Origin of the sequence: Sutcliffiella tianshenii, from assembly GCF_016908565.1 — a bacterium.
Classification (GTDB): domain Bacteria; phylum Bacillota; class Bacilli; order Bacillales; family Bacillaceae_I; genus Sutcliffiella_A; species Sutcliffiella_A tianshenii.
The window spans coordinates 346029-403699 of record NZ_JAFBED010000001.1; the positions used below are offsets into that span (position 1 = coordinate 346029).

General features: G+C 43.6%; 47 protein-coding genes and 1 riboswitch (2 of these 48 cut by a window edge). Of the genes, 19 read left to right on the forward strand and 28 right to left on the reverse strand.

Going from position 1 to position 57671, the window contains the following annotated elements; all coding sequences use genetic code 11:
- From JOC95_RS01495 to JOC95_RS01510, 4 genes are all read right to left on the reverse strand, one after another.
- A protein-coding gene (locus tag JOC95_RS01495; RefSeq protein WP_204412742.1) for an acetylxylan esterase crosses the window boundary here: on the reverse strand, positions 1 to 237 show its 5' portion. 714 nt of this gene lie to the left of the window's left edge; only the first 237 of its 951 coding nucleotides appear in the window; it begins with the start codon at positions 235 to 237; its stop codon lies off the left edge, out of view.
- A gap of 41 nt (positions 238 to 278) precedes the next feature.
- Positions 279 to 1001 (reverse strand): N-acetylmannosamine-6-phosphate 2-epimerase, encoded by a 723-nt coding sequence (locus JOC95_RS01500; protein WP_204412744.1) that lies wholly within the window; start codon positions 999 to 1001, stop codon positions 279 to 281.
- 51 nt (positions 1002 to 1052) lie between these two features.
- Positions 1053 to 1706, reverse strand: coding sequence for a YesL family protein (locus tag JOC95_RS01505; protein ID WP_204412746.1), 654 nt, complete (start codon positions 1704 to 1706; stop codon positions 1053 to 1055).
- 295 nt (positions 1707 to 2001) lie between these two features.
- Positions 2002 to 4887, reverse strand: a complete 2886-nt coding sequence (locus JOC95_RS01510) for a family 10 glycosylhydrolase (RefSeq protein ID WP_204412747.1) — start codon at positions 4885 to 4887, stop codon at positions 2002 to 2004.
- Positions 4888 to 5306: 419 nt separating this feature from the next.
- Here JOC95_RS01510 and JOC95_RS01515 point away from each other — a divergent pair, with 419 nt between their 5' ends.
- From JOC95_RS01515 to JOC95_RS01545, 7 genes are all read left to right on the forward strand, one after another.
- On the forward strand, positions 5307 to 6407 hold the full coding sequence (locus tag JOC95_RS01515) for an SGNH/GDSL hydrolase family protein (RefSeq protein ID WP_204412748.1): 1101 nt from the start codon (positions 5307 to 5309) through the stop codon (positions 6405 to 6407).
- A 337-nt stretch (positions 6408 to 6744) separates the two neighbouring features.
- Complete coding sequence (locus JOC95_RS01520) at positions 6745 to 8730, forward strand: PAS domain S-box protein (protein WP_204412749.1); 1986 nt, start codon at positions 6745 to 6747, stop codon at positions 8728 to 8730.
- A 160-nt stretch (positions 8731 to 8890) separates the two neighbouring features.
- Positions 8891 to 10276, forward strand: a complete 1386-nt coding sequence (locus JOC95_RS01525; RefSeq protein ID WP_204412750.1) for a Glu/Leu/Phe/Val family dehydrogenase — start codon at positions 8891 to 8893, stop codon at positions 10274 to 10276.
- A 265-nt stretch (positions 10277 to 10541) separates the two neighbouring features.
- Positions 10542 to 11555, forward strand: coding sequence for a UDP-glucose 4-epimerase GalE (gene galE, locus JOC95_RS01530; protein WP_204412751.1), 1014 nt, complete (start codon positions 10542 to 10544; stop codon positions 11553 to 11555).
- 217 nt (positions 11556 to 11772) lie between these two features.
- Positions 11773 to 14388, forward strand: coding sequence for a leucine-rich repeat domain-containing protein (locus JOC95_RS01535; RefSeq protein WP_204412752.1), 2616 nt, complete (start codon positions 11773 to 11775; stop codon positions 14386 to 14388).
- A gap of 168 nt (positions 14389 to 14556) precedes the next feature.
- Positions 14557 to 14964 carry a hypothetical protein gene (locus JOC95_RS01540; RefSeq protein ID WP_204412753.1) on the forward strand — a complete coding sequence of 136 codons (408 nt, stop codon included), beginning with the start codon at positions 14557 to 14559 and terminating at the stop codon, positions 14962 to 14964.
- A 160-nt stretch (positions 14965 to 15124) separates the two neighbouring features.
- Positions 15125 to 15895, forward strand: a complete 771-nt coding sequence (locus tag JOC95_RS01545) for a metal-dependent hydrolase (RefSeq protein ID WP_204412754.1) — start codon at positions 15125 to 15127, stop codon at positions 15893 to 15895.
- A gap of 105 nt (positions 15896 to 16000) precedes the next feature.
- Here JOC95_RS01545 and JOC95_RS01550 read toward each other — a convergent pair whose 3' ends face one another.
- A complete protein-coding gene (locus JOC95_RS01550; protein ID WP_204412756.1) occupies positions 16001 to 17227 on the reverse strand; it encodes a DUF5667 domain-containing protein in 1227 nt (408 codons plus the stop codon).
- 78 nt (positions 17228 to 17305) lie between these two features.
- A riboswitch (cyclic di-GMP riboswitch) is annotated at positions 17306 to 17395 on the reverse strand.
- Between the two features lie 315 nt (positions 17396 to 17710).
- On the opposite strand from JOC95_RS01550, the gene JOC95_RS01555 reads away from it, so the two are divergent.
- The 4 genes from JOC95_RS01555 (at position 17711) to JOC95_RS01570 (ending at position 20722) form a co-directional block, all read left to right on the forward strand.
- The gene (locus JOC95_RS01555) at positions 17711 to 18430 is read left to right on the forward strand and encodes a CBS domain-containing protein (protein ID WP_204412762.1); all 720 of its coding nucleotides are present in this window, start codon (positions 17711 to 17713) and stop codon (positions 18428 to 18430) included.
- Positions 18431 to 18592: 162 nt separating this feature from the next.
- Positions 18593 to 19201 carry a DedA family protein gene (locus tag JOC95_RS01560; RefSeq protein ID WP_204412763.1) on the forward strand — a complete coding sequence of 203 codons (609 nt, stop codon included), beginning with the start codon at positions 18593 to 18595 and terminating at the stop codon, positions 19199 to 19201.
- A gap of 109 nt (positions 19202 to 19310) precedes the next feature.
- On the forward strand, positions 19311 to 19862 hold the full coding sequence (locus JOC95_RS01565) for a sigma-70 family RNA polymerase sigma factor (RefSeq protein ID WP_204412764.1): 552 nt from the start codon (positions 19311 to 19313) through the stop codon (positions 19860 to 19862).
- Positions 19847 to 20722, forward strand: a complete 876-nt coding sequence (locus JOC95_RS01570; RefSeq protein ID WP_204412765.1) for a hypothetical protein — start codon at positions 19847 to 19849, stop codon at positions 20720 to 20722. The genes JOC95_RS01565 and JOC95_RS01570 overlap by 16 nt, the downstream gene beginning before the upstream one ends.
- 87 nt (positions 20723 to 20809) lie before the next feature.
- Here the strand turns inward: JOC95_RS01570 and JOC95_RS01575 are convergent, their stop codons facing one another.
- The 8 genes from JOC95_RS01575 to JOC95_RS01610 form a co-directional block, all read right to left on the reverse strand.
- On the reverse strand, positions 20810 to 21943 hold the full coding sequence (locus tag JOC95_RS01575; protein ID WP_204412766.1) for a M20/M25/M40 family metallo-hydrolase: 1134 nt from the start codon (positions 21941 to 21943) through the stop codon (positions 20810 to 20812).
- A 130-nt stretch (positions 21944 to 22073) separates the two neighbouring features.
- Positions 22074 to 23114 carry an ABC transporter ATP-binding protein gene (locus JOC95_RS01580; RefSeq protein ID WP_275580509.1) on the reverse strand — a complete coding sequence of 347 codons (1041 nt, stop codon included), beginning with the start codon at positions 23112 to 23114 and terminating at the stop codon, positions 22074 to 22076.
- Positions 23115 to 24095 (reverse strand): oligopeptide/dipeptide ABC transporter ATP-binding protein, encoded by a 981-nt coding sequence (locus JOC95_RS01585; RefSeq protein WP_204412768.1) that lies wholly within the window; start codon positions 24093 to 24095, stop codon positions 23115 to 23117.
- 15 nt (positions 24096 to 24110) lie between these two features.
- On the reverse strand, positions 24111 to 25043 hold the full coding sequence (locus JOC95_RS01590; RefSeq protein ID WP_239582651.1) for an ABC transporter permease: 933 nt from the start codon (positions 25041 to 25043) through the stop codon (positions 24111 to 24113).
- A 16-nt stretch (positions 25044 to 25059) separates the two neighbouring features.
- Entirely contained in the window at positions 25060 to 25977 is a 918-nt protein-coding gene (locus JOC95_RS01595; protein ID WP_204413416.1) for an ABC transporter permease, read from the reverse strand.
- A 69-nt stretch (positions 25978 to 26046) separates the two neighbouring features.
- On the reverse strand, positions 26047 to 27618 hold the full coding sequence (locus tag JOC95_RS01600; RefSeq protein ID WP_204412770.1) for an ABC transporter substrate-binding protein: 1572 nt from the start codon (positions 27616 to 27618) through the stop codon (positions 26047 to 26049).
- A gap of 872 nt (positions 27619 to 28490) precedes the next feature.
- On the reverse strand, positions 28491 to 34223 hold the full coding sequence (locus tag JOC95_RS01605; RefSeq protein WP_204412771.1) for a pullulanase: 5733 nt from the start codon (positions 34221 to 34223) through the stop codon (positions 28491 to 28493).
- A gap of 913 nt (positions 34224 to 35136) precedes the next feature.
- Positions 35137 to 36243, reverse strand: a complete 1107-nt coding sequence (locus tag JOC95_RS01610) for a plasmid pRiA4b ORF-3 family protein (protein WP_204412772.1) — start codon at positions 36241 to 36243, stop codon at positions 35137 to 35139.
- Positions 36244 to 36520: 277 nt separating this feature from the next.
- Here JOC95_RS01610 and JOC95_RS01615 point away from each other — a divergent pair, with 277 nt between their 5' ends.
- Both JOC95_RS01615 and JOC95_RS01620 read left to right on the forward strand, forming a co-directional pair.
- Complete coding sequence (locus tag JOC95_RS01615; protein WP_204412773.1) at positions 36521 to 37045, forward strand: competence protein ComK; 525 nt, start codon at positions 36521 to 36523, stop codon at positions 37043 to 37045.
- 131 nt (positions 37046 to 37176) lie between these two features.
- Positions 37177 to 37536 carry a hypothetical protein gene (locus JOC95_RS01620; RefSeq protein ID WP_204412774.1) on the forward strand — a complete coding sequence of 120 codons (360 nt, stop codon included), beginning with the start codon at positions 37177 to 37179 and terminating at the stop codon, positions 37534 to 37536.
- Between the two features lie 127 nt (positions 37537 to 37663).
- On the opposite strand, the gene JOC95_RS01625 is transcribed toward JOC95_RS01620, so the two are convergent.
- From JOC95_RS01625 to JOC95_RS21340, 9 genes are all read right to left on the reverse strand, one after another.
- Positions 37664 to 38215: a hypothetical protein gene (locus JOC95_RS01625; protein WP_204412775.1), complete on the reverse strand. Its 552-nt coding sequence runs from the start codon at positions 38213 to 38215 to the stop codon at positions 37664 to 37666.
- A 367-nt stretch (positions 38216 to 38582) separates the two neighbouring features.
- On the reverse strand, positions 38583 to 38954 hold the full coding sequence (locus tag JOC95_RS01630) for a hypothetical protein (RefSeq protein WP_239582652.1): 372 nt from the start codon (positions 38952 to 38954) through the stop codon (positions 38583 to 38585).
- Positions 38955 to 38987: 33 nt separating this feature from the next.
- Positions 38988 to 39128 carry a hypothetical protein gene (locus tag JOC95_RS21330; RefSeq protein ID WP_239582653.1) on the reverse strand — a complete coding sequence of 47 codons (141 nt, stop codon included), beginning with the start codon at positions 39126 to 39128 and terminating at the stop codon, positions 38988 to 38990.
- Between the two features lie 536 nt (positions 39129 to 39664).
- On the reverse strand, positions 39665 to 41116 hold the full coding sequence (locus JOC95_RS01635; protein WP_204412776.1) for a carbon starvation CstA family protein: 1452 nt from the start codon (positions 41114 to 41116) through the stop codon (positions 39665 to 39667).
- A 285-nt stretch (positions 41117 to 41401) separates the two neighbouring features.
- Positions 41402 to 42316 carry a DUF3994 domain-containing protein gene (locus JOC95_RS01640; RefSeq protein ID WP_204412777.1) on the reverse strand — a complete coding sequence of 305 codons (915 nt, stop codon included), beginning with the start codon at positions 42314 to 42316 and terminating at the stop codon, positions 41402 to 41404.
- A gap of 412 nt (positions 42317 to 42728) precedes the next feature.
- Positions 42729 to 43676, reverse strand: coding sequence for a mannose-6-phosphate isomerase, class I (manA, locus tag JOC95_RS01645; RefSeq protein ID WP_239582654.1), 948 nt, complete (start codon positions 43674 to 43676; stop codon positions 42729 to 42731).
- A gap of 926 nt (positions 43677 to 44602) precedes the next feature.
- The gene (locus JOC95_RS01650) at positions 44603 to 45304 is read right to left on the reverse strand and encodes an FAD-dependent oxidoreductase (RefSeq protein ID WP_204412779.1); all 702 of its coding nucleotides are present in this window, start codon (positions 45302 to 45304) and stop codon (positions 44603 to 44605) included.
- A gap of 32 nt (positions 45305 to 45336) precedes the next feature.
- Complete coding sequence (locus JOC95_RS21335) at positions 45337 to 45726, reverse strand: SRPBCC family protein (protein WP_239582655.1); 390 nt, start codon at positions 45724 to 45726, stop codon at positions 45337 to 45339.
- Between the two features lie 3 nt (positions 45727 to 45729).
- Complete coding sequence (locus JOC95_RS21340) at positions 45730 to 46050, reverse strand: ArsR/SmtB family transcription factor (protein WP_239582656.1); 321 nt, start codon at positions 46048 to 46050, stop codon at positions 45730 to 45732.
- 212 nt (positions 46051 to 46262) lie between these two features.
- Here JOC95_RS21340 and JOC95_RS21715 point away from each other — a divergent pair, with 212 nt between their 5' ends.
- From JOC95_RS21715 to JOC95_RS01685, 6 genes are all read left to right on the forward strand, one after another.
- Positions 46263 to 46487 (forward strand): YjcZ family sporulation protein, encoded by a 225-nt coding sequence (locus JOC95_RS21715; protein WP_275580510.1) that lies wholly within the window; start codon positions 46263 to 46265, stop codon positions 46485 to 46487.
- A 648-nt stretch (positions 46488 to 47135) separates the two neighbouring features.
- The gene (locus JOC95_RS01665) at positions 47136 to 47780 is read left to right on the forward strand and encodes a hypothetical protein (RefSeq protein ID WP_204412781.1); all 645 of its coding nucleotides are present in this window, start codon (positions 47136 to 47138) and stop codon (positions 47778 to 47780) included.
- On the forward strand, positions 47761 to 48105 hold the full coding sequence (locus JOC95_RS01670; RefSeq protein WP_204412783.1) for a hypothetical protein: 345 nt from the start codon (positions 47761 to 47763) through the stop codon (positions 48103 to 48105). The genes JOC95_RS01665 and JOC95_RS01670 overlap by 20 nt, the downstream gene beginning before the upstream one ends.
- 233 nt (positions 48106 to 48338) lie before the next feature.
- The gene (locus tag JOC95_RS01675; protein WP_204412785.1) at positions 48339 to 49259 is read left to right on the forward strand and encodes a S66 peptidase family protein; all 921 of its coding nucleotides are present in this window, start codon (positions 48339 to 48341) and stop codon (positions 49257 to 49259) included.
- Between the two features lie 388 nt (positions 49260 to 49647).
- Positions 49648 to 50592: an LCP family glycopolymer transferase gene (locus tag JOC95_RS01680; RefSeq protein ID WP_275580511.1), complete on the forward strand. Its 945-nt coding sequence runs from the start codon at positions 49648 to 49650 to the stop codon at positions 50590 to 50592.
- Between the two features lie 706 nt (positions 50593 to 51298).
- Positions 51299 to 52006 (forward strand): MerR family transcriptional regulator, encoded by a 708-nt coding sequence (locus JOC95_RS01685; RefSeq protein WP_204412789.1) that lies wholly within the window; start codon positions 51299 to 51301, stop codon positions 52004 to 52006.
- Positions 52007 to 52514: 508 nt separating this feature from the next.
- On the opposite strand, the gene JOC95_RS01690 is transcribed toward JOC95_RS01685, so the two are convergent.
- The 6 genes from JOC95_RS01690 to JOC95_RS01715 all read right to left on the reverse strand — a co-directional run.
- Positions 52515 to 53336, reverse strand: a complete 822-nt coding sequence (locus JOC95_RS01690) for a carbohydrate ABC transporter permease (RefSeq protein WP_204412791.1) — start codon at positions 53334 to 53336, stop codon at positions 52515 to 52517.
- 8 nt (positions 53337 to 53344) lie between these two features.
- The gene (locus JOC95_RS01695; RefSeq protein ID WP_204412793.1) at positions 53345 to 54232 is read right to left on the reverse strand and encodes a carbohydrate ABC transporter permease; all 888 of its coding nucleotides are present in this window, start codon (positions 54230 to 54232) and stop codon (positions 53345 to 53347) included.
- 76 nt (positions 54233 to 54308) lie between these two features.
- Entirely contained in the window at positions 54309 to 55529 is a 1221-nt protein-coding gene (locus JOC95_RS01700) for a sugar ABC transporter substrate-binding protein (protein ID WP_239582657.1), read from the reverse strand.
- A 620-nt stretch (positions 55530 to 56149) separates the two neighbouring features.
- A complete protein-coding gene (locus JOC95_RS01705) occupies positions 56150 to 56545 on the reverse strand; it encodes a hypothetical protein (protein WP_204412795.1) in 396 nt (131 codons plus the stop codon).
- 321 nt (positions 56546 to 56866) lie between these two features.
- A complete protein-coding gene (locus JOC95_RS01710; RefSeq protein WP_204412797.1) occupies positions 56867 to 57655 on the reverse strand; it encodes an SH3 domain-containing protein in 789 nt (262 codons plus the stop codon).
- A protein-coding gene (locus JOC95_RS01715; protein WP_204412798.1) for a hypothetical protein crosses the window boundary here: on the reverse strand, positions 57648 to 57671 show its 3' portion. The gene runs 936 nt beyond the window's last position; the window shows 24 of its 960 coding nt (coding positions 937–960); the start codon falls outside the window, past its right edge; the stop codon is at positions 57648 to 57650. The genes JOC95_RS01710 and JOC95_RS01715 overlap by 8 nt, the downstream gene beginning before the upstream one ends.

The following is a 57671-nucleotide window of genomic DNA, read 5'->3' on the forward strand; positions in this document are numbered from 1 at the left end:
TTGGGTTGGAATGATATAGTAGCCTTGTATCGGCGTATCATCAAAACCATGGTAGCTTACTTCATATGCCTTTACCTGCTTGATCGGATAGTCCATCAGTTCCAATTGCTCATTCAGCGGCCGGCTCCTGGTCTCTATTAAAGTCCGTTCCCAGAATGCATCGTGATCGTGTTGCTTCGTCTGGGAAGGTAAATAGGATTCCAATTGTCTTTTTGCTTCCTCCAAATGCCTTAACATCCACTTTCCCCCTTGTCTCACCATTTAGTGGATAGAGACAGCTATTTGATTTGTTTTTTTATTTTAATTTGCTCCGCAGTTTGTCGTAATGCATCATAAAATTGTTTTGTAATAATCTGAGGCCGTGTAATGGCAGTGCCCACGACCACCGCATGTGCCCCAATCCTCAATGCCTCCGCCGCTTCTTCCGGCGTCTTTATGTTACCTTCAGCAATGACAGGGACCTTGCTAGCTTTTGCCAGCTCCTCGATAAGCGGAAGATCTGGTATCAGCCGGTCCTTTGTGTATGGGGTGTAGCTTGATAGGGTGGTTGAGATCATATCAACACCAGCCCATCCGGCTGCAATCCCCTCTTCAAAATTTGATACATCCCCCATAATCAGAATGGAGCTCCGTTCCCGTATGTATCGAACCAGCTCCTCGAGACCCTCTCCATTAGGTCGAGGCTGTTTTGTAGCGTCCAGTGCGATAATGTCAACCTGGGCATTCATCAACGCATCCAGTTCTTTTTTGGTAGGCGTTATATAGACCGCGGAATTTTCATAATCCTGTTTGATCAGCCCTATTACGGGGAGGCTCGTAGCAATCTTTATCGCGATAATATCTTCCACTCCGTTTGCCCGGATGGCTGCCGCTCCTCCCATTTTTGCCGCAACCGCCATCCTGGCCATAATGTCCGGTCCATGCAGCGGTTCGTCCGGCAGAGCCTGGCAGGAGACGATCAACTGCCCTTTCATTTTGTCCAATAAGTCTTGTTTCTCCATTTTTTCACATCCTGTATTAAGGTAAGGGTTCTATGCTACTTTCCTGCATGTCTAATCCACCGGCTGAAGCTGGGTTGAAGAAGGTTCAATCGTAAGCGCTTCCACTTTGTTGAAAGCTTTATAGCTGACTAACATGAGGGCATAGGCCATGAAACTGCCTGAAAATAACGGGATAAGTCCCGGTAGTGCGCGCAAGATCACTCCACCACAACCAAGAATCAACAGAAAGGCTGCTACTACAAGGGGATTCATGAGCATAATAAGAAGCGTGCTTTTGAAATAATGCCACCATCGAGCCTGGTAATGGACATAAACAGGGAAGAGAAAAACACCAAGAAGCAGATAGATACCGGTCAAAACCCAAAAGAAGTAATAAAGAATGAGTAACCCGAGATTGGATGGGGATGAAAAGTATAGAATATCGATATACAGGATCACACCTGCTGCCAAGTATGTCACACCCAACAGATTTGCTTTGATGAACTCCTTTTTGAAGGTGCCGATGAAGATCCTGAAAACCGGTGCATCGGTATTTCCCTTCACCCATTGCCTCACCACGGTGAACATCGCCACTGTTGAAGGGAAGAGTCCAAAGACGCCAAGACCCGCTAGGATGAACAAAATCCAAAGCAGATTAAGGTAGGCAAGTCTTGCAAACATCAGGCAAAACTTATAAAAGCCGTCCATGTAATGATTATTGGACAAGGTTAACGCCCTCCCACTGAAATTTTCATGTTGTTTATATTGAATAGATTTACTTTCCGGTGGAGTTATCCTCCAATTTGTTATTAATATTTTGGAATATACCTCCATAATAACGAGAAGCCCAAAGATTGTAAAGTGTTTATTTTATTTATTCTGAAAATTTACCAACTAACTTCAAGACCTTTTACAGGACAGCGGTTCTAAGTCCTGAGGGAATAGAACCTACTGGCAGGAAAGAAAAAATAAAAAGCAAGCACCCCGCCCTCCAAGAGCGAGATGCTTACTCTTCCACCCGTTATAGCAGATCTGCCAAGACCGCAATTATCTCTTGGGCATGTTCCTCACTGATATGCTTTGTGGAATGATTGTCGATTTTTTTCATAACTTTATCCACGGCATTCAGGTAAAGCTCCTCTTCTTTCAAGGCTTCTTCTTCTCTTCCCTGAATTTTATGCTCTTCCATTTTGTCATAATGACGCTCTGCATTGGTAAGTTGGGCAATAAGTGCCGTGCGGATTCCCTTATTTGTCACATATTCTGAAACTAGTTCCTTCGCTTCAGCGATTGTCTCGTGCACATCCAGGTCCTCCCTAGTCATCGTCACGAGTTTTTCATGTGTGACCATGCCATCAACAAGGACCACCAACTCCACTTCGTTCACCCCAAGCTCAAGCGGCAATGTAGTGGTGAAGGTGCCATTGCTTTCAACCGCAACTGTCTCGCCATTGATCTTAACGGACGCTTCCCCTGTACCGACAACCTGCACCTGTCCACTGAAACTAATCTCATCCTTTTTGAATGTTTTATTTTCATAATCCAGGTAGCCAGTAAGTATTGCAGCACGAACATCATCGCCGACACTATAAGCATTGGCAACCAGTTGCCTTCTTTCCCTGACACCGGATGCATCTGCAGCCGAGATGACAAAGCCGCCCTGTGGAATGACACTATTGTTGTCCTCCACCTGCACCCAGCTCCAATTCATCGCCTGTTGTTTATTTACCATCTTTACAACTTTTCCGTTCGCATCAATGACAGCCTCCACTCCCCACTTGTTCGTACCTGTGGAGTAACCGAAGGATTCACCATAGACATTGATGTTATCCTCATTACGATTTACGTTATAATAATCTCCTCGCACCGCTGTCGATGCATCCCTCGGGTCACTGATACCAATCTCGTAATCTTTCACATATTCCACATCATCGATCGATGCCTTGATCACCGGGAAGTTTGCCTGCGAGTAATCAAATATCATCAGACCTGCAGAGTTCTGCAATCCAGCCTGGAACACTTCTCGCTGCAGCTTAGGCTCCTGATGGTTGGCGAGTGCCATTCCCGCATACACCGGAAGATCCCCGTTCATCAGAATGTTACCAAGGGTGATATACTTCTTGACCTCGGCAGCCGTGTCCTGGTACGTCCCGATCATCAGGAAGTCCAGATCCTCCGTATAGCCGAATTGCGCATAATCATCTGTATAGATTTGGTCATTCGGGAACTTCAGCCTTTCATCATATTCGAAATTCGGGCTTGCCCAGTTGACTCCATTCAAGTAGTACGAATCATACCAGGATCCCACGTAAGAAGAAATCTGGACATCCTTCTCACGCTCCGCGTTATAGCCATCCACCACATCACGAAGCTTTGAAGTGAAATTTTTGATGACACTTGCACGATACGTAAACCACTCATCGATCAGCGGACCGTCCACTCTTGTATTGCCCTCATACGTGAAAACATCCGCTGGCCAATTTGTCAGCTCTTTTCCACGCTCTGCAAGGAACTCCTCGAACTGCGATTTGGAGATATCACTGAAATCAGCAAACACATTATCATAGCGTCCCCTGTCGAGAATGACGCCATCCACATCATAGTTCTTGATTACTTCTTCAAACGTCTTCAACTGGTAATCGACAACATCCGGGTTAGCCGGGTTAACAAACGCAACAAGGGCACCACTCTGACCATATTGACTTTCCCTCAGACGTTTGATTTCTCCTCCGTCTTCAGGACGGTATATCTGCTCCTCCCAATCAAGATGCTCATCCAATACAGCAAACTCATTATAGGCAATTGACCCCTCAGCAAAGACATTGGTTGAAGCATGTACCGTCAATCCTAAACTATGGGCATGTGTAATGAATTCCTCCAACAGGTCTAAGTCAGGATTGGAACCGGCCCTTGAAGGGGCAGTCATCTCACTGACGTACGGCCTGTTTGTCAGATCATTCTTTTTGTAAGAAGCAAACCCCTCCACCCCTTTGACATCCAGCGCTATTGCCGTCACACCAGCATCCTTTGCAAGGACAAGCATGTCATAAATGCTCTCGGAGGTCTGGAATTTCCGGGCATTGGTCGCTTGATCGACCCAAAGGAACACTTCTTTATTCTCTTCCACATAATCCTTGTAAAATACGATAACTGACTCTGTCGCATATTCCGTCCCATTTTTGGAAATCGTCAAGTCAATATAATTTGTCTTTTCACTCAAGGAATAGCTGTATGAAAAGGTCCCGTCAGCGGCTATTGCCACCTCTTGGCCATTCGCGGTCAAACTATATTCTTCGCCTTCTTCCAGATTGCGGATACTCCCTGAAAGCTCTGTCACCGGTTCAGTTACCGTGTATAGCGGTTCATTGTCAAGTGTAATGCCAGGTACCAGCCCATCACCTGTCATAAATTCCGTGATAGGGACCACTTCTCCGTTTTTACGAAGTTTAATCACGTCGCCTTCTGTGAAATTGGTTGCAAGGAATTTACGGAAATCCTTGTTCGCCCAAGAATCATCCTGAGCCAGCAACACATAGCCACCTTCAGGAATTTCAATCGTCTGCTCCGGCTCCCATACCGGAACCCCCCCATTCACAGACGGACTCACAACTTGGGTGACCTCATTTCGTTCATTCACCTGTACCGCCACCCACAAACGCTTCACTAAGATTTCACGGGCAAACTCCGATGTATACAGCCCGATAAAATCTGCCTTGCCTTCAAAACTCTCATCAATAAAATTGATTTGCTTCATCTTACCAACCGGATCAATTGTCACATCCTCCGGGGCAGCCTCCACCTCAATCACATCGTCCTCCGAATAGTCAGCCGAAGCCGACAAAGAAGGGATAAGTGAAAATAATAGAATCATAGCAGTCAAAACTTTCATCGTTTTTTTCCAGAGCATACTTTTTTACCTACCTTTTTTCATAGTTTCATAAGGGCTCGAGCAGCAGACAGACCGTCCTAAGCTAATCTCTCATCCTTCACCTCCGTGTGTCATTATGTAAGGTTGTTTTATGAAAAAGCCTTATTCAGGCGTTCCTCCAAATGTAAACGCTATCAAAAAATTGTTGTGGGACGGGACAGAATGTCCAACCGCGGTATGTGAGTTTTCCTGATGCAGGGTGTCAATACCATACTGTAATGGGGGCAATGGAGGAAGTCTGAGTTGCAACAGTTTTTGGAGGATTTCTCCTTTTTTATTTACATATATGGAAGATGACTCCATAATAAGAGATAGTCATCCATTTGTAAAGTTAATAATCTAAAAATTCTGAAACCAGTTCTAAAGGATTAGATCATGATAATAGCAAAGGAGTGGTAATGAAAATGGAAAAAAATACAGCAGTAACAAAGCATGATCCGAATATGCGACACGGGGAATTGAACGGCCACCGCATACTGTGGCATGATCCAAAAGACACACCATTTCAGGTAAACGGCTTTGCCTGGTTTGAGAAAGAAAATAGCTATCGCAGACTACCTAGTCAGCCAGCATGGGAAATCCGTCAAGCCGTGGATGAATTATCCAACCATACATCAGGCGGCCAAATCCGCTTCAAGACCAACGCCAAAGTCCTCGCAGTCAAAGTCAAGCTGACAGCCAAAGCCGACATGAGCCATATGCCTGCCTCCGGACAATGCGGCTTCGACTGCTATATCGGAAATCCTGGTAAAAAACATTTTATTAACATAACAAGATATGACCATACCCAACAGGAATACGAACTCACCTTCTTTGAACGCACAGAAACCACACCCCTGCCCATCACACTGAACTTCCCTCTTTACCAAGGTGTGGAAGAAGTGTTGGTAGGCGTAAACCAAGATGCTCAAATTTCACCTCCTCCACCTTATGACAGTCAAAAAAAGATCATCCTATATGGGACCTCCATCCTCCAGGGCGGCTGCGCCTCAAGGCCCGGGATGTCATATAGCAATATAATGAGTAGAAAAATAAATTTGGAATTTATCAATCTCGGATTCTCCGGTAACGGGCAAGGCGACTCTAACCTCGCCAAACTGATCAGCACCATCGAAGATCCCGCCTGCCTCGTCCTTGATTACGAACCGAATTGCATAAGTACTGAAAAATACAAGGAAACGTTGCCCGCCTTCATCCGTATTTATCGCAAAAAACATCCTTTTATCCCGATAGTGGTGGTTTCGAAATTCCCATATGCCGGTGAAGCAGTGAATCCACAACTCAAAGTCGACCGGCTGGAACGTTTAGTATTCCAGAAAAACTTAATTCAACAGCTTCAGTCAGATGGAGATCGCAAAATCATCTTTGTGGACGGCACCGACATGCTCGGAAACCATACCAACGAGGGCACCGTCGATGGTGTCCACCCCAACGACCTTGGGTTTATGGCCATGGCTGAGAAAATGTTGGAAGTTTTGCAGGGGGTGCTTGGGGAATAAAGAAGGGTTTCCTGAGCTAATAAACTCCAAACGGATACTACAGATCGTGAATCCCCTACGTTGAAAAATCAATCGAATTCGCACAAAAAATTGGATTTACGCTCAAAAACCACTGGGATATGCACAAAAGCTACCTTACCATGCTCTAAATCACAGTCCCGTAGCCGCACTATCTGACCTGAATGCAAAATGTCCCTTTTCGGATGCGCCAACACTCTTTTGCAACTCTTTTAAATAATGGAAATATATCTATTTACAAAATATAGATATATTTCTAATTAATATTTATAATAAAGTAATACATTGCAAAAATAATTGGTAGAAAAGAAGGATACTTATGAGAATAGAAGAGAAATTCCAGTTTTTCTTTGAACATATGGTAGACATGGTTTTTTTGGTGGAATGGAAGGAAGATAGTTTCTGGTATAAGTATGTGAACGCCTCTGCACAGCAAAAGCTTGTTGTTGAAATGATAGGAAGAAAGTTGGAAGACGTATTGCCTGCTTCCACCTATGAACTCCTTCACCAGCACTACTCTGTCTGTGTAGAAAAAATGGAGTCGGTCAGTTATTCGGACCTTAACCTGTTTGTACCGGACATGCCTGCTTCGGAAACTACCTTGACTCCCATTAAAGATGGGGATCACATATACGTGCTTGCCATCACAAAAAATGTGAATGAACTGAAGAAAAAAGCCGAAGATTATCTTTTCTTGAACTCCCTTGTAGCAAACACTGTGGATGCAATGATGGTGGTAGATACAAATAGCAATATATTAAAAATCAATAATGCCTTTGAAAAACAGTTCGGTTGGACCAAGTCTGAAATGATCGGCAAACACTGGAAGGACTTCCCTTTCTCATCTGAAAAATTGAAAGCGCAAACAGAAGAAACGATCCGGAAGCTTCAAGACCGTCACTCAGTTATGCCTATGGAAACAATCCGCTTAACGAAAGATGGGCAAACCATTCATACCTCTGTCAGCTATTCGCCGATATTCGATAAGGAAGGGAACGTAGCAGCCGTCTCCATGATCTATCGCAACATCCAGCATCTGCGAGAATTGGAGGCAAAGCTTGCTGAAAGCAAAGATGCTTACAAGTCCCTTTTTTCCTATCATAAAAATGCGATATTGATGATTGACTCAAAAGGTCTTATTACCAACGTTAATGATGCATGTGAAGACTTGACCGGATACAAAAAGGAACTGATTGTCGGTGTGGACTTCAAGGAGTATGTGAACAAGGAACTCCGATTGCCGAACGACCCAATCCAGCAGGCACTTGATGGGCATGTCACCAGTTATGAAATTGAGTTTCCCCATTTAAAAGGAAACATGCTGTATTTTTATGTGACACATGTCCCGATCATCATTAAAGGAGCTGTGACAGGTAGCTATATCATTGCACAGGACATAACAGAAAAGAAAGAAATGGAGCGTGCCTTGAAGGATAGTGAAGAAAAATTCCGTTTGATAACAGAGCATTCATCCGACCTGATCAAGGTTGTGGATAAGTCTGGTACCGTTTCTTATGCGTCCCCGTCCTATCGGAACCTTCTGGGAACGGATTATGAAAAAATGATCGGCAAGTACATGACATACGGTGTCCATGAAATGGATCATGCCTTATTGATGGCCAACCTTCAAAAGCTGCAGGGTACCAAACATCCTGTACAGATGGAATTTAGATATCTCGACCAGTCAAATGAGGAGATATGGGTGGAAGTGAACGCGACTTCGATTGCAGGTAATGGGGACTTTGATCAGATTGTCCTGACAGGCCGGATCATTTCTGAACGCAAGCAGCTGCAGGAGATGCTCACCTATCAGGCATACCATGACAGTCTCACCAGCCTTCCAAATCGGCGCCTGCTGGAGCGATCCCTAGAATCAGCTATAGACGATGCAATAAAAAATAATGGAAAACTGGCACTCTTGTTTATGGACTGCGACAACTTCAAGCAGATAAATGATACATATGGCCACGACCTTGGAGACATGGTTTTAGTAGAGCTCTCAAAACGATTGTCTAAATGTGTCCGCTCGGAGGATACTGTTGCACGATTAGGCGGGGATGAATTTGTCATCCTGATTAAACATGTTGAAAACATAGAACATGTGAATAATATGGCCGAGCGGATCCAGACATTCCTGCAAAAACCTTATTGGATTGAAGGCAAACAAATAAAGGCTACCACTTCCATCGGAATATCGATTTTCCCAGAAAACGGCACGACCATTAAACAACTCTTCCGAAGAGCCGACCAGGCGCTTTACCAGGTCAAAAACAACGGACGCAACGACTACCAATTATTCTCATAATACTCCCAAGGGGCCAGACCCCTGTGGGAGTTTTTTAATAAGTTTCTTCATATCGAACATAGGGTAACTTTTTAATAGACTAATATATCGGTCAGCAATCACTAAATACTGCATCCAAAAATGTTATACTATGGAAAAAGCTACTGGAGGGATTATGTTAATGTCCAATCAAACCCGTCAAATAGTCCAAGACTCATTGAATGCGCTGCTCAAGGATTCCGCATTCCTTCCCGAACTGAAGGAGGAAGCAAGGGAAACAGCCTTCACTTCCCTGGGCGCCATCCTTTCCACCCCCAACCATGTACATAAATCATTCCTTCGCATCGCGCTGGAAAATGGAAGCGTTGTCAGAATCCCAGCTTTCCGTGTCCAGCATAATAATGCACTCGGGCCATATAAGGGCGGGATCCGTTTCCATGAGAGCGTCAACGAGGATGAAGTGATCAATCTTGCTTCCCTTATGACCTTGAAAAATGCACTCCACGACGTTCCTTATGGCGGAGGAAAAGGCGGAATCATCCTCGACCCGCGCTCCTTTACCGAAAAAGACCTGCATCTCATCTGTAAAAAATATGTCCAGTATTTCAGCGACATCATCGGGCCTGACAAGGATATTCCGGCACCGGATGTTGGATCTGGTGAAAGGGAAATGGACTGGATGATGGCTGAGTACAAAAGCATCCGTCCGGGTCAGCCCTATAAAGGAAGCTTCACCGGAAAAAGTGTCGTAAACGGTGGCTCGCTCGGGCGGCGGGAAGCTACAGGCAAGGGTGTCTATTTCACCTTCCGATACATGCTGCATGATTTCATGAGAGATCAACGAAAATTTCTATCAGGCGCAAGCAATGACAACATCTTCGCCAAAGCGGCACTTCAATACGAAAATCGTCCGTTGAAGATCGCTGTACAGGGCTTTGGTAATGTAGGTTCCGTTGCAGCGCTTGAGGCCTATCAATGTCAGTACCTGGAGAACAAGGTGGTTGCCGTGAGCGACCGAAACGTGACACTCTTCAATTCAGATGGTTTGGATATACCTGCCCTCGTCCGATTCAGCTCCCTTTATAAGGGCGACCTGCCTACGACGGACGAACAGCTCATGGAAGCAGGCGTAAAGGCGGAAATCCAGGACCGCAGCAAGGTGCTCTATCTAGACGTTGATGTGCTGATACTTGCAGCACTCGAGGACCAGATCCACCTTGATAATATGGACAAAATAAAAGCCGGAATCATCGTAGAAGGCGCAAACGCCCCAGTCACAAGCGAGGCAGACCAATACCTCAGCGACAAAGGCGTCATCATCGTGCCTGACATACTTGCCAATGCAGGCGGGGTCATCGTGTCTTACTTTGAATGGATGCAGGGCAGGGAAACACAGTTCTATAGCGAGTCTGAGGTGTATGAACTGTTGTACAAAAAGATGAAGACCACCATGGACACCATTCTTCCAGCTTTTTTTGGAGACCCGTTTCCGCTGAGGCAGAATTGTTATATCCATTCGGTGATGAAGCTATCCACTGTGCTGTTTAGGCAAGGGAAGTTGTATTAAGCGTATATAAATATATGAGCTGACTCCGACCATTTTTATTTGTTTTATGGCCGGGGTTCTTTTTCTCTTTACCTAATCTTCTCTCCCCTTCAAAATCAAACAATTTCCGAGGAAATTAGCCATTATATTCATATACCGACATCATTTCTCGACACTCTGTGAGTACATCCTGTTATTAATAGTTGTAATATATATTTACTGTAATTAGAATACTGGTATATGTTAATATATAGAAGTGCTTTATAAAAGAGGAGGATCATATAACATGGCTATTTTAGTTACGGGTGGTGCAGGCTACATTGGTAGTCACACTTGTGTTGAGTTATTAAATGCAGGATATGAGGTTGTAGTAATGGACAACCTTTTAAATAGTAAATATGAATCTATTAAGCGTGTGCAAGAAATTACAGGGAAAGATGTTAGATTTTACGAGGCAGATTTATTAAAAATAGAAGATATTGAAAAGATTTTTACGGAAAACTCCATTGAGGCTGTTATTCACTTTGCTGGACTGAAAGCAGTAGGAGAATCCGTTCAAAAACCTCTTTATTACTATCATAATAACATTACAGGGACTCTTTTATTATGTGAAGTAATGAAAAAACACGGTGTTAAGAACTTGGTGTTCAGTTCCTCTGCAACGGTTTACGGAATGCCAGATACGGTTCCGATTTCTGAAGATTTTCCACTTAGTGCAACAAACCCTTATGGACAATCAAAATTAATGATTGAGGAAATATTACGTGATCTATATGTTTCCGATAATGAATGGAGCATTTCCTTATTGCGTTATTTCAATCCCATCGGTGCACATGAGAGCGGCCGTATTGGAGAAGATCCAAATGGAATACCGAACAACTTGATGCCTTTCATCACACAAGTGGCAATTGGTAAACTTCCACAGCTGCAAGTTTTCGGTAACGACTATTCTACAATTGATGGTACCGGAGTTCGAGACTATATTCATGTAGTGGATTTGGCAAAAGGTCACCTGAAAGCCTTGGAGAAGACCACCACTACTTCAGGGACACACGCTTATAATTTAGGTACAGGACAAGGTTATAGTGTATTGGAAATGGTGACAGCTTTTGAAAAAGCTTCCGGGAAAGAGGTTCCTTATCGTATAGTTGATCGCAGACCTGGAGACATTGGAGAATGTTACGCAGACCCTACTAAATCAAAAAACGAGTTAAATTGGACTGCAGAAAAAGGCTTGGATGAGATGTGCAGGGATTCATGGAAATGGCAAGAGAATAATCCAAACGGTTTTGAGAGCTAATTTTTTCACTTATTTATATTTATAAAGGGCCTGCCCCCTACCGATTTATAGCGGTAGGGGGCAGGCCTCTTTATATACCTTTTACGAATCTGTCAATCAAATAATTTACATTTTTTATAAATAAATTACATAAAAAGTAATTCCCTAAAACGAACAAAGAGAGTATAATCATTTTGTTATGTAAGGTATTTTAATAGAAATGGGGGATTGGTTTTAGTTGAAAAAGTATTTTTGGCTAAACTTATGTGTAGTATTTACCTTACTACTTTCATTATTAAGTCCAGCTTTAGCTGCTGCTGAGGTTACGGAGGAGCAAACTGGAGTATTACTAACGAAAGCGGTACAAACGGAAAATGGTGTTTCTCTCGAATGGGAAACAAGTAGTAATGATGACTTAACAAGCACTAAGCAAATTTTCACATTGGTAAAAAACGGTCAAAACGAGGTTATCAATCCTGAAAAATCAGAACAACAATCAACAGAAACAAAACAAGTTTATACTTTCGTAGATGGTATAGATGAGGTAAATGAAGATATTGAATATCAGGTTGTATGGAATATAGATAATGTAAATGTACACAGTAATACTTTATCTGTTGTACACGACGAAACGCAGAAAGAAGAGAATCCATCTGGAACAGAAGAAGAAACTGAAGAGGAAGAAGCTGAACCAGTTACAAAAAAAGAAGCAGCTTTGCAAGAGGATTCAGAGGAAATTATCGATGAATCTTTTTTAGAAATAGAAAAAATGCTTGTTAATGAAAATTCCTTTACTGTAACTTGGTATGGTCATGTGGAAGACAGCAAAGGAAGATTGGCAAAATACGAACTATATTTGGATGGAACTCTTGTAAAATCCGGTGGAATCAATTTTGCCGAATATCAGTTTACAAAATTACAAGCGAACACAACCTATGATGTGACAGTAAAAGCTTTAAATTCTTCAAACGAAGTATTATTGGAAAAATCCATTGAGGTTACCACATTCCCTGCACCATCCGGGAAAATTGCTTCGTTTGCGGATAAGAACTTAGTACAGGCCATCAAAGATCAATTAGGTGTAACAAGAGACATTTATGAGAGTGATGTTCAAAACCTGACAGTTCTTTATGCAGCAGACTACGGTATAAAAAGCATTTCAGGATTGGAAAAAGCAGTTAATCTTGAAGCTGCGCACCTATTTTATAATGAAATCTCAGATTTAACGCCCCTAACTAATCTTACTCATCTAGTAGAGTTGGATTTGGAAGGAAATACATTTACTAATATCGCCCCTTTAAAGGGCTTAACAAATCTCTCTATCCTATGGTTATCCGATAACAAAATTTCATATATCCAAGATTTATCAGATTTGACGAAGTTGGAGTATCTATATTTAGATCGTACCAACATCTCCAATATTGATACATTACTTCTTCTACCGAACCTAACTCACGTCACTTTGTCAGAAACAGATATTGATTTGACGGAAGGGTCTCCTGCTTGGGAGGTACTAAACGTTTGGAAGGAAGCAGGCGTTTACGTTGATATTTTAGAAGAAGAGATGGAGCCTTACTTTGAAGCATATGCAGAGGGTACTTCAGAGGAAAGTATTTTCCTAACATGGTATCACTACTTCCATGATGAAGAGGAAGACTCTTATCTTGAAAACTATAATTATATTGTCTATGTGAATGGGGAAAAATATACAGAAACAAATGAATCCTATTTGTTATTTACGGACTTGGAAGTAGAAACAGAATATGAATTCAAGGTTGAAATGTATAGTGAAGCAGGAGAATTTCTTTTTGATGCAACGACAACTGCCAGTACGCTTGGACTGCCGACAGGTGACATCGTTACGATCGCTGATGAGGGATTAGAAGAGGCTATTCGCCAAAACCTATACTTACCAGACCGTGAAATCTATCAATCAGATATGGAGCGTCTTCAGTATCTCTATGCTGCATACTTGAATATTGAAGATCTCTCAGGCTTGGAGTATGCCACTAACTTAATGATGTTGGACTTGGAAGAAAATTCTATTGAAGACATAACAGCATTAAAGAATTTGACTTTACTAACTTACTTGAATCTAGCTAATAACCCTATTGAGGACATCACAGTTCTAGAATCACTCCCAGGGCTGGAATTCCTTAATCTACATGCCACTCCAGTCACTGATATTAGCGTATTATTGACTTTGGAATATCTATATCAGGTCACCCTATTCGATATGTCGAATCTTACATTCGAAGAAGAAACTCCTGAGTTGGAAGTTGTCCAGGAACTTCTTAATAGAGGTGTAGAGGTATTTCTTAATGAAGAAGACTATATTGGTGTCTCTCCAATCAACATCAATGTACTGGATGTAACAGAAAACAGCATTGAAATTGATTGGATGTATGAAGGTGAAGAAGAAGTTGCCTATTATGAAGTTATTGTTGATCAAGAGGTTGTAGATACAGTTGAAGAAGGTTACTATCACTTTACTGATCTCCTGTCAGACTCTTCCTATGATATCACAGTAGTTGCTTTTGATGGAGATGGCTTCTTGTTAGGCCAGAGCGAAATCAGCGTTACCACCTTAGCAAAAAATGTAGAGGAAGATGATGATGTAGAAGAAGCACCAGGTGAAACAGATCCAAAAGAAGAGGATAAAGCACCTGAAGCTAAACCTGTTGACGATACAAAAGAAGACACAACAAAAGAAGACACTGGAAAATCTTCTGAAAAAGGTAACAAGCTACCTGTAACTGCAACAAATACAATGAATTTTGTCCTGATTGGATTGGCTTTATTGTTTGTGGGAATAAGCGGTATGGTTGTTGCAAGACGAAAGAGATTAGCTTAATTAAGATAAATTGTAATGATAGGGTTCTCCTTCACGACTTTTTAGTTGTGAAGGAGGACCCTTTAACTACACAAAAATATTTTTTAAACCTTTGACGTTATCGGACACTCCCTCATTTTCATATGATTAAACAATTGTCGTTAACAGAATATGTAAGGGAGCGATGAGATGAAAAACAAGCGTGGGTGCCTGCTTGGACTGTTCCTGCTCATTGGTCTGATGGTAGGTTGTTCAGAAGAAACAAGCGAGAAAAAAGGTATAGGTTATATTGAAATCGGAATAGGTCGTGATGAGGAAATGGAGGTTGCGGACGTAACCGATACATTCACAGTTAATGATATTATTGCAGTAACCTATGGCCAGGATGAAGAACCGATAGGCGGCAGCGTGACATTTATCATTTTGAAAAAAATAGGAATCAATGAAGAAATCATTAATCAGTGGGAGGAACCTCTTGACCCAACCTGGACCTGGTTCTCCATCGAGATTTATCCTCCTGAAGAAGAAGGTGACTACATCCTTCGACTCGCCAGCGGAAGCGAACTCTTAGCGGAAAAGAGCTTTTCAGTAGAATAATGAGCAAACCTAATCCTATGCAACAAAAAAAGCATTGCCACAAAGCGATGCTTTTTTTTGTTGCACTTCAGTAAACACTATATTTATTTTTCACTGGTCTATCGCCTATAAAATTACATAAATATGATAAATGAAAATCACATAATAAAGGAGCATGTATATGAAAATTACACGCTTAGGCCACTCATGCTTTGTCATTTCTACAAATAAGGGTAAAAACGTAATGGTAGATCCATTTTTGGGACAGAATCCTGCTTGCCCCAGGGAATTTCTGCAGGAAAAGTATTTGAAGAAGATAGACACAGTGTTTCTGACCCATGGACATTTTGACCATATTTCTGGGCTTTCGGAAGTTAAAGCAGCAAATCCAGAGGTGCTGGTGGTCGCCCAATATGAGCTTGCTCTCAAGCTGATGGGTGAGGGTTACAATGTTTTCCCATTGAACTACGGCGGTTCATATCGCGAGGACACATTCGAAGTAACGATGGTAAATGCTGTCCATACCTCTTCCTTTGGAGAAACTCAGGGTCCACCTGCCCTGGTTGGTCTGCCATGCGGCTATATACTGAATGTTTTCGGAGAAAAGGTCCTCTATATTTCCGGAGATACGAATGTGATGGCGGACATGAAAATCATCCAGGACATCTATCACCCAACAGTAGCCATCCTAGCTTGCTCCGGCCAATTTGTGATGGGCGTACGGGAGGCTACATATGCACTGAATAACCTACTTGCTGTGGAAAAAGTCATCCCATGTCACACCTTCCCTAAAGTGGATGAGTCCGCAAATCCTGAAATGATGGCAGGACTGGTAGAAGGATTCCCCGTCATTCAGTTCATGGTGGGGCAGGATCAGGAGCTGAAAGAAGCAATGGAAGGGACAGATGTGGAGGTTTGTGTGATGACCTATGGGGAGACACTTGAAATTTAGTAAAAAACAATAAAGTCCACCACCCTTTACTTGAAAAAGGGTGGTGGACTTTACTAAATTTACTCATCTAAAGAAAGAAAAACTGATCCTGTCTTGGGAAGACTATTACTCTCCATCGTCCTTCTTTCCTTTTCCATTCCCGTTATTGCCTTTATCTTTTCCTTTGCGCTCCTCTTTCTTATCTCCAACAGAGTCAGCTTTTTCTTTTTCTACTCCCTTTGTCTGTTCAGGAGCTTGCTCTTTCTTTTCGTTAGCTTTTTGCTGCCCATTATTTTTTGCTTCTTCAGCTTTTTGTTTTGCCTGTTCCTTATGCTGGTTCGCTTGCTCCTTATTCTTTTGGGCAACTGCAGGGATCACTGTGCTGACAGTCTCCTCAGATTCCGACTCTTCCTCTTCAGGAACTTCCACAACCTCTGTTTCCTCTGTCACTTCCGGCTGCTCTTCAGGTGCCGCTTCCTCGGTTTCTTCAACCGCTTCCTGTTCTTCTTCAGTTTCTTCCACCGGCTCTATTTTTGCTGCAAATTTTTCATGCTTCTTGTTCAAAACTTCTAATTTTTTTGTAAGCTTTTTGATTGCTTTGCTATCTTCCGCTTCAACGGCATCAGCCAGTGCCGCTTCGACATGGGCCAATTTTTTAGAAACGGCGGATTCCTTGATTTGAGCCATCGTGACATCAAGCTCTGTCATCAACGCTTCAAGATCAGACTCTCCATCCTCAACAAGGGCTACAATTTCCTCTACCGTTTTCCCGGAGATATCAGATAAGGAAATGATTTTAGCGATAACGCCATATCCGAATCCTTGTTCACGCAAGGATATCACTTGTTCGGTGTCATAGCCCATCACAACATTCGCTACAAGATAGGCTTTGTCCGTGATTTTTGTAACTTCCTCTTTTACTTCCTCTTCAAGCTGCTCCTCAATTTCCTCATCGATTTCCGCAGCTTCCTCAAGGTCTTCACTCAATTCTTCTTTTATTTCATCATCTATGTCCTCTTCTGTCACTGCTTCGGTTACTTTTTCCTCTGCATACTCCAACAGCGCCAGGTAATCCTCCACAAGTTCCTGAACGTACTCCTTCTTCTCTTCTTCAGTCATCGCTTCAGCCTCTGCCAGGCGCTCCTTTGCAAATTCAACCAAAAGCTTGGCCTCTTCTTCAGAGTTGAACGTAAAGGTCAGCTTCAAGTCCTCCCAAAGCTTGTCAAAAAAGTAGCTGAACTGGTCAGGTGTCGTACCCGCATCATTTGTCATGTTCTCCTCTGTGTTTGCATTAACCGATGTTCCCACCGTCAAAGTCAATGCCAGAGTTGTGGTTAAAATAAACTTCTTCATCTATTGCTCCCCCTTGAAACATGTTTCAATAAAAATCCATAAAAAAACAGCTAAACCGAAGAATAGCTGCCCGCGTGCTTCGGCAACTGGCTGGCATTTTTACATGAAGTAAAAGAAGCCCCTCTAGCTTTGCGTCCCTGCGTTTCCACAGGTTTGCCCTTTCGGATTCATATTGTTACCTCAAGTATAGATATTCACAGAATATTTTGGTAGATAAATTTACTCGAACTATAAAAGATAGGCCATTGGTAGTATGGGGGTGGGGGGTATAAGGTGCCTGACCCGCTCTGCGTTAATTGATTAAAGTGTTGTGGGGTCTGGCCCTCAAATTGTCTATCGCAGAATTTCTATTTTTGATGTTACTATTACAAATTCTCTAACCCAATTAGCATTTCCTTGAGAAAGTACAATTCCGATTGTCATTCTTTTCTAGTAATCTAGTATAATAGAATTATATTCCAAATGAAAAAGGAGTTACAGACTTTGAATACATCCTTTCAGCAATTGCTTTCCGAGCGTTTCGAAATCGCCTTTAACCAAATACATGGTTCCTTGAAAAAGCTTGCAAAAAACACAACGAATGATAAATTCAGTGCCCTCCTGCGCCTAAGCAGCCACCACCGCATGATTCAGGCCTTCCAGGACGAACTGTACCAATATGCCAAGCTTCGTAACGCACTCGTCCATGAAAAGAAGGCTGCGGGATACTACATAGCAGAACCGCATGAAGAGGTTGTCCAGCGCATCGAAAATATTTCGAAAACCCTCTCCAAGCCCAACTACGCGCTTTCCATCGCCTCAAAGGACGTCATCACCTTCGACTGGGAGGATGACCTGGATGACGTGATGAGTAAAATGAAGCAGTTCCCATTTTCCCAATATCCCGTATACAGGGAGAAGGAGTGCGTTGGACTTCTCACGACCAGAGGAATGGTCAACTGGATGACCGATCACGTAGCCAGCAGGATTGTCGACCTATCGGACATCAAAATCAGGGATGTCTTCCAATACGAGCAGAAGCACCCGATCACGTTCGCACCGAAGAACCTCAATATCCTCGAAGCGGAGGACATTTTCAAGGACTACCACCAGCAGAAGCAGGACCTGGAAATGATCATCATCACCGAAAACGGCAAACCCGAAGAAGTACCGCTCGGCGTTGTGACCGCCTGGGATATCATTGAGGTGGATTATGTGGTTTAGGGGACAGGTCCCTTGTCCCGCAATTCCGACGGGGACGTGGGGAAAGGTCACCCCGCTTTTTTTACACAACCCCTTATGTAAGCCAACGCCACCTTTAAAATTTGCAGTCCGCCCTCCCGATTCCATATAATAAAGAAATGTTATATTACGAGGAGAGCGAAAATGGAGCATTGGCTGACTGACATTATCAATGAATATGGATATATGGGAATCCTGTTTTTAATTGCACTGGAAAATATTTTTCCGCCAGTTCCATCGGAGGTGATCCTGACCTTCGGAGGCTTTGCCACAACCACATCAGGCCTGACCATCGGCGGTGTCGTCGCCGCTTCCACGGTCGGATCTGTCCTTGGTGCGATCGTTTTGTACGTAATCGGCCTGCAGCTCGATGTGGAAAGGTTGGAAAAGATCGTGGACCGCTATGGACATGTACTCCGCATCACGAGAAAGGATATCCATCGCGCCGATGCCTGGTTTGACAAATATGGGCCTTGGACGGTATTTTTATGCCGCTTCGTCCCGTTGATCCGCAGCCTTATTTCCATTCCGGCCGGGATGTCGAATATGAACTTTGGACTGTTCCTGCTTTTCACGACACTCGGGACGCTGATCTGGAATGTGGTGCTCATCTATCTTGGCGCATCAGTTGGGTCATCATGGGATACGATCGTGGAATATATGGATCTGTACTCCAAGTTCGTGTATGTATTGTTGGCTATTCTGTTTGTCGCGTTAATCTTTCTGTACATCAAGAAACGAAGAAAAAAATAAGGGGTCAGGCCCCTCCACTCACTCTACATATTGGAGTGAGTTTTTTTTTGCAAAAATTAAGGAACCCCCTCCCCCCTGGCGTCGTCTATAATGGGAAGGGAGGAGGAATATGGAAGCTATGGAAGAACATGAGATGTCTATTTCAAAGGAAAGTTTACTCGAAAGTCTGATTGAAGATTATGGAACCGAGCTCAAGCGAGTTGCTTATCTTTATGTGAAGGATCAGGCACTCGCCGAGGATATCATACAGGAAGTGTTTATCAGTTGTTACCATCACCTGGATTCATTTCGCCAGGAAAGCTCCTATAGGACGTGGCTGATGAGGATCACCGTCAACAAGTCCAAGGATGCTTTGAAGCGCTGGAGTTTCCGCAATTTCATTTCAAAGGCGGAAATTGAACCCGAGGTGCTCGAACAGAATACCCCTGAGTCGGCGACCGTGTCGGGGATGGAAAAAAAGGAACTGATTCAGGAGGTGCTGAAGCTTCCCATCAAACTGCGTGAGGTCATTATATTATTCTATTATAAAGATTTGTCCGTGGAAGAAATCAGCACAATCCTCCAACTGAACGAGAACACCATCAAGACCCGCCTTTTCCGGGCACGCGAAAAACTCAAGATAAAGCTGGAAAGGAGTGAAAATGCATGGAAAAGCAACTGAAGAATCTTAACAAAGACATGGATCAATTATTATTGAAAAATATTCAAGTTTCCTCGGAAGAGAAGAATAGAATCCTGCAGGGCATCCAAGCGAAAAAGCGCAGTAATAGCCCTATCGGCTACTATACCGCCCTAGTGGCGGCAGTAGCAATCATCTGCCTCTTCACCCTTTCCCAGCTGGACTTTTTGAAGAAGGATCCAGGGATGTCGGATGATGACCCTCCTATCGTTGAGCCACAGGAAGATGAGCCGGTAGAGGTGCCGGAGGTCGTCCCCGAAATCGAGGAGAAGGAATCGGACGTGTCGGTGGAGGAGACAAATGATTATACAAACACGCCTACCTTTTACATGGACGAAGTTGGTGCGTTTAAGCTTAATAAAACACGGAAAGAATTTAAACAAGGAATCGGTATAGGAGACAGCATGGCAAAAGTATTAGCAGTTTATGGAGATCCGAATGAACGATATGAAAACGATGTTAATCCGGACAGTGAGATATTTAAATATCGATCTGACATGATTGATTCCCTCACCATCATTTTCTCAGATGAGGAAGAACCTAAAGTAGAGTTCATCAACGCATTCTTAAAATACAATCCTATCGACCCTTTATCAATCCCTGCTGATTGGAGTGGCACGATTTTAGATTTGACCTCCAACCTTAATGTTTATGGAGAGAAGGAAATTTTGTTCTTTAAGAAGGAAGATAAGCTGTACAATGTAAAGTTGTTGAATAAAAGCAACCATCAGGATGAAAAGGCTACAAAAGAGGCTTATGATGCGAGAGAATTGTCTGTTGAGGAATATCTTGAAAGAGTCATAGAGAAAGCAGATGAAGGTGGAGCTGGAAAAGTATCGTGATACTGAATCACCCTGACTAGAAGTAAAAAGCAGCCTCCACTTTGGCAGGCTGCTTTTTTACATTTCTTCTAGATATGGATTGCCCACTCACTTCGACAACCGATCAATCGTCTTCGCCAAAAGCAAAGTCCGCTCCGGCAACGTCTTGATCTCCAAATACTCGTCCTCGCTATGGGCATTTCCCCCTACCGGGCCAAGGCCGTCGACAGTGGCGACTCCTGTTGCGGAGGTGAAAGATGCGTCAGATCCCCCGCCCGTTGCAGTGTCGAATACTTGAAGGCCGATTTCCTTTCCGACCTCTTCGATAAGGTGCAGCAGGGATTCCGTTTGCTTGTTCTTCTCCATCGGCGGGCGGCTGATGGAGCCTTTCAGGATGATCTGGGTGCCGGATACATCCGTGGTCGCGCAGATTTCCTTTATTTTTTCCTCGAGGTACTTGGCCTGGTGCATTTCCGAGATGCGGATGTCCACATGGGCGGTCGCGATTGGCGGAATGGTATTGATGGAAGAACCGCCTTCGATTAAGCCGACGTTGACACTGATGCCTTTGTCGTAATCGCTCAATGCGTTGAGTTGGATGACTTTATGTGCGAGCTCCTCGATCGCGCTCCTACCTTTTTGCGGCTCGATTCCGGAATGTGCCGCCTTCCCTTTTACAATCACGGTATAGGTTCCCCCGCCGCGTCTTGCTGAAACGAGTGACCCATCCTTTCTTGCCGGCTCCATGATGAGGGCGTATTCCTTGCCTTGGGATTTTTCCTCTATCAATGGCCGGGAAGTCGGGGATCCCACTTCTTCATCACTGTTCAAGATGATCAGCATGTTTTTATAGCTCTCACTTCCGGACTGCTGCAGGGCTTTGATGGCATATAAAAGCTCGACCTGACTTGACTTCATATCGACAACACCCGGTCCATAGGCTCTGTCCCCTTCTATCCTGAACGGGCGCTCGGCGGCTGTCCCGAGTGGGAATACGGTATCCATGTGGGCTACCAAAATGATTTTCGGATCGATTGCGTTCCTATGTTGGACAATCAGGTTATTGCCGTACTTCTCTTCTTCCCTCACCTCAACGGTAAAGCCCAGCTTTTCATATTCCTCTCGCAAAATGGCGCCTACGCGGTCGATTCCTTCCTTCACGTACGTCCCACTATCGATGTTCACCAGTTTCTCTATCAATTGAAGCATCTCTGCTTGGCTCTGCTGTAAATACGTCTCCACTCTCTGACATCTCCTTTAATTATTGCGAGTCCTCTAATCTTATATTATTCTAGTGCATGATTATGGTGTGCACTGTTGGGATGCGGGTCATTGGATGAGACGTGGGACCTGCCCCCCGGCTCCAAATCACTCACTGTTCCAAAATACCTGTCCCCATGCTACTACCAACTGCTAGCGGATAGTGGCATGCGACCATGTGCCCTGGATTTTTTTCGTGCAATTCAGGCACGTCCACTTTGCATTTGTCCTGTGCGTACACACACCTCGGGTGAAAGCGGCAGCCTGAAGGCGGATTGGCCGGGCTTGGCATGTCGCCTTCCAAGATGATGCGCTTTTTCTTATCCCTCAGGGTCGGGTCTGCTAAAGGCACGGCCGACAATAGCCCCTCTGTATAAGGATGTAGCGGTCCATCGAATAGCTGCTCCTTCGTGGTAACCTCGACCACCTTTCCAAGATACATGACGGCAATCCGGTCGCTGATATGCTTAACAGCAGGCAATCCGTGCGCAATAAAAATGAACGTCAGGTCGAATTCCTTCTGAAGCTTCACCATTAGATTCAGGATCTGGGCCTGGATCGACACATCGAGTGCGGATACAGGTTCGTCACATACCACAAGCTTCGGCTTCAAGGCAATCGCCCGCGCTATCCCGATCCGCTGCCGCTGCCCCCCGCTGAACTCGTGCGGAAACCGCCTTGCATAGGATCGGTCAAGGCCGACAACGTCCATCAGCTCGTGCACCATTTCTTTCAGCTTTTTCCCTTTTGCCACACCATGTGTGACAAGCGGCTCAGCAATAATATCAAAAACTCGCATTCTCGGATTCAACGAGGAGTAGGGATCCTGGAAGATCATCTGGATTTCTGCGCGCTTTTTCCGCAGTCGCTCCCCACTAAGCGTGCTTAGGTCCTCCCCCTCGAAAATGATTTCCCCCTCGGTCTTCTCGAGCAGCTGCATGATGAGGTTGCCTGTCGTGGACTTGCCACAGCCGGATTCCCCCACTATACCGAGCGTTTCACCCTTTTTTACTAGTAAGTCTATGCCGTCGACCGCTTTTAGGTACTGCTTATTTCTTTTCAAAAGACCTTCTGATACGTCAAAATATTTCTTCAGGCCTCTGACTTCCAACAGATATTCGTCTGCCTTTTCCATTACCTTCACTTCTGACATCTAGATGGCCACCTCTCCCTCTTCATTCAGCCAGCAACGGACCTTGTGCCCTGCGGACGTTTCCTCCAGTAGCGGCGCCTCGTGCATGCATTTCTCCATGGCATATGGACAGCGTGGCTGGAATCTGCAGCCCTTTGGCATGGCAGCAGGCGTCGGGACCGTGCCTTCTATCGTTAAAAGCTCTTCGTTCCGCTCATGAATTTTTGGCGTACTATCAAGCAACCCCTTCGTGTATGGGTGCTTCGGGCTGCTGAAAAGCGTGAACACATCGGTGTGCTCGACCACCTGGCCTGCGTACATGACTATGACGGTGTCGACCATTTCCGCCACCACGCCCAGATCATGGGTGATCAGCATAATGGATGTATCAAAGTCGCGGGTCAGACCCTTCATCAGTTCGAGAATCTGCGCCTGGATTGTCACGTCGAGCGCAGTCGTCGGTTCGTCCGCGATCAGTAGCTTCGGGTTGCAAGATAGCGCCATCGCAATCATGACCCGTTGCCTCATCCCGCCGCTCAATAGATGCGGATGCGAGGAATAGACCTTCTCCGGCCTCGGAATCCCGACCCGGCGGAGCATATCGATGCTTTTAATTTTTGCCTCCTGCTTGGAAGCCCCTTGATGCAATCTGATAGATTCAGAGATCTGATTCCCGACGGTAAATAACGGATTCAAGGACGTCAGCGGCTCCTGGAAAATCATCGCGATCTCGTTGCCGCGCAGCTTCCTCATCTCTTTTTTCGAGAGCTTGGTCAAATCCTTCCCTTCAAAAAGGATCGATCCCGCTTCAATGCTTCCCGTTGCCCCGATGAGCCCCATGATCGATAGGGAGGTCACGCTTTTTCCACAGCCGGATTCACCGACCACCGCGATCGTTTCCCCTTTTTTTATTGAAAAAGAAACACCGTCCACAGATGGGATGACTCCGTTCTCCGTCTTGAAATGGGTTTGCAGATCTTTCACTTCCAACAGTGTTGTCACGTTACAACCTCCCCTTTATTTGCGAGTAACGGAGCGCGGATCCAGGATGTCCCGGAGCCAGTCCCCAAGAAAAATGATGCCAAGAACCGTGATAGTGATGGCGACACCAGGAAAAGTGGCGAGCCACCAGCTTGTGGCAAGATAATCCCTGCCGTCACTCAGGATTCCGCCCCAAGAAATCGTAGGCGGCTGTATGCCAAGGCCAAGGAAGCTGAGCGACGCCTCCAGAATGATCGTCGTCGCGACACTCAAGGTAGAAATGACGATAAAAGGAGACACGACATTCGGCAGCAGGTGGCGCATGATGATCTTCGAGTGCCTGACCCCTATCGACCGGGCCGCTTTGACAAACTCGCGTTCCTTGATGGAGAGCACTTCCCCACGGACAAGCCGTGCGTAGGTGACCCAGTTGGTGATTCCAAGGACGATGATGAGCGTCGTCACACTCGGACCGAAAATACTTAAGATTACCAGTGCAAATAGAATGGTAGGGATCGCGAGAAAGGAATCTACTATTCTCATAAGCAGGTTATCGAGGAATCCCCCGAAATAACCGGCAATCAGCCCGATGAAAACACCGATAGCCCCCGCGAGCACCACGGCCGCAATTCCGACAAGCAAGGACACCTGTGAGCCATAGATGATGCGGCTCAGGATATCGCGTCCGAGATTATCCGTTCCGAGCAGGTATTCCGTCGTGCCCTCCTCCGCCCAGAACGGAGGCTTCAGCATCATCGCCGGATTGATAAGGTTAGGATCATGAGGCGCCAGCACCTTCGCAAAAACCGCAACGGCAATAACGCAAAAAACAATGATAAACCCGACCGTACCCGTTTTACTTCTTAACAGCATCCTTGCCCATCGGACGACGGGGCCTGTCCCCCTGTCCGCTCCACTTGTCACGGGCTGGTGGGACACGGGACCTGTCCCCATATTGATTTCCGCCATTTACATTCCCCTCCTTCTAGTTGTATTTGATTCTTGGGTCCAATACTTTGTATATTAGATCAGCTAGCAGATTCATTAAAATGACCATAAAGGCGATGACGAAGACGCTTGCCTGGACGATCGCCATGTCCCTTGTGTTGACGGCCTGTATCAGGAGCTGTCCGAGACCCGGCCAGGAAAAGATCGTTTCTGTGATCAGCGTCCCGCCCACTACGGTGGATGTCTGTAGGGCCGTGATGGTCACGACCGGAATCAAGGAGTTGCGCAATGCATGCTTGTTCACAACGAAAAAATCATGGATTCCTTTGCTTTTTGCTGTTCGGATATAATCCTGATTAAGGATCTCTAGCATGCTCGAACGGATCAGCCTTGTCATCTCTGCTGCAATCCCTGTGCCTAGGGTGATCGCCGGCAGCACCAAGTGCGCGAAAGTTCCCCGTCCTGAAACCGGAAGCCAACCGAGCGTCACGGAAAAAAGGAGAATCAGCATGATCCCAAGCCAGAAGTTCGGCATCGCCTTTCCAAGCACCGCTCCGCCTGTCGCGAGCAGATCAAGCGAGGAGTTCTGCTTTGTCGCAGACCAGATGCCAAGCGGGATGGCGATGACGATCGCGACAAACATCGCCGCTATGGCAAGTTCAAGTGTAGCCGGCAATCGCTCCAGCACCAGCGGCAGTGCGCTTGCATTGTAACGGAAGGAATCACCGAAGTCCCCCTGCAGAAGCCCCTGCATGTATGTAAAATATTGAATATGAAACGGCCTGTCCAATCCAAGTGAGGTACGCAGCTGATCGATGTCCTCCTGGCTGGCGTCTTCCGGCAGCATCAGGGCAACAGGGTCACCCGCTACGAAGACTAGGCAGAATACGATAAAAGAAATGATAAAAAGCACGGGTATGATTTGTAAAAGGCGTCGAACCAGGTATTTGCCCATCATTTCACTCCTTATGATGTAGAGGACCAGGGAATATTCCCCAGTCCTCCTTCAAGTCAGTGTAGGTTTTTATTTCTTTTTAATGGTAGGGACGTAGATCATTTCGTCCGGATTCGGGTCAAAGCTGATGCGGTCGCTGACACCGATGTTGATCTTTTCCTGATGAAGCATGATGTGCGGCACTTCCTCCGCTGCAATCTCTTCGATCTTCTGGATCTGCTTCTCACGTGATGCAGGATCCATATTTGTCGCAGATTCATTTAATAGTGCTTCGATTTCATCGTTTTTGTAGTCGGTCTCGCCTGCAAAACGCTCCGCTCTGTACCAATCAACAGAGTATGCTCCGTCAAACATGGAGTTACCAAGTCCTAATAGGTAAGCATCCTTGTTCTTCTTCGCCGATCGCATCTCTACGAAATTACTCCATTCCATGAATTCGATATTCACTTTTACATTGATCGCAGCAAACATGCCGGCAATCATTTCTGTGATTTCAGCATCCTGCAGGTAGCGGCCTTTCGGAGCGTGAAGCGTCATTTCAAAGCCATCTTCATAGCCTGCTTCTTTCAAAAGCTCCTTCGCTTTTTCGACGTCATAGTTGTAGGTATCGTGCAGATCCGGATTGTGCCCGAAGTTACCAGGGCCAACACGCGTACGGGTCGGCACCCCGCCGCCCTTCAGGACATTTTCCGTAATGGCTTTATTGTCGATTGCATAATCCAACGCTTGGCGGACACGGACATCAGAAGTCGGATAGCCTTCAGTTGAACGAAGGATCAGCATGATCGTACGGTTGGACGTCTCCTGCACGATGGATGTTCCATCATTGTCATTCACGCGGTCCCAATCAGCCGGCGGTACGTTGACAGCGATATCCACGCCACCAGTGAGAAGTTCGGAAACGCGAGTGGAGTTCTCCGGAATCACGCGGAATACCACTTCATCCCACTCTTCCACTTTGCCCTCATAGTAATTTTCGAACGGCGTCATCACGATGCGGTCATCCCTCACCCATTCCTTGAACTGGTAAGGCCCTGTCCCGACCGGGTTCTCCAAGAAATGGTCCCAGCCTTTTTCATTTATGTATTTGCTAGGCAACATTCCAGAACCCAAACGGGAAAGTCGGTGAAACAATGACGGCTCCGGTGCATGCGTCACTACTTTAAAAGTAAGATCGTCCACAATTTGGACTTCCTTGATCTGCTTATAGTTCGGATACTCCTTCAACGTATCATCAGTCGCAACACGCTCAAGCGTGAATTTTACATCCTCCGATGTCAATGGATCGCCGTTGTGGAAGGTAACTCCCTCTTTCAGCTTCATTTCCACTGTCAGGTCGTCGATTTGCTTGAATGTATCGACCAATTCAGGATGAATTTCCCCTTTTGCATCCTTTTTGAAAAGGTAATTGAACATATTGTCATGTACTGCCTCAGTGGACGTGTTGTTATGGTTGTGAATATCAAAACTCACAATATCCGTCCCCATCGCAATCGTCAACGTGCTGCTTTCATTTTCCGGAGTCTTTCCATCACTGTTGCCATCTGTCCCTGTTTTGCTATTGTTTGAACACCCTGCCACAAGTAAAGCCGTGATCGCCATAACCATCATGAAGCTCCAAATAGATTTCCTCTTTCTCATTCGTTATCCCCCTTAAATGTAATTAAATGAAGCTATAAGCTTTATAGAAAAACAAATAGAAAGCAGCATCCATTTGTTTACTCCCGTGTTCAGGTTTTCTGAATTCCATCACTTACTTAGCCAAGCTAAATAATATTTTCATAAAGAAAGAATAATCTAAAAATTATAAAAAATCAATAAAATAATTACAGGATTTGTAATAGATATAAAATTTTAGTGGGTATTTTGGTATGGGTATGAGGTAAGATTCGGGACTAGGGGGACAGGTCCCTCGCCCCAGTTTGGGATATATATAAGCTAACTAAAAAAACGTACCTGCTGCCAGCAAGTACGCTTACCTCTTCTACCCATTGCATTCATTCAACTTTCTAATATGACGAAAACTATTGGACCTGTCCCATTTCTCATAAGGGACCAGACCCTGCAAACTTTTTTATCCGAGTTGATGATTTTTGTCGAAATATGCGTTTTATCGATATCTGCCCTGTTTTCGTTGATATATTAAAATTTTCATTGATATTTGTATATTTTCGTTGATATCGTGACCGGATTCATCGATATATTGAAATTTTCGTTGATATCCCACTTCGGGACACAAAAAATGCGGTTGCAACATTACCTGAAATGAAAAAAACTCGTCAAATTAACGAGTTTTTTTCATTTAGAACCTTCCATCAAGAGCCCTTCTGTAGATTATGATACATTTACAGATAGGATTTTGACTCATCTACCATCCCAAGCTCGAGATAGAGATTCGTAAGCCAGTGAATGGAGCGGTTGTCTGCCGAATCGAGCTCGGGCTCCCAGTTGAAGCATTTCACCGCTTCGTCCAGCTGGTTAAGTCCACGGGGACGAGGGACCTGTCCCCAAAATCACGCTGCTTTCTTCCGACCAGCCACCATCACGCCGCCCATCATCACAAGCAGCACGCCAAGTAGCATATAGTTGAAGGCAGATGTTGCTGTAACAGGAAGCTTGTTCCCGTTGCCTTTGCCAGGCTTTGTGCCGTCTCCCGGTTTGCCGCCACCTGGGTTGTTGCCGTTACCGTTGCCAGGATTGTTTACATTGCCATTGCCTGGCGGATTGTTCCCATCGCCGTCTCCATCACCGTCTCCGTCACCCGGATCCGTACCATTGCCGTCACCCGGATCCGTACCTTCCGCGCTGACCTTCACCACAACAGTCGTCAATGGATCAACCGTAATGCCCTCAGCTGTCAACTCAACACCAGTGACTTCAGTTACTTCCTCAACGCCTGCTTCATCTGCGTCAACGACAACTACACCTTCTGTCAGGTCTTCACCCAAAGTCAGCGTTCTTGCTTCCGTATCCGCATTCACCAATACGTAATACATATCGCCATTCGTCGCTTCATTACGATACGCAACCACGAGATCCTGATCGCCGATTTCAGGTGCATCGATCATTGTCACATTGGAATCTACCAATTCCTTGGAGCCCAATCTGAATGCGTCGGTAGATCGACGTAGTTCTATCAATCCAGCGGTATATTCCCTTGTCATATTGTTCACAGGATACTGCTCTGCATCCGTTGCTTTTTCCCAATCGAATCGGTTGATGATGTCCGATGAATCATAGGAATCATGGATGAAGTATGGATATTGGAACGGGTTGCCGTCCTTGTCCGTCATATAGGTGGACTTGTAAGGCGCCGTGTCCGCTTCCGCTCTCCATTGCTTCGTGCGTCCGTATTCCTGTCCTGCATGCAGGAAGGCCGTCCCTTGGGATGTCAGGATGATGGAATTGCCCAAGCGAATGCGCTGATGGATTTCCAGGCTGTTTTCCGCCACATCCGGATCCTTTTTGATGGACTGCGCAATCACATCATGCAGTGTCAGGTTGTCATGCGCCGCGATATACTGCACCACATCTCCCGGATCATCTGCCTTGAAGTTTCGTGGCTGCCCTTTGATGTTCTCAAAAATCTGCGCCACTTCACGCGCGCCGCCAGTGATGAATCGTGCCTGCCCTTCCGAACCAAAGCCTGATTTCAGCTCGTTACGGATTTCATCGGAGAAGCTTGCCACAGATTCTGTGTACTGCATCCATTGCTGGTCTGCCGCCTGCACCGGTTCTCCTTCATCTCCTGCAAAAGTGACCCAGCCCTCGCCGATCATGACGATGTTCGGATTCAGTTTTTTCGCTTCATCATAGGCGATCTGGATGCTCTCTGCATCATGGTCGCCCATCATGTCAAAACGGAAGCCGTCGACCTTGTACTCGTCCACCCAGTATTTGATGCTGTCCACCAAAACGCGGCGGGACATTTTGTGTGTCGTACCGAGACGTCCGCCACCGAAGCTCGTTCTTGGCGTGCCGTCAGCGTCCATGAAGTGGTAGTAGTTCGGGACAAGGTCCTCGAAAATCGAAACCTGTGCCGTGTGGTTGTACACCACATCAAGTACCACACCAATGTCGCGCTTATGAATCTCGTTGATCAAATTCTTGAACTCTTTTATTCTCAATTCCGGATCATTCGGGTTTTCCGAATACATGCCGGAAAGCGAGAAATAGCTGTGCGGGTCATAGCCCCAGTTATAGTTCGTATCTGTGGACGCGTAGTCCAGCATCCTCTCACCATTTGCCAACTCATTGCTGAAGTAATAGCTCATCACCGGCAGCAACTGAATATGGGTCACGCCCAATTCCTGAATGTAATCCAATTTTTCTACAAAAGAAGCAAATGTGCCGAACTGTGCTTTCAAGTCTTCTCCAATATTCGGATCTGACGTGAAATCACGGACGTGCAGCTCATAAATAATCGTGTCTTCGCGCTTTTCAAATCCAGGTATGTCAGCATACTCAAGCTTTGGCCCGATGGAAGAAACATCGACGATCGCCGCTTTCCCAACAGGTACACCCGCTTCATTGTTCCATGCTGCCATTGATTTTGCATAAGGGTCGAGCGCAAGCTTCGTCTCATCACCATGCGTAATTTCGTAGTGGTAATAGTAGCCGCGCAAGGAATCCAAGCCGGTATTATCCTCACTCAGTTTCACACTCCAGACGCCGCGGTCACCCTTCGTCATAGCAACCGTGTCCACCACTGTGTTCTGATCATCCTTGTCATAAAGTACGACAGAAACATCGTCCGCTTTCGGGGACCAGACCTTCAAGGTAGCCGTGCCGTCCTCATGCAATTCGGCGCCAAGCTTCCCGTCATAGCCGTACATCTCATCGATCAGCTTCCAGCCGGATTTGATCGTGATCTCGCGGTCGCCATACTTAACCGTGTAAGGGATCTTTTCCAAATCGAACGTCCCGTGAACCGACACGCGCTGTGCCCCGTCCAATGTCACATCGTCAATCGCCACAGGATTCCCATCCACGTCCTTGATCTCCAATTGTGCTTTCAGTTCCTCAAGATCCAAGCCCTCTGTTTTCGTAAAAAGAAGCGTGATTTTCTTATCGGACAGCACTTCTCCGGACAACAAGGCAACTGCCACTGTGCCGTAAGGGTTCGTGTACACCTTATCCTCACCCTCTTTTACAAAAAGCTGGTTATGCTGCTGCAACATATCGAATGACATATCTGTAGTCTGCTGTCCATTAAGCTTGTTGACAAAAAGGAAGCCTATTTCCTGTGCATCCTCTTTCAACTTGATGTCATAGTACGCACCATATTTTCCAATGCCTGCTGCATCAGCTGCACCGTTCGGCCAGCCATCAGATGGTACCGCGACATCCTTCCAATTCCATAAGCCCCAGCCGTCATAATCGGCATTGGTGCGCTCATAGTGGATCCGTACCGTGTCTTCCGGGAGGTCCACCGGTTCGTATAAAAAGACTTCATCAGAGCCCTGCTTGATCCATACTTCGTTCAGGTCAGGGGAGAACAGCTCAAGTGACTTGTCGCCGCCATCCTTGTCCCCGTTCGTCGTATTTAAAACTAGGAAACCGACATTCTGTGCATCCTTCTTCAGTTTTACATCCACATACGCACCATAATCCGTCACCTGACCGGCTTCAAAAGGTGTTCCTCCACTTGGCCAGTTCTCAGATGGTGCCGCCACGTCTCCCCATAGCCATAGGCCGAGGTTTTCGTAACTGTTGTCTGTGCGCTGATAGTGGATGCGAAGCGTGTCTTCGCCGATCTCACCAGGTGCTGACGGCTCGTCCACTACAGGTACATCGCCATTTTCCACTGTAAATAAAACCGTTCCGCCATCCTCCATCGCTGGAATCGTGAACGTCACTTTTCCTTCTTCTGTTGCTTCAAAAGTTTCGCCGGAATAGTGTTCGGTAACCACCGCATCCGCCGAGCCAAAGTTCAATGTCACTTCTTTTGCCGCAGTTGCCGTGTTCAAGCCGACATAAACGCTCTCGTCGCCATGGCTGCGGGAGAAAATCAAGTATTTCGCGCTGTCAGAGCCAGCAATCTTTTCGCGCTCCCCTTTTGCAAATACATCGGTATAATCGTTACGGAACGCCAAAACCTTTTTGTAATGCTCCAGTACCTCGTTATCTTCCACCTGGTCCCATGGAAGGTTCGGGCGGTTATCATAGTAAGGGTAGTTATTTTTTCCCGGTAAGCCAAGCTCCTCTCCATAATAGATGACAGGCTGCCCTTTAGCCGTCAGCTGCAGGGATGCCGCCACTTGGTACTTGCCAAGGTCGCCCCCGACTGCCTCAAGGAAGCGGTCTTCATCATGACTTCCAAGGAACTGGCCAAGAGTCGCCGTGTTCGTAAGCTTGCCGTTGCGTGCCTGTAGCTTTGTTTCGACCGCATTAATCTGGCCGTTCACAAAATCGCGCGCATAATTTTTAAACTCGAAATCAAGCAGGGAGTCCATCATTCCCGTGTTCAGATAGCCTTGGTCATTACCAATGCTTGCGCCCCAAGCTTCCCCGATCAGCTTGTGCTCCGGCATTTCTTTTGTCAAAGCGTTTTTAAAAGCCATCCAGGTTGTGTTCTCGACATGCTTCACCGTGTCCACACGGAAATAGTCGATCGTATTACCATTCGCCGTCCTCGACTTCTCGATCCAATCCGTCTGCCACTGGACGATCTGGTCCCGAACCGCGGATTGCTCTGTTAAAAAGTCAGGTAATCCTGCAAGCTCCCCACGGACTGTATCCGTTCCGCCTGGACGAAGCATGCCGTCAAATCGTGCACGATCCTCGTCTGTCGGGAAGTTCGGGATGTTGCTCGTGTCACCGGCCTTCAAGCCATAACCAGTATGATTCAGTACCACGTCGACCATGATCTTGATGCCGCGGTTATGCGCTTCATCAATCAGCTCATGGAAATCGGCCATCGTCCCGAAATGCGGGTTCAACTCGCCGAAATTGCTCGCCCAATAGCCATGGTAAGCATAGTAAGGCGTGTTCGGATCGTCGTTGTATCTCACGTCATGCTTGATGTTCTCCACAACCGGATTGATCCAGATCGTGTTGATTCCAAGCTCGTCCAGATAATCAAGCTTTGCGGTAATCCCCTTGAAATCGCCGCCCTGATAAGTGCCGGACTTAGACTTATCATAGCCGATGCCGTACGGGTCATTATTGGAGGAATCGCCATCAAAGAAACGGTCCGTCAGCATAAAATAAACCACTGCCTCGTCCCAATCAAAGTCCGCTTCCTCACCTGTGAAAGTGCGTGCCTTCACCTCAAGCGTCGCTTCGCCCTTGTGCTTGTTGCCGAACTCATCGATCGCTGTGATCGGCAAGGTTTTCACACCAGCTGGAACGTTCTGGTTGACCGCCACTGTCACTTCTTTCAGCGACGGGTCGATATTCACTTTTTCTTTCCCGCCGATTGCTGATAGATTAATATAAAGCTCATTCACCGGCGTATCTTCACCTGTGCCAAGATCCACTTTCACTACAGCATTGTCGTTGTAATCAACCGCTGCAGGTTCAGCCGTTCCACTTACATTCAGTTCTGCAACCTGATACTTGACAACGGATTTGCCTTCGACCGTGTTGTATGGATCGGTAACTTCAGTCGTGTTGCCATCCACTGTCACAAAATAAGTATATTCATGCTCGCCACGCGGCAGGTCGTTGTACGTGTATGTAAAACGTTCATTCTCCGCTTCTGCTTGCATCTCGTATTTTTCACCAAAAATCGAAAGCTCGACTTTTTCGACCTTGCTCATTTCCCCGTTTGCATAAAGCTCCTTGTCACGGAAAAAGAATTGCGCATTGCCATCCTCCACTACCGGTCCGTTTACTTCCGGCACCTGGAAAATCTCTTCCTGACCGCTTGTCACTTGGACCTTTGTGAGGGACTCGTTCTTGTTCAGCGCCACATAACGGTCGATCTCCACGTCCTTCGCTTCCCAGTCCCCTTTTCTGACAATGAATCCGACGCGTTCCGCTTCCGGACTCACCGCGATGGTGGCATACGCCTTCCCATCCTTAAATTCAGTAAAATCATACTGAGCATCATCCTTGATGCCTGTTCCCCATATCCAAAGATTCCAGCCATCATAGTCCCCGTCAGCCCGCTCATAACTCAGGATGACCTTGCGTTCCCCAGTATCTGCAATCGCACTTAGTGGCGCGACGCCAGCAAACATGGAAACCACAAGAAGAACCGACAACAGCATTGCCATACCCCTTTGAAACTTCCTTTTCATACCCTTTCCCCCTTGATCGATTGGTCGATATTCTACTTGCTAAATTGTGGAAGCGTTTGCACAAAATGTCGAAGATTGAAACCATTTGCCAGTTTGTAGAGGTGCAAAACCATCGAGTTGCGAAATCGTTTGCACAAAGATGCACAAACAAATCATCCCTCCCCTAGCAAAACTATCAATCTTATGCAAACGCTACCATTCTACCTAACTATTAAGATACTACGAGTTTTCGGAATAATCAATAAGATATTTGAGGACAGGTCCATTGTCCCACACACTCTAAAAGTGTAGCGCTATTATATGAAAGTCATGAAGGGCTTTTCAAACGATTTGGGAACACAGAACACTCTTCATCAAAATAAAGAGTGCATAAAAAAAAACCAATTTCAGAACTTCCATTTTATACCTTAGTGCGATATAAATATTATTTACACCAATATGCGTCCCCAATAAGTGACAATTTCCTTGGAAATACCACAAGATCGCTCTCCACTTGCTATATAAAGCTAATTTACCTTCCGTCATTCTCCGGCATTCAACGGAAAACAATGCGGAATTTGTTGGAATTTTTGTTGTTTACATGGGGTTTGCTGGAGGTATTTTTATACTAGATAATACATATGAAAAGGAGAGATTCAAATGAAGATCAAAGTGAAGAGCTGGACGTTGCTAACGCCTCAAGATAAACAGTTCATCCTGAAAGCAGTCAGCCGCCGTTCGAATTAATGATCAGGAATCCAGGTTCGTGTATTGCCTCATAATGTATTTCCTCTAGCTATTACTTTTATATCATCAATCACCAACCATGCATCGGACATGCCCCTATAAAACACGAACCTAAAAACAACCAATAGGCCGAGGTATCTGTACCTCGACCTTTTTCTAATGGGGAAAAGGGACTTGTCCCCATGGTTCAAATCCATTTCAGACGTTGATTGGTTTTTTCAATGTCAAACTTTTCATAGCCGTGGCTTTCGGCCCACTTTTTCATGTAATCGTGGTCGGGGTGTTTTTTGTCCTGGATGGTTTGCAGGAAAAGTTTGTAGCCTGGTTCTCCCCCTACATCTTCAGGTGGGGTGTTTCCTTCTCCACCAAGGCAAACCGGTCGATTTAATTCATGGTTTTCCAGGACTTTTTCCACTTCGATTGTATGGATCCAATTATCACCGAAGTCATAGTTATACTGCATCCGGGAGGAAAGATGTTCGGATAGCTTAACCTCATTCTCCATTTTCATTGGGATATCACGTTCGTACTCTAGTGCTTCCTTTGCACATACGAGCTTTAGAATGGGACTATTGCGATGCCTGGAAACCACCACATTGCTCACCGTATTGGGAGGGTAAATAAGAAAGTCATGCAGATGACTATTCTGCCATCCAAATGCAGCCTGCAAGACATCATGGAATGCGTAAAAGGATATGGAAGTCGGTACCGTCAGCCTTCTCCAAACCTTTTTGTTCCCAAGTTCGAGCGTCACTTTAATCTGAGCAGCTTGTATGCGGAACACAAATCCATCCGTCCACTCCTCAAGATCCTTATATAATGCCTCGTTTGGATGGAAGTAATCATTCTTTCCATCTCCTACTAGAAAATCGCTTAACCTCAGACTTAAACTCTTCTGAATGGTAGATTGAGGATCAATGATATCATCAAAGTAATACACGTTTTCACACGACTTATTCATTCGCGCAACAGAGGTACGGTCCTTTGTTTTAGTGAAAACCACATTATCAGCAGCAGAAACAAACTGTTCAACGATTTCTTCCTTGATTCCCTCCGCGAGGAATACTTCCCGTATAGCCTGTTTGATATACGTATCAATATTCTTCCATTCCTTTGCCTTCAGCCCAAAGAGAACAATTGTGTAGCGGTTCTTATCATTCACGAGTACCAAGGTTTTTTTCCGGCCTAACATCAAAAGATTCGCGTGCCAGGAGAACAGGGGATTCTCCTCTATAGGTGCTTCCGGCTTTATTTTTAACTCATCCAGCAGCTTTTTCGTACATTGAATCAGCATATTTAAACTCCTTTTAATTTCGGACTTTTGTATGCTTCAAGGATACCATAGGCTGGGTTCAATTCAACAGGGGAGGGCTCCTTCGTTCTAGTAGGACAAGGGACCTCTCCCCACTGAAATTCTTCTCACATACCCAAATCACCAATATTCAAACCTATTTTTCACAAAAATTCTAAATTTTTTGTTAAAAATTACACTTTTATGTCTAATTATGGATTATAATGTAATTATAGGTATAAATACCTAAATAAAATTGATTTTTCGAAGGAGTGTTTTGATGGTATTAATTGTGGAAGATTACGAAGTAAACGAAACGACAATGGCGTTAATGGTGTATGCGCACCCCCAGCACCAGACAAAAATTCTTGATCTGGAAGGGGATTTCATTACGAGCGAATCTTCCAAGGATCTACTGAATCATGCATGCCTGAACGAGGGCTGTACCGCCGAAGGGAGGAGAACAGCTACGATCATGGCTACAAACTACATACAAAAGACACCTTTACTTGTTAATCAAGTGGAAGGAATCATCGCGATCCCGACACATTCACCAGATCAGCATACCTGCTGCTGGATATTCCTGCATCATGTCCTTCAAGTTACTTCCATCACGCCTGCCAAGTGCAAAATAACCTTCCAGAACTACAAAGAAATAGAGCTCGATGTATCAGCAGCAACCATTCGTGAACAAATGAAAAAAGCCTCCATCGTGCAGACCCGCTTCTGTTCAGGGCAGCGCTATGCTTTTTGGCTGAATCCGAAGCCAAGGAGGAGGATGACGAAGCGAAGGTTGGAAGAATAGGGGCAGGCCTCTTGTCCCACTGAACGAACGAAAGCAGCCTTACAGAAGAAATCTGTAAGGCTGCTTTCGTTTATAAAAATACACCATTCCCCAAATGTTTTGGTATCATAAAGAAAAAAGGGGGATCTTTCATGCAGTGGATGAGACATGTAAAATGGGGCCGTTGGATCAGCAACTTCATTATTTCCGGTATCCTGACTGTTGCATTTATTCAATTACCTGACTTCCTTGTGTCTTTGTTGAAGCACACCGGCCCAGGTTCGTTCTTTGTTCCGTATTTTGTGGTGAGCTACCTGCTGTTCTTGGTGATGCTGCCAAAAACCCCACATAAAATACGACTCTATTACGCTCTAGGTACAACAGGTACGTGCTTAGCACTCTTTCTATTGTTCATGCTGGTAATGTTCACCTTTATGCTGATCAGTGCTTTGCTGTTTGACTCTTTTTCACTGGGTTCATTTCTATGGAGCAGGGGAATAGCATCTTTTTAATTAAAGAGCGGGGTTGGCAACATTTCGTTTGCCATTTCCGTTTTTTAAAAATTGTTTAGTAGTAAGGACCTATCAATATGGCTGCAACAGGACAATTTTCATTTTTAACCCTATCATCTTTTTATCACTAGTTATCTATTAATATATTCTGTCGCTTTCTTAGCACATAAGTCAAAATAAATAATACTATGGCACTTATCCCCATAAAGCAGCCTACTAAGATTCCCAGCACTACAAACAATATGTTTTTCACGAAGTCTTGCTTGATGGTCAGTATTGATTCCGTTGTTGTATCAAGGTTTGCGTTTTCCGCTGAAATCTGATAGGTGCCTGGTTCGTCGATGACAAACTGGAAGATCGATACCCCTTTCCGACCATTTAGTTCATAGGTCGCTCCAGTGTAGTTCTCCAGTTCTACAGTTTGGTTCGTCGATTGTTCTTGAACCATTACCCCCACACCATTAAGATTCTGTTGCGTTCCTTCAAACTCATGGAAAATGGTATAGGTACCAGCTTCTTCAAATGAAAATTCCTTGGTCTCCGGGATGGTCAGCCTCATATCCGCTTTGGTAGCGGCGATCAGCGTAAAGACGCTGATGGTGCAGATAACAATTGCAACAATTAATAGTATTCCAGCTACAGCATACCTCTTTTTACTCGCAGTTCTTTTATTTTTCATATCTCTCATCACGCTCCGGCACTTATTTTATTGTTGCTCATTCAGGTATTTTGCTCTAACCGTTTTCATGTCAGCACTCTTGCTCTTGCTTGAATTCATTTATCTCTGTATCAGTTATTCCGATGATGTCTTTAAAGTTTGATAGTTTTATCATGCTGACTCCTATTCCCCTGCTCTAAATTCCCGTTTACAATTTCATCATTTTTCCTTTATAGGGTTTATTCTCTTTATATTCCATTTTTCGTTTATTTTAAAACTATCATATACTCAGCTGCATTCAAAAACAATGAAAAGAAAAGAGCCCGACAGTCAGTATCCCGTTTGCCTGTCGGGCTCTTTTTTTTGTCACTTTTATAGCTTCGCTGCTTCAAACCGTGTACAGAAGGATGGAGTGTTGGTTAATATGACTCCTGGAGTGGTACTCGTAATAAATACTTCGACAAGGTTGCCTGGTTGAAGCTGGAGGATGGTGGAGACCATTGATGGCATTGACGAATAGGACTCCTGCTTGATCAATTTCTCCCCAATAATCATTGTCTGCGGCTACACTTACACCATTCACATGGATTTCCACACGCACGCGATATTCGGTCGTGGTGCTGTCCGGAAGAAGCGTCACAGTCCCCGCAACCAAATAGACCCCAGCCTTTAGTGGAACAAATGTGGAGGTACCAGCGTTATAGATGTTACCGATATCAAATTGCTCAGTCTGGAAAAGAACCTTATTAAAGGCATCCACCACATCAACTCGCTGATCTCTATTATTGACCGCTCAGAAGGCAGCGGTTTCGTTTTGGTTACCGTTTCCATTTTCCTTTCCTTCACAGTTCACATTGATTTTGACAGTTTGATCACAGTCTTTACGATAGCGGTTAGGCGGCTGCCCTTCACATTGACGATTATAATATCTCAAAATATTCACCTCTTTTCCCTTAATAGTGAGAATAGATTGGTCTCTATCTCCCTACTATTCTATGAATAAGAAAGAAAGTGGTATTGATGAAAGACAGAGGGGGAAAGTGAAATTTTAAGATAGATTAGGCTATTGGGAATTTAGTAGTTGAGATAGAGAATAAATGTGAGGGACTTTTCTGGTAGTTTGACGGGTAGAAATGTCCACCATTACAGCGATGATGGACATTTCAGACTGCTAGAAACATAGAAAGGGTCTTCAACTAGCTGATGATGGACTTTTTGGAGTGGCCGAACCTTAAAAAGGGCTTTCATCTTGCCGATGATAGACCTTTTGGTGGGTCACAACCATAAAAAAGTCCTTCATTAACATATAAAGTCACTCCCCTCAAAACGATCACTTCGCCAAAAAATATGATGCATCCCCTTTTTGCCTACAAACTAAAAAGCCGGCTGGAAAAGTTGCTTTTTCAGCCGGCTTTGCTTATTACTTTATTCAATTCGGAAACACTGTCCCATATCGCGGAACACAGAATCCTATGCCACCTTATTATAATTCGAGACATCCACCTCGAGTGGGATGTTGTTGGCACGGGCTTTTTTGGCTTGTTTGAAGAATAGTGCGACCAGGATGGCGGCTCCGATTAATCCGCCGATCCAGGCGATGTTCATTGGCAGTCGGAATCCGATTGGCGCGTTCAGGATGTAGGTGATGACCATGACCAGCATGAACGTTCCAGGAATCAATGAAATCCAATAGTTCTTTCTCGCAATGTACAAGTACATGGCACCTACAAACAGTGCGATTACGGCTGTGGCCTGGTTGGCCCAGCTAAAATATCTCCAAAGCAGGTTAAAGTCGATCTGTGTCAGGACTACGGAGATCGCGAATAGTGGAAGTGCGATCCATAGACGGCTTGAGATTTTCTTTTGTGCAACGTTCAAATACTCAGCAATAATCATACGTGCACTTCTGAAAGCTGTATCCCCAGAAGTAATCGGCAGGATCACAACCCCAAGCACTGCAAGAGTTCCGCCGACTGCACCAAGCATCATTGTGGAAACTTCGCTTACGATGGCACCAGGTCCGCCTGCTGCAAGCAGTTCGCCTAATCCATTGTATCCATCAAAAAGACTCATCGCTGCAGCAGCCCAGATCATTGCGATGATACCTTCTGCAATCATCATGCCGTAGAAAATTTTACGGCCTTGCTTTTCATTTTGAGTCGTACGGGAAATGATCGGTGTTTGTGTTGCATGGAATCCGGAAAGCGCCCCACATGTGATCGTGAAGAAAATCAATGGGAAAATCGGTAAATTGTCCGGATGGAAATTCGAGAACGAAAGCTCAGGAATCGGTGCACCCTTTACCACTAACCCAATCCCTACTCCTAAAGCACTGATCACAAGCACTGCCCCGAAGTATGGATAAAGGCGACCGATGATTTTATCGACCGGCAATAGTGTTGCCAAAATGTAATACACAAAAATAAGTGCAATAAGAATGCCCAACGCAACTTTTCCGTCCAATAATACGTTGAGAAGGCTTGCTGGTGTGGATACGAACACCGTACCAACCAACAATAAGAGCAAGACAGCAAAAGCATTAACGACATGCTTCATCGCTTTTCCAAGGAACTTGGTAGCTAGCTCCGGTAAATGCGCGCCACGGTTACGGATGGAAATCATCCCTGTCAGGTAATCATGGACAGCCCCGGCAAAAATACAGCCGACAACGATCCAGATGAATGCCACAGGTCCGTAAAGCGCTCCCATGATCGGTCCGAAAACCGGTCCTGTTCCTGCAATATTCAAAAGTTGGATCAGTGAGTTTTTCTTTGTATTCATTGGAACATAGTCAACACCATCCGCATCAACATAAGCTGGTGTCGCCCGCTCCTCTTTTATCCCGAACACTTTTTCGACAAACTTGCCGTACGTAAAGTATCCGAAAATCAATAAGGCGATAGCCGTTAAGAATGTAATCATTTCTTTTTCCCCCTTCATAAATCATTATGAATGCGTTTTCATAAATCTAGTATAAGAAAAAACGAGACTCATATGGGGATTTAAGGCCAAGAAGTATAAATAATAGATTAAGATGCATTTTGGCGGGATTAACATGCAAAAGGAAGCAGAGGGACGGTTCTCTGCTTCCTTCTATTATTGCAACACCCTATCGATGACCGACCTATGACCAGAAAAGTTCCCTTTTATAGATTGGAAATTATTAAAACTTGCTAAGGAAGCAAAAAGCACTTTACTCCTAGAATCCTAATCACTTGCTGTATCCGGATCTACACCTTCTTTCACATAGCTGAACGTATTCAATGTGTCTACATCCATCATCTGCAGCGAATCATCATAAAAAGCCTGAAGGTCCATCGTCATCTTCCGCATTTCAGCTCCATGTTCAAAGCTGATGGTATGTCTCAGATAATCATAAGACCAGACACCTTCAATGAAGGGAGTGGCCTCCCCATTAGAATACCCTTCATAACTTCCGTCCTCAAAAAGCTCAATCCCGATCTGGAACGTCCCATCCTCTTGATAGGTCCCCCATTTGCCTACCAGCTCCGCTCCGTCTTCCGATACATTAAGCAGCACACTGTCACGATCGATTCCAGCATTCTTATCCAAGGCTTTCATATCCGCCGTTGTAATGGTCCCATCTCCAACCGGACGATCATATGTAACAGAAAGCAATGCATTCGCCCGGTTCAGCAGCAGCTCGGCCTTTTCCACATTCTCCGCACCGGAATTGATAATCATGAGATCCTTCTTATCCAATGCGTCCCTCATGATGCCAAGATACACCTGAAATTCTCCCATCGCCTCCTCATACACCCGATCAGACTCGGCATACATTTCAGGCGGCTCCAATGCCACTAATTCCCTAGTCATAAGTTCCATGCTATCAATCTCTTCATAGACTTCCTCTAGCATCTTCTGATCGATTTCGTCCGCTTCCTTCAAATCCTTCAGAGTCCGGCCAAGCCGTTCATAGAACTCCTGCGTTTTTTCCGACATCGCAACCTCATACTCCTCCTTGCCAACTGGAGTCACTTTCAGTTCAGCTTCCGCCTTTCCCTGCTCATAGCCTTCTTTAAAATCGGTCACTGCCTGACAACCCGCCATTGTAAAAGATAATAATCCAATTCCGATAACAGCCCCAAGTATCTCTCTCAAGATCTTTCCTCCGTCTTTTTTATATGTTGATTATAAGGGAATCAGCAAGTGTTTTTCCCGACGTAGTCCCGTCCCATTGTATAATCACTATTTCCACCCTTTCCCTTTTTCCATTAAATAGAAACCAGAGAAGCAAAGGGAAGCAAAAGGAAGCAAAAGGACGATTCTCTGCTTCCTTAACCGACAATATCTCGGGATCTGGTACCACTTACAAAATAAATTAATTAGAAAAGCTATTTAAAGTAGCCTTTTTAACAAAACGTTTGATTAATACTTATATGAGGCCTATGTGAATTGGTCATTTAATGGATTTCCCTTCAATTCCATATAATCATTTCATGGGCTTTATAATCTCTTCCAGAGAGGAAAGAAGAAATAAAAAAAAAGGGCCATCCATAATGGATCCCCTGGTTTAAGGATGGGAAGCAATTAAGCTTATTTTTCCTTTAAGGGTGAACTGACCTAGCCTTTGAGGAAGGATAAAGTGATCACCTTTGCGAAGCTTATATGTACCCTCTGGCGTTTCCAACTGTCCTTCACCATCGATTACACTTGCAATGAGGAAATGGCGCGGGTGCATGGTGGTATACCTGCATGTGATGTCCCATTTGTATAAGGTAAAATACTCCCCTTCCACAAAAGTAGTCACCGTGGTATCGTCTATTTTCTCTACCTTTGGGGTCACGTTTACATTTTTATGAGGAATTGTCGACACTGCAATTGATTTTTCAATATGGAGTTCTCGGGCATTCCCCAGTGCATCTACTCGGTCATAATCATACAAGCGGTAAGTGGTGTCAGAGCTTTGCTGTGTCTCGAGAATTAAAACTCCTGCACAAAGTGCGTGGATCGTTCCACTTGGGACATAGAAGAAGTCCCCAGGCTTTACAGAAATGCGAGTAAGAAGTTTTTCCCATTCCCCTTTTTTCACCATAGCAATAAACTCTTTTCTAGTTTGCGCTGTATGCCCGAAGATGATCTCCGCACCCTCATCGCAATCAATCACATACCAGCATTCCGTTTTGCCTAATTCGCCGTTTTCATTCTTATTGGCATACTCATCATTGGGATGGACCTGAACAGAAAGATCCTGGTTCGCATCCAAAATTTTAGTCAGCAGCGGGAAAACTTTACTTGGATAATTTCCGAAAAGCTCTTTCTTTTCCTGGTACAGCTCCCCTAGCTTATATCCCTTATAAGGACCATTTGCCACTATACTTTGTCCATTGGGATGTCCCGATACCGCCCAGCACTCACCTGTAAGTCCGGATGGAATACTATACTTGAATTCAGTTGCCAGCTTCCTGCCGCCCCAGATTCTCTCCTGGAAAGTCGGAGTTAAGAATATTGGTTGTTTCATAATCTCCTCCTTCAAAATGTTGATTATCCGGAATGGATTGATTCAATGGGGAACTATATAGCATGATGAGATGATTACTGAATCGGATACGGTTTGCGCTTTTTTATTGTTGGATGGCTGATTTCGAATGATTTAGATCGTTTTGTAAAATCAAACTACCTACGCCATCTTGAATCAGAAACTAGTGGCTTCTTTTTGATTTTATGAAAATCATCACTAATTTTATGATTAGTTTTTTTGTTGGAATAAAGAATATCGTAGTAAGGAAGATACCTTGGGAAGCAGGAGGAGGGGTTAAAAGAAGCTATTTCTATATGGAAGGTGCCTGACCCCTTGTAATTGGACAAAGGGGTCAGGCACCTTTTATTAATAAGTATAGGGGAAAAACGATTTTAAGTAGTCTTTTAAACAAACGTTTGATTAATCAGGGTTTGAGATTTTATCCAATCAGCACATTTTATATAAACTAATAAAAATACTTAATTTCAATTTATTTTTTTGTTTTGACAGTATAATTTTTATCGTTACCTTAAGCCAATGTGGGAATAGATTGTCCCGTCGCATTTTCGTTTTCGCCCGGAATTGGCTGCTTTTCGCCCGCTTTTTCTGTTTTGCGCCCGGTAATGTAAAATTACGCCCGATTGCATAGCTTTTTCGCCCGAACTAAAATTTTGGCCACTATACTGCATTCCGACCAAGACTTGAACAGTCAAGCACCTGTAAAAACAATAAAAATGCCCATTCAAAAATCCCTTGATGAATGGGCATCTAACAAAAACTATTTTACTTCTGCAGGTTCCCTGTATTGCTTTTAGCGAAGTACATGATAAACATCCTGACGGCTATCTAAAATAAATTCAGGCTTAGGCACACCGCGATTCGCACGGAGCCCTGCAAGATCCACCTCGCTGGTCTCCTCCCACGCTTCAATTGATCCCCATAAACGCATCCTTTTTAATATTCCGTTTTAAGATACCTTTACTTTTCAAGTGGCTGGTAATAGAGTCTACCATTGACTTCGAACCTGCAATAAAATATTTTGCGTTATTATTGTTGGAGGTAATAAATTTATCCATTTCTAGATATAATTCATCCCTTGATGCAAGATAAGAGGTATCGATTGAGGTATTCCGGTCAAGTTCATCCTTATAAATATATGATTTTCCGCTATCTAGATAGAGTAGCTTTATTTGTTTCTGGACTCCGTTACCTTCTGCCTCTAATTGTTTAACGATTGCACGAAATGGTGTTATACCGATACCACCTGCTATGAAGAGCGCGGGACTGTTATCATTCAGATAGAAGGATCCTACAGGACCATTCATCCTGATTTTCATCCCTTCTTCTAATTCCAGCAAAGCTTTTTTAAATTCGCTCGGCTTATCACTGATTGCTGTTGTAATTTTAACCACATTCTCAGCAGGAGTGGATGCGACAGTTAATGGACGTGTAGCGTTTTTTATCTTCCTGTGGGTGATCGTGAATAGACCATGCTGCCCTGCATGCCAAGTTAGATCTTTTTCTTTTTCGAAAAGAAAGGTATAGACACCATCGGATTCTTTATACCTTTTTAAGAATGCCAGATCACTTTTTTTAAGTATTGCGAATGTATCTTTTAAGAAACTCATTTCACTATCCCCTTACTATCTGTTGGTTGGTGTTATTCTTCCTCCAACACGTTTTTCAGTTCATCAATCATCATTGCCCATCCATATTTCGCACCATTGAACGCTTGATTCTCCGCTTCGAACCCTGAATGTTCAAGATGCAGGTGGGTTGTTTCCCCGTCTTGTTTAAGCGTCCATGTGACAATAGTGTCTATCGGTCCTCCCACCCATGTGTAGGATAGCTTGTGAGGCTTGTCCACTATCAGTACTTCACTATCCACAATCAGCCCTATTGCCTCATTTCGGAACTGACATTTGTATCCTACAATCGGTCTGAAGTTATTCTCCATGACCCATTGGGCTAGCGTATCCGAATGTGTCAAGGCATCCCAAACCTTATCAATGGGACTCTTAAATTGAAAATCTAATGATAAATCCGCCATTTACTATTCCTCCAAAATTTTTTTAAGTAAACTCGCTCTTTCATTCCAGAACTCCTCATAAAAAGATAACCAATCCTTGACTTCCTTTAAGGGAGCTGCATTTAGTCTATACCTTGTTTCTCTGCCTATTTTACGATTAGTTACTAAGTCGGCTTCCTTGAGGATGGCCAGATGCTTTGAAACAGCAGTACGTCCCATTTCAAAATGAGGAGTCAGTTCATAAAGAGGTAATTCATCCGAGTCTGCCAACAGTCGTAGTAATTTGCGTCTTGTCGGATCTACTATGGCTACATAAACATCACGTTCCTGGTAAGCATGGTCCAAAAATCCTTCCTCCCTTCCACTTTACTCATTGGCCACCAATCAGTGTCATAATTATACGACACTAAATGGTGTCTAGTCAAGAGGAAGCAACAGGACGATGGTTTATGAAAACCGTGACACCAACCCATTTATTAGGTTGACAGGTTCTTCTTTCGACTAGGTGAGTATAATGCAGTATAAGTCATCCCAAACCGAAAGGAAGTAAAGAGAATATGTATGCTAATGTAAATGCACCGCCAAACGTACCGGCACCACAAATGGTAGCAGGTGTAATGGAGGCCCCTGCTATGGCTATGCCTATGCAGATGCCGACTTACACAGCCCCTGCCTATGGCTATGGCTGCCACACCCCTTGCCACCACGGTAGCGCCTTTTTATTGATCATTGTATTATTCATCCTGCTGATCATTGTAGGTTGCAGTTTCCCTAAGTGCTAATTTTCGGGGACAGGTTCCTTGTCCCGTTTGCACGTTAAATCGCTAAAAGACATAAAAATGCACCTAAAAATGGGTTCCGCTTTAAAGTAGAATACTTTAAAACAGAACCCATTTTGCATTGAAATTTAAGGAAGCAGAGAACCGTCCCCCGCTTCCCCTTGAATTTTTTGACACAATCGCTTTTGTTGCTGTTGTAGCGGTAAGCGATACAAAGGGATAAGGTTGGAAGTAAATAACCGACATATCGCTACCCGATACAGAAAATCCCTTGCCACAAGTGGCGTAACGCGTATCGCTCTTCCTGACATATCGCATATCTCCAAGGAAGCAGAGAACCTTCCCCCCGCTTCGTCCCAACCCTGCCACCGGTACCAATGCTCAAGACTTAAAAACTTCGCCAGCATCTGCAAAAGCATTAAAATGCCCTTTCAAAATCCCTTGATGAATGGGTAGTTAAACAACACTATTTCAATAATAGCCAATATTTTACTATTAAAATTATCTATAGATTGAAATTATCCTAGAGGAGATTATTATTCTCTTGGTAAACATCTAAAAAATTCCATCATTTAGTCTCTATCTTTCTACAATATCTTTGTTATATAGTTGTAATATTGTTGTAAAAAAATGAAATAAAGAGGGTTTGAAATGAAAAGGTTATTTGTAACAGCTATGATTGTTTTACTAAGTGCATGTTTCTTGGTCGCATGTAGCAACACAGAGGATACTTCCATGATTTCTGAGGATACAGTGTCCGAAGAAGTAAAATTGGATGAAAACAGTTTTACATTCAAGTTAAAAACTTCGGAGTACAATAAGGATGAAAATACATACCTAATAGAATACGAAACAGGCTTACCGGATGGTACTGTAGTAGAATTATTTATTGGTCCTGGTCATCCTGATACTTGGGGAGAATTATACGATCCATACTTTGAATATATTGAAAGACAGCAGCAACAGGTTGAAGTGGAAGTTTATGATGGGCTAATCAGTTATCTATTTGAAGATACCGACTTTAACTATTATCCTTTAATGAATTCGTATATGTGGATAACTTTCAGCATTCCAGTTACAGATGAAGTGAATACTTACATCGCGGAAGAAATTGCAAGTGAGGAGGACTTTATAGAAAAGTATCCGGAAATACACAAACTACAACAAGAAGATGAGTATTCTAGTATTTACATGTTTTTTGAAGAAGAAAACGGATACGATTTAAAGTTTTATGAAGGTTTTGACATGACCAAAGCTAATTCGATTGAAGAGGTTCATGGTTCAGGCATACTTTAATCAAAGTCCAGTAGCTTATAAAGAATTGGAAAAATCCTTTTCCAAGTATGAAGGTACACCCGTTACCTTTACAGGAGAAGTTCTTCAAATCCAAGAATATGAACAAGAAGAAGGAATCAGAATAGATACGGAAATGCGTTTAGCTATTAATGGAAATTATGATGAAGTGATTTTTGTTACCTTCCAAAACAGCTTTGGGATGGAGGGTATAGTGAGTGAAGATACTGTCACCGTCTCAGGTGTATTGACAGGCTCAGTCACCTATGAATCCGTTTCTGGCTATGAAATAACCATACCTTCCATGGAAGCGATTATTTATCAGTAAACACAAGGAAAGAAGCAACCTCTTATTTTTTGTAAGATGTTGCTTTTTTTATCATTAGATCTATTTAATTTATTCAGAATTATGTTAACTGTCCCTATAATTAGCAATTCTAGGCTCTTCATCTTGTCCCTACATGAGCACCTTTCACTTCTCAATTTAATTTCTTATCATATACATATTAATAATGCGAATTTTTTCCGTTGAAATTAATTTGAAAATAGGGAGAGAAGAACATGGCCATAAAACCGCCTGCGCTGCAAAGGGGTGACACGATTGGATTGGTGACGCCGGGCAGCCCTCTTGATGCCACAATCATTAATACGAGGATGCAGTATTTGAGGGATATGGGGTTCAATATTGCTTTTGGCACGAATCTGTATGCTTATGGTGGGATTGTATCGGCTCCTGCTGAAAAAAGGGCCGAGGATGTGATGAGCATGTTCCGGAACAAGAGTGTCAAGATGATCCTCCCGGCACGGGGCGGGACAGGTGTCCAGACGATCCTTCCGTTTCTGGATTTTGATGTAATCAGGGCGAATCCTAAAATCATAACCGGCTATAGCGATATAACCATATTGCTGAACTGCTTGTATCAGTTCAGTGATCTAGTCACGTTCCACAGTTTGATGCTGATGGACTTCCGCAACGAGACACCATCCTATAATTTTAATCAGTTTTTTGAAGCGACTTCCACCTTCACCTCGCCCCGGATCATCCGGAATCCACCTGAGCTGCAGCAGATGAGTCTCGTACCCGGGAATGTAACGGGTCCCCTCATAGGCGGAAATATGACATCACTTGTCAGTACACTTGGTACTCAATATGAAATTGACACCAAGGGGAAAATTCTGTTCCTGGAAGAAACCCACGCACCGACCAATATGATTTACCGGTACCTTGCACAGCTTTCCATGGCGGGTAAATTCAATGATTGCCTTGGCATCATCATGGGACAATGCACGGAATGTCCCATATCCTATAACACCACCTACGCCGACCTGATTAATCAAATCCTAGTACCCATAGGAAAACCCCTGATGATCAACCTCGCCACAGGACACGGCAGATTTAAGGCTGCAATCCCAATTGGAGCCTCCGTGAACCTGAATACGACCAATAACACCTTGACCGTGCTTGAGGCGACTGTTTCTTAATGAAGTTGACATAATAAAAGTGCCTGACCCCCACTGCGTTATTGCGTTAATGCGATAGGGGTCAGGCACCTTTTTTATATAAAGTATAGTAAAAAAACTATTTACACTTGGGTTTTAAACAAACGTTTGATTAAACCGAGTGTAAAATCCTATAAAGCCAGCATTGCAGCAGCGGATTTTCAAATCGACATGGCTACGTTTTGTTTTTTTGTTTTTGTGGGAAAATTAATTTGTGCGCGATGGTTTCCAATGCAGCTTATGCTACTGTGCTCGACGGCGGGACAAGGGACTTCTCCCCATGGCTGATTGGTCTTCTTTATTGCGTTAGTATATAATCTCATTAAATCTCATTACTTCAAAAAATTTCTAGTAGAGGATGTTGAGTTTCTTGGGACGCAGCGATTCGAGAAGGAAGAATTCAACGAAGAAGTGGAAAAAAGTATTGCTTAGTGTTTTGGCGGTTTTGTTGTTATTGGTTGGCGGAGTTGCTGTTTATTCTTTGTACACGGTCAATAAGGCTTTGACGACGATGCATGAACCAATAGATCGTGATTTTTCTGCAAAGCGTGATGGGAAAGTGCAATTGAGTAAAAAGGAGCCCCTTTCTATTCTTTTGATTGGGATTGATAAGGAAAGTGGGAGCATCGAGAAAGGCCGGTCTGATACGATGATCGTGTTGACGGTCAATCCGGCGACGGAGTCAATGAAAATGGTCAGCATCCCCCGGGACACAAGAACAGAGATCATAGGACAAGGCATCATGGATAAGATCAACCATGCCCATGCATATGGCGGAGTGGAGATGAGCATTCCTACGGTCGAAAACTTCCTTGATATTCCGATTGATTATTATGTGAAGATTAATATGGAGGGGTTCAAGGAGATTGTCGATTCTGTCGGAGGGGTGGAAGTGAACAACAGTTTCGCTTTCACGGAAGATGGAAAAACATTCGATGAAGGAACCATTTCACTTGATGGCGATTCTGCCCTTACTTACGTCCGGATGCGCAAGCAGGATCCCCGGGGCGACTTTGGCCGGGCCGATCGTCAGAAGCAGGTAGTCCAAGCCGTCATTAATAAAGGTGCCTCACTCGCAGGCTTCACTAAACTGGATAATCTGATTGGTGCCATCGGGGAGAATGTCAAAACAGACCTGAGCTCTATGGAAATGGTGACCATCCAACGAAAATACGCAGCAGCACGCCACAACATGGAGACAGTTCAACTCACCGGATCGGGCGCTACGATAGGTGGAGTCTATTACTTACAAGTTGCTGAAGATGAACGACTCCGTGTATCGTCGATATTGAGAGAGCACTTAGGGTTAGAGTAGGCCCAGCGCCAAGATAAAAACAGCCCTTATGAAGGATACTTTTCTTCATAAGGGCTGTTTTGCCTATATACTCATCTATTTAGAAATGGAGGACTTGCCAAGATCTTAAAGAAATGCACCTCCAAAAATCTCTTCCTTGTTCTCTACTATCCGCTCCACTCTCATTCTCATCTGGCAGATGCCCAAGAAAGGGGACATAGCTGATCTTCATCACTATTATGAATGTTCCCTTACCATTCAGATGCAGATGGCTCTAATACATCAGCGGCAATCTCCAACATCCTTGATATTATTTCAGTATTCACTGTTCCATAAAATCTTCCCTTTATTTCTTTGCTATAGTGACTAAATACTTCTTCCACTCAACTATATAAAAAAGAAGCAACCCAATTTAGTTAACAAATGGGTTGCTAATTAGTGTGCTGATTTAGGTTTTCTTTGAAGGATCGGTCACTATTATCTATCCTACAGATTTATTTCTGTACCAAGTACCCGCCCCCACATTCTCTTCCCTTATCGTGATATCAGAATGGTCAATTTTGTTTGGTAAGTGACTGAGTCTACTAAAACCTAGAAAACAGCCTGCTCGTTAAAACTGGGAAGGCTATTTTCTATCCAACTATAAGTACCACAGAAGTACTTCTAGGCGATATGCCCCTTGCAAATATCACATTAAACCTTCATATTGATAGGTAGGAGGTGCGATATGCGAAACGATATACAACCAAATGAACGAGCCTTTTCCACCAAGGAAGTGGCAGAAGAAGTGGGAATTGCGACGCCCACGGTGAGGAAATATGGACAAATACTAGAGCGGAACGGCTATGAGTTTCTAAAGGATGGAGACCGGCGTATCTTTGTTGAATCAGATATAACGGCCCTTGTAGCGTTACGCGATACGGACAAGCCGCTTGATAGCACCGCAAGGGATCTTGTCCTGCAACAAAAAGAAAGATTAGAAGATATGATTAAAACCGATATAGCGCTACCCGATACGGATGAGGCCTTGCCGCAAGACCCGAATCAGTTAAAAGAGGCCTTCAGATACCTGGTCAATGAGCTTGCAGCGACCCGTGAAATGAACGTCCAGCTTAAAAACGATATGTCACATATCATCACAACTGTCGCCCAGCTACAGCAAGACCATCATGTGATAAGCTCAAGTATCGGAAACGCCTCACAACGGACCAATAACAAAATCGAAAAATTATCCGAGCAGCAAAAAGCCCACTATGAAAGCTTACTGGAACAAGAAAAACAAAGAACGGAATTCTTGCAGGAAGAGATACAAAAAATGCGGGATGAACAGCAAAAAGATTGGGAATCACAGAATGATTTTAATAAGCGATTAGAAGCAGAGTTGCAAAAACGTAATGGGAATTGGAACTGGCTGTTTTCTCTTTTCAAGAAATGATTGTTAAGTAAGAGTAGTGTTAAATTACGGTCGTGTATCGCCAGGCGATATACTGCAGTTTAGAACCGTTTTATACATATAAGGTACTGATATTAGCACTTACTCTTACTTTTTTGTTCAATATGGAGATTATATATCGCCTCCAAATACGACATATATCGCTTGAATATCACCCCATGTGATGTGAAAAACTCTTATTTCACTTTCAAATTTCAACAATTTCCTGAGAAATATCTACAAAATTCGAGTAGGTATCGACAATAAAAGATTCGTTTGAGCCCCACCACTCCCCTCTAGCGGCCTATGCAAGATAAAAGTTCCACCCATCCCCCTTGTGCGTAATATAAATTAATCACCCTAGTTGCATTTTAACCAATATAGGTTTTCACAAAAGAAGGCACAACTAACAGTTAACCGTAGTTGTGCCTTAGCAATGTTGATATGGATCCCATCCCAAACGCTTACCATAAAGGACCTGGAAGCATAAACCTGTCCTAGCGCTTCCCTCTCATTTAATACCGGAAACATTAAACCCTTCGATAATTTGTTTTTGAAAAATAACAAAGATAATTAAAATCGGGATAACCATTACTGCTGAACCGGCCATCTGTAAGCCGTAATTGGTGACATTCTGATCTTGTAAAAGGGCAAGGCCAACGGATAATGTGTAGTAGGGTTGATCATTAGCCACTATTAATGGCCATAGGAAGCTATTCCATGCACCGATAAAGGTTAGGATGACTTGCACTGCTATGATTGGTTTGGACAACGGTAGTATTAATTTCAGGAAAATAAATAACTCTCCGGCACCATCCAGTCTTGCAGCTTCCAATAGATCATTTGGAATGGTAACCATGAACTGCCTGATAAGAAAAATATTAAAGGCAGAAATCAGTCCCGGTACCACAATACCTGTCATCGTATTTGTTAATCCTAACTCATTGAGGATTACATAGGTTGGTATCATTGTTACTTGTGCAGGTATCATCAAGGTTATTAGAACAATGACAAACAATATCCCCTTACCTCGGAATTCAAATTTACCGAACGCATAACCTGCCATCGTATTAAGAAGTAAACCAAACATGGACCAGATTACAATAATCAACGTGTTAACCAAATAAATGTCGAAATCCAGGTTTTGGAACAACTCGATGTAGTGTTCAAAAATTGGTTCTTTCGGAAACAAAGTTGGTGGAATGCTTAATACTTCTCTATCAGTTTTAAAGGAACTAAGAATCATCCAAATAAACGGCAACGAAACGAGTGCACCACCAACAAATAGTAGAGCAATGACTATTCCTTTTTCTAATCTGTTTTTTAATTGCATAGCGCACCTCACATACTTTGTTCTGACTTACTTATTTTAAATTGAATAAGTGTAAATGTAATAATGATTGCAAAAAGTATGAATGACCCGGCAGCACCATAACCAAATTCATTATATTGGAAGCCTTCTTGATAGATAAATAACGCTATGGAATTCGTCCCATTTAACGGTCCGCCTTCTGTCAGGACAAATGGTTCTTCGAAGAACTGGAACCAACCTATCAATGTAGTCACTGTAACAAAGAAAGTAGCAAAACTCATGGAAGGGAGCGTAATTTTCATTAATTTCTGCCATCTGTTAGCTCCATCAATATCTGCTGCCTCGTAATACATTTTGGGGATAGACTGCAATGCAGCTAAGAAAATCAACATACTAATTCCATTACTCTTCCATACGGCCAGCAATATTAGAGAGAGCTTTGCAATCAATGGATCATCCAACCATGGAACTGCAGCTATATCTAATAGCGAAAGGATATAATTGAACAAACCATATTTATTGTTGTATAAAAACCCCCAAATTACCGCTATGGCCACAATATTTGTAACTGATGGCATGTAAAAAATGACCCGGAAGGTCGAAGATATCCAATTGCTTACCAGGTTCAAAAGATATGCGATAATGAACGAACTGAAAACCGCCAACGGCACGCCAATGATGACATAAAAAAAAGTATTACCGATTGCCTGAAAAAAGGTGTCATCTTGTAAAAGTTCAAGATAGTTTTTCATTCCGATAAAACTAATTTGTGACCAGTCTGCCAGTCCAAGCAAATCCATGTTTGTAAAACTGATAATCAAGGCAAGAACAATCGGTAAAAATGCAAAAACCATCAATAATAGGATAGCAGGTGCAATAAATAAGTAAGGTGTCATTTTCATTTTGAAGCTATTCATTTTCATCCCCCTTTCTGGATACTTAAAAGAACCTAGGGTGCAAACACAAATGTCGCATGCACCCTTTTGTCTCCTATTATTCAGATAGAATTTTTGAAACTTCTGCTTGTAGGCCTTCTATTGCCGAATCAATATCCTTATTACCATGAGCAACCTGTTCAAGCATCTTCAATACTTCTTGTCCAATTCTATTATTCTCTTTAATATTTGGTGGCGTTTCAGTATTTTTTAATTGTTCACCAAAAGTAGCTACCATGGAATTATCCGTAAAAGCGGAATCTTCCCAAGCCTTTATATTGGCAGGAAGTTCACTACCAAGCTCATACCATTTCAATTGCGTTTCCGGACTTGCCATCCAATTGACAAAATCCAGTGCTTGCTCCTCTTTTTTAGTGCTATGAAAAATTGATAAATGTGATCCACCGATCATTGATTTATTTGTACCCCCATCAGGCATAACACGAACATCCCATTTTCCATCAATATCAGGTGCTTGTTCTTTTACAATCCCCATCATCCACGGACCACTGAAGAACATCGGCTTTGAACCGTCAGCAAATGCCTGGACACCATCTTTACCTTTCTCTAATTGAGATAGTTCTTCTTCATAGAACGTTTGATAATATTCAACCATTTTTTTGAATGCCGGGTCTGCGAAATTTTCTGCTCCTTTTTCGATATCATACTCCCAACCCTGTTGCCAAGCATAAGACCAAATATGGTTGATATCAGTTCCTAAATCTACGGAATACTGATCATCGCCCCGAGCTGCAAGTTGTCTGGAAGCGTCAAGCAGATCTTCCCATGTTTCAGGGCCTTCCGGATATCCTACTTCACCTAAAAGGTCAGTCCGATAATAGAGTAACCGTGTATCAACATGCCAAGGTATACCATACGTTTTACCATCTATTACGGATGTTTTTAATGCCCCTTCATAAAAATTATCAGAAGCCATATTTGGATATTCATCCAATTTATCAGTTAGATCAAGAAAAGCACCTGCCCCTGCAAACTGAACCATCTGTGTGGAGCCCATTTGCAATACATCCGGACCTTTTCCTGAAGCAACAGCAGTCAAAATTTTGTCATGAGCCTGATCCCATGGAATAGCCTGAATCTCAACATCAATACCTGTCTCCTTTTCAAACTCCTTAATTAATGGATCCCAACTTGCTGCTCCCATCTGCCATACCTTTAATGACTTTGAGTTTCCACTTGTTTCTTTGTTAGATGAACATCCAGAAAGAATAATAATAAAACTAAGCATCATGACAAATAAAAATTTGAACTTTTTCAATGAACTCACACCTCTTTGCTTTTATTTGAATACATACACGTCAAATTATTGAAACGTTTCGAAAAAATTTTAAAGAATCCCCCCTAGTAGATTAAATTATTTGCGAGTAATAGATTAATTGTTTTAATTAATCTAATTTATTAGAATTATATGTCAATTTTAAAGCGTTGTCTATACTTTTTGACAACGCTTTCTTTTTTCATTGGGCTGTTTTTGGATATTTTGCTTCTTTTAAGTATGTTTAAAATCGAACACAATAATTTTTTCTGTCAGGCTCTTTTCCTGTATATATCGGATGACTAACCGGTAAACGCGCGGAAACAGTGCTTTTTTCAGATTTGCATATAAATTTATGAACAGTTTTGGTTTTGCGGAGAAGGAGGTGAAGGTTAATGCCTCATATTCACGAGCAAGCTTTGACACGTCCACTTTTAATCAAAAGCGTTGCGGTTTGGGAAAGGAAACAGAGAACCGTCCCCTTGCTTCTCTTGCTTCTATATAAAAATAGGCACAACTAACATTTAACCGCTAGTTGTGCCTTAGCTATTTTTTATAACATAGGCTTAGAAAAAGCCTATGTATTCCCCTTAAGATTGTAGGCATTAAACCCTACCCAGTTCTTAACCACTCACATTGTTTATGTTCACTTTTTTCTCTGTTACAACAACAGAAGCAATGGCGGAAATCAAGGCGAAAACGACCAGGTAGAATCCTGTATGAAGAGCAAAGTCGGTAACTCTTACACCCATATACACAGCAATCATTAAAGTAATACAAAGCAGTGCACTTAATAGGCTGATTCCTGTTTTATACTTCTTGGTGAAGCCGTAAAAAGCATTGGCAAAACCTAACACAGGTAGCAGGAAGAATAGTAGTTTGTTCAGAATCCATTCATCTGAAGCCGAAATCAGTTCGGATGGAAAAACCGGGTAAATGCCAGTATGCACCCAGCCACTGAAGAAGCTGATAAACATTAGGATTCCGCAAATCATCTGTAAAACATTTTTATTACTCATTTTCATCCCCCCTATACGAAAGTACTATGAAAATTTTATCATACAACTTCAAATATATGTATATTTTTTGGGAATTTTTATAATATTATTAAAAAAATGATATAAGTAAGCATCGTGATAAGAAAGGAGGATATTTAAATGGTGAGAAAAAAGAAACTTTCAAACAATTACGACAGAATTATCGTCTCAAAGATTGTGGGGTAACAAGCGGAAAGGCAATCGTGTTAGGATCGCCTTTTGGATTTGAAGCATTAAGTATGATTACCTCGTTTTCATTGTTATCCTCCGCTAACAGGAAGCAGTGAACCGTCCCGTGCTTCCCTACTTCTCCCTAACAATCGTGCCGGAAATCCATCCTACTTTTCCACTCTCATTCCGGACGTAGTACCATGTTACTCCATCTTCATTTTGTTTACTTTCGCCACTATAGACCAGTTCCTCTTCGGGGTTTATGATGGCGATGCTTTCTGATTGGACGGTTGCATCCATTCTAAGATTTCCTCCGTCTACACTATCGATCAGAACAAAAATAGATGTATTTTCCTCGAGTGCTGCATCTACACTTTTACTCGCTCCATCTAATTTATCTTCCAGTATCAATCTTGCTGTTTCCTGTGAAAGATGACCCGAATCAAGCGGATTTTCAATAATCCATGTATCTAAAGATGCCCACTTTGCACTTAATATTGAATTAGGAAGGAAATAAAGCGAAAGTAGCACTATAGCCACTGCGGTCACCCAGACTTTTCTGTAGTACGAATTAAATCGGCTTCTTTGATTCTCTTTATTTTTCTTAGATAGCTGGGAAACAGTCCAGTTGCAAAATTCTACCGTTTTTTCGACTACTGATTCCAAGTGTACGATACTTGATGGTGGTGGTCCCCCCTCCTGTAATTTCTTTTTCAGCATGAAACTCATTAGTGTAATTAGCATTCCGCCAAGAAGGGAGACAATGACCATAAGTATTTTTGCAAGTGCAATCAGTAAATAAGGTATTGCGTATTTGATCACAGGCTTTGAAATAAGAGCTACTGAGATGATGATCAGGATGCTTCTAATCAATAAGGGCAAAGAAATCCAAGCAGCAATATAGATTGGCACCTCATTCATCGTCCTCATCCTCCAG

Bases quoted from the DNA above. Each gene is read 5' to 3' on its own strand.
- JOC95_RS01560 (WP_204412763.1), top strand. From the start codon at position 18,593: ATGGAGCATTGGCTGACTGACATTATCAATGAATATGGATATATGGGA.
- JOC95_RS01625 (WP_204412775.1), bottom strand. From the start codon at position 38,215: ATGAAAAATAAAAGAACTGCGAGTAAAAAGAGGTATGCTGTAGCTGGA.
- JOC95_RS01610 (WP_204412772.1), bottom strand. From the start codon at position 36,243: ATGCTGATTCAATGTACGAAAAAGCTGCTGGATGAGTTAAAAATAAAG.
- JOC95_RS01650 (WP_204412779.1), bottom strand. From the start codon at position 45,304: ATGAGTTTCTTAAAAGATACATTCGCAATACTTAAAAAAAGTGATCTG.
- JOC95_RS01545 (WP_204412754.1), top strand. From the start codon at position 15,125: ATGAAAATTACACGCTTAGGCCACTCATGCTTTGTCATTTCTACAAAT.
- JOC95_RS21335 (WP_239582655.1), bottom strand. From the start codon at position 45,726: ATGGCGGATTTATCATTAGATTTTCAATTTAAGAGTCCCATTGATAAG.
- JOC95_RS01635 (WP_204412776.1), bottom strand. From the start codon at position 41,116: ATGATTACATTCTTAACGGCTATCGCCTTATTGATTTTCGGATACTTT.
- JOC95_RS01500 (WP_204412744.1), bottom strand. From the start codon at position 1,001: ATGGAGAAACAAGACTTATTGGACAAAATGAAAGGGCAGTTGATCGTC.
- JOC95_RS01600 (WP_204412770.1), bottom strand. From the start codon at position 27,618: ATGAGAAAGAGGAAATCTATTTGGAGCTTCATGATGGTTATGGCGATC.
- JOC95_RS01695 (WP_204412793.1), bottom strand. From the start codon at position 54,232: ATGAATAGCTTCAAAATGAAAATGACACCTTACTTATTTATTGCACCT.
- JOC95_RS01665 (WP_204412781.1), top strand. From the start codon at position 47,136: ATGAAAAGGTTATTTGTAACAGCTATGATTGTTTTACTAAGTGCATGT.
- manA (WP_239582654.1), bottom strand. From the start codon at position 43,676: ATGAAACAACCAATATTCTTAACTCCGACTTTCCAGGAGAGAATCTGG.
- JOC95_RS01540 (WP_204412753.1), top strand. From the start codon at position 14,557: ATGAAAAACAAGCGTGGGTGCCTGCTTGGACTGTTCCTGCTCATTGGT.
- JOC95_RS01620 (WP_204412774.1), top strand. From the start codon at position 37,177: ATGCAGTGGATGAGACATGTAAAATGGGGCCGTTGGATCAGCAACTTC.
- JOC95_RS01690 (WP_204412791.1), bottom strand. From the start codon at position 53,336: ATGCAATTAAAAAACAGATTAGAAAAAGGAATAGTCATTGCTCTACTA.
- JOC95_RS01570 (WP_204412765.1), top strand. From the start codon at position 19,847: ATGGAAAAGCAACTGAAGAATCTTAACAAAGACATGGATCAATTATTA.
- JOC95_RS01590 (WP_239582651.1), bottom strand. From the start codon at position 25,043: ATGGCGGAAATCAATATGGGGACAGGTCCCGTGTCCCACCAGCCCGTG.
- JOC95_RS01595 (WP_204413416.1), bottom strand. From the start codon at position 25,977: ATGGGCAAATACCTGGTTCGACGCCTTTTACAAATCATACCCGTGCTT.
- JOC95_RS01525 (WP_204412750.1), top strand. From the start codon at position 8,891: ATGTCCAATCAAACCCGTCAAATAGTCCAAGACTCATTGAATGCGCTG.
- JOC95_RS01670 (WP_204412783.1), top strand. From the start codon at position 47,761: ATGGTTCAGGCATACTTTAATCAAAGTCCAGTAGCTTATAAAGAATTG.
- JOC95_RS01705 (WP_204412795.1), bottom strand. From the start codon at position 56,545: ATGAGTAATAAAAATGTTTTACAGATGATTTGCGGAATCCTAATGTTT.
- galE (WP_204412751.1), top strand. From the start codon at position 10,542: ATGGCTATTTTAGTTACGGGTGGTGCAGGCTACATTGGTAGTCACACT.
- JOC95_RS01685 (WP_204412789.1), top strand. From the start codon at position 51,299: ATGCGAAACGATATACAACCAAATGAACGAGCCTTTTCCACCAAGGAA.
- JOC95_RS01605 (WP_204412771.1), bottom strand. From the start codon at position 34,223: ATGAAAAGGAAGTTTCAAAGGGGTATGGCAATGCTGTTGTCGGTTCTT.
- JOC95_RS21715 (WP_275580510.1), top strand. From the start codon at position 46,263: ATGTATGCTAATGTAAATGCACCGCCAAACGTACCGGCACCACAAATG.
- JOC95_RS01565 (WP_204412764.1), top strand. From the start codon at position 19,311: ATGGAAGCTATGGAAGAACATGAGATGTCTATTTCAAAGGAAAGTTTA.
- JOC95_RS01510 (WP_204412747.1), bottom strand. From the start codon at position 4,887: ATGCTCTGGAAAAAAACGATGAAAGTTTTGACTGCTATGATTCTATTA.
- JOC95_RS01580 (WP_275580509.1), bottom strand. From the start codon at position 23,114: ATGTCAGAAGTGAAGGTAATGGAAAAGGCAGACGAATATCTGTTGGAA.
- JOC95_RS01515 (WP_204412748.1), top strand. From the start codon at position 5,307: ATGAAAATGGAAAAAAATACAGCAGTAACAAAGCATGATCCGAATATG.
- JOC95_RS01710 (WP_204412797.1), bottom strand. From the start codon at position 57,655: ATGAATGAGGTGCCAATCTATATTGCTGCTTGGATTTCTTTGCCCTTA.
- JOC95_RS01520 (WP_204412749.1), top strand. From the start codon at position 6,745: ATGAGAATAGAAGAGAAATTCCAGTTTTTCTTTGAACATATGGTAGAC.
- JOC95_RS01615 (WP_204412773.1), top strand. From the start codon at position 36,521: ATGGTATTAATTGTGGAAGATTACGAAGTAAACGAAACGACAATGGCG.
- JOC95_RS01550 (WP_204412756.1), bottom strand. From the start codon at position 17,227: ATGAAGAAGTTTATTTTAACCACAACTCTGGCATTGACTTTGACGGTG.
- JOC95_RS01675 (WP_204412785.1), top strand. From the start codon at position 48,339: ATGGCCATAAAACCGCCTGCGCTGCAAAGGGGTGACACGATTGGATTG.